The organism is Saccharibacillus sp. JS10, assembly GCF_024436065.1.
Classification (GTDB): Bacteria; Bacillota; Bacilli; order Paenibacillales; family Paenibacillaceae; genus Saccharibacillus.
In genome coordinates, this window is record NZ_JANFNS010000001.1 from 115,343 (window position 1) to 173,013 (window position 57,671).

Here is a 57,671-nt window from a genome sequence, read left to right on the forward strand (position 1 = left end):
GTCAGTAAATATTTCAAGCAAAAAACAGGCATCAACTTTTCGGAGTATTTGAACGATATACGGATGCAGCGTGCCGCGGAAATGCTAGAACGTAGCGATTGTCGAACGTATGAAGTAAGTGAAGCTGTCGGTTATCAAAATCCGAAAAACTTCACACGCTCTTTCAAACGTCGCTATGGCAAAACGCCGAGAGAGTTTCGGCAACAGCTTGGTTTGTAAAGGGATGCAAAGCTACTCTATAGATCCATAACAAAAAGCCGATTCTGATGAACTCGGCTTTTTGCGTATTTTTAGACTGAGGCGATCTCGGCTTCAGGCGTTATCGGAGCCGCATTCAATCGTCCATCTACGATAGCGAGGAATGCTTTGGCAGACATCATAAGCGCACGTTCGTCGAAATCGAATTTCGGGTGATGATGCGGGAAATTTTGCCGATCTTCGAAAGCTGCGCCAACCATAAAGAAGCAACCCGGTTTTTCTTGCAAATAATACGAGAAGTCTTCGCCGCCCATCATCGCAGGGAGTTCCACCAGTTCGGCGATTTCATTTTGTTTGAGGATACGGATGACTTCGTCTGTTTCTTTGTGATGATTGAATGTCGCCGGATACCCGCGCGTATATTCGATCTTGCACGTCGCATCGAACGAATGGCAAAGGCCTTCCGTGAGTTTGGTAATCCCTTGCTGAATCGTATCGCGAGCTTCTTCTTGGAAAGTGCGCACGGTTCCGATCATTTTCGCTTGGTCGGCAATAACGTTGTGCGCCGATCCGGCGTGGAATGAACCCACAGTCAGTACGGAAGGGTGCATCGGATCGACTCGTCGGCTCACCAGCAGTTGGAGTTCGGTAATCAACTGCGCACCGAGCGCAATCGCATCAATCGTGTGATGTGGAGAAGCACCGTGACCGCCTTTACCTTGGATCGAAATATCGAACAGATCGGCGCTAGCGGTTAAATATCCATGCTTGTAACCGATTTGACCGTAAGGCTGCAGCGAAGCGAGGTGAATACCGTATACTTCGTCTACGCCGTCTAGACAACCGTCTTCAATCATTGCTTTCGCGCCGCCAGGAGGCGATTCTTCGGCATGTTGATGCAGCAATACGATAGTACCTGCCAAGTTTTCGCGATCTTCGCTCAAAATTTGGGCGACGGCGAGGAGAGCAGCGGTATGCCCGTCGTGACCGCAAGCGTGCATGACGCCGGATACGGTCGACTTGTACGGAACATCTTTTTCATCGTGAATCGGTAAAGCATCGAAGTCGGCACGCAGCGCCAAAGTAGGTCCTGGCTTCCCGCCGACAATCGTTCCAACCACGCCGTTGCCTCCGACACCGGTTCGTACTTCAATGCCTCCGAATCCGTGTAACGTCTCAGCGACGAAAGCGGCAGTTGCCGTTTCTTGAAACGATAGCTCCGGATTACGGTGCATATGACGTCTCCATTCAATCATCTTGTTTTCCAACTCCGTCAGTCTTGCTATCCACTTGTCCATGGAAACACCCTTTCCGAGAGGCGACGATCCGCCAAGATTTAGGAGAGTTCAATCGTCCATGCCCTTAGTGTAAAGCGATGATAGTAAACATGACAGAACTATTGCTTTCTTTTCGTGTCTTTACTTATCCGATCTTGGAACGAGGAAACAGAAAAGGGATGTTAAGTTGGCAAAAGGGTATTTGAATTGAGATCGAAAAAAACCGAAGCGCTTATCGCTTCGGTTTTACATGTTAAGAAATCGAACGTATACGTTCGCCGTTCTCGTCAATATTGCGGAACATCGTAAAAATAATAATTAAAATAATGACCGTAACTAAGATCGGAATATAGATTGCGCTAAACCGCATATACGTCTCTGCGACGCCGCCGATCAATGCTCCAAAGCAGTAAATCAGCACAGCGGTCATTCGTAGCCACGTATCGCCGCTGATTTTCGACGTCTTTTTCACACCGAATTTGTTACGGAAAAAGGCAACGAAATCTTCGATAACACTCGCCAAGTTGTTCGTTAGCACGGTTGTCGAAATCCCGGCAATACTGAGCTTACGTGCCGCAGTGGTCTGCATGCCCATGGCGCTACTAAGCAGCAAGATCAGCACATGCAACAGCCCTTCGCTCATCACAGGGCTGGAAGACGCCGCAAAAATCACATAAAAAACAAGTTCAATGCCCAAAATCAGCGTAATTCGAGCCGGCCAGAAGCCTTTCGCTTTATTTCCGCTAAGTAAGATGGCTGCCGCTGCATTACCCGCAATAAACCCGATACAAGCCAAAGCCGCCCGTAAAAAAGAAAGTTCGGCAACATGGGCAAAAGACATCCCGAGAATCACGATATTCCCTGTCATATTCGCTGTGAATACGCGCCCCAAATGAATATAACCAATGACGTCAACGATCCCCGCCGACATACAAAGCAGCATCAAGATACCGCTTCGCCAAGTTTTAACATGCAACTTCTTCATTCCCCTCTTATAAACTCATCTCTCCGATTTTCGCAAGAAAGTCTCTGAAATTCAAGAATATACAGAAAAAAATGAAAATTATGCAGAAATAAAGGGAACGTCAAACCTTTCGAGAAAGGTTATAAGATCAATAAAGATAAAGGGAACATCTCTAGCCTATGACTATAGTTGTTGAAGAAAAGGAGGGGTGATTTGCACGAACTCTATGTGATCTTAAGCGTGGCTTTAGCGGTTATCGTACTCATTTTATTATTTTTGATCGTCGTGTTCAGCGTTCGTAATGGAATTACGCCCATGCCAACAAGCCGTTCTGTACGCCAGATGGTGATGCAACAAATCGATCAAGTGCAGGAAGGTACGCGAATTATCGAAGCGGGTTCTGGATTCGGAACATTAGCCATCCAACTATCAAGACGTTTTCCGTTAAGCCAAGTCATTGGCGTTGAAAATTCGATTGTTCCTTTTTGGAGTTCGCGCTTTTTGGCTTGGGCAAATCGGTTGCCGGCTTCACGCTTAACTTTTCGGAGAACGGATTTGTTTGATTATCCTTATGAAGAAGCAGACTTGATCGTCTGTTATCTTCATCCCGCTGCGATGCGTCGTCTACGTCCAATTTTGCAAGAACGAGCGAAAAATGGCACAAAAGTGGTCAGTGTGTTTTTTGCTTTTGATCATTGGGAGCCGACTTCGTTGGAGGTCTGTCGTGATTTGTATCGAACCAAAGTGTATGTATATCATGTAGGGAAGTCGCATACGCTAGATATACAAGTATAAAAGAAACCTCAATCTTGTTCAAAAAAGGAGTCGATCACAGTTGGAATATACGAAACTTGGCAAAACCGGATTAGACGTCTCACGATTGTGCCTGGGTTGTATGAGTTATGGAGAACCTGATCGCGGAACGCATGAGTGGACAATCGGCGAGCAAGACAGCCGTCCTTTTATTCGGCAAGCATTGGAACTCGGCATTAACTTTTTCGATACCGCCAATGTCTATTCGGATGGAACGAGCGAAGAGATCGTAGGACGCGCACTGCGTGAATATGCCAAACGTGACGAAATTGTGGTCGCAACCAAAGTGCACGGCAAGATGCGAACCGGACCGAATGGCGGCGGATTGTCGCGCAAAGTCATCATGGCCGAGATCGATCATAGCTTAAAGCGGTTAGGGATGGATTACGTGGATCTATACCAAATTCATCGCTGGGACCCGCTGACTCCGATCGAAGAGACGATGGAGGCTCTACACGACGTCGTAAAAGCCGGCAAAGCTCGGTATATCGGTGCTTCTTCGATGTATGCGTGGCAATTCCTCAAAGCGCAGCATACAGCAGAGCGTCACGGCTGGACGAAATTCGTCAGTATGCAAAATTACGTGAATTTGCTGTACCGGGAAGAAGAACGCGAAATGCTGCCACTCTGCGAAACAGAAGGGGTTGGCGTTATTCCGTGGAGTCCATTGGCACGCGGTAAATTAACGAGAGATTGGGAAGAAAGCAGCAAACGCTCCGAAACCGATAAATTCGGTCAGACGCTGTATGCCCAGACCGAAGAAGCCGACCGTAGAGTCGTTGAAGCCGTAGCGAAAGTAGCAAAAGAACGGAGTGTACCTCGTGCACAGATCGCTTTGGCATGGGTGTTGCAAAAACGCCCGATCACTTCCCCGATCGTAGGCGCAACAAAAGCTCATCATTTGGAAGATGCAGTCGCAGCGTTATCCATTAAGTTAACCGACGCCGAGATCGAACGGTTGGAAGCTCCTTATGTGCCGCATGTCGTCATGGGGCATCAATAATTAGAACCTTTAGAACATATAAAAAAACGTCCGCGCTCAGTCTCCCCGTGAAGGGAAATGAGCGGGACGTTTTTTTTACTAAGTTTGAAAAGTAAGTTTTGAACTTAAGATGCCGAAGCTGCTACAGCTGCTTTGATCGCAGCGTCTGCTTCGTTTGTCATGACTTTACCTTTCGGCATGATGGTGCCGGATTGAGCAGGAACTACGATATCAGCTTCCAGAAGTTGTGCCAACGGTGTTTTTGCATAAGCAGCAACAGTCGAAGCGTCACTGTACGCACTCAACACTGTAGTTGCGTTAACGGTTGGAAGTTGTTTTTTCAATACATTTGCCAAAATGCTTGCCATTTCTTGACGGGTAATCGTTTGGTTCGGGTTGAATTTACCGCCCACGTAACCTTTGATATAACCGGCTTTTACCGCTTCAGCGATTGCATCTGCATAAGGAGCGTCAGCAGCTACGTCTGTAAATGCAGTGCTTGGCGCAGAAACAGCGTTCAATTTGAGCGACTCCACCAATTGGGATACGAAATCCGCACGGGAGATCTCTTTGTTCGTAGGTGCAGTTGCCGGGCCGTCGGAATCAGGAGCTTCGGAACCAGCAGCTGGTGTGTTGACGATACGGCCTTCTACTTTTGCCGTAATCGCAGCACCTTTGAATGTATCGTTGATGTACTTGTAGAAGACATCAAGATCGATCGGACCAGCAAGGGAAGCACTCGCTTCAGTCAATACTTTGTAGTTGTCGCCGCCGCCAGCCATGAAGTTGTTCACGACAGCTGTGTACGATTTAGCCGGATCGATTGCTGTACCGTCAGCCATTTGTAGATCGCTTACGCGTTCTGCAACCGGTTTGTTCAGATCGGCTTTGTATTTCAGACCGGAGATTTGCAGCGTTTTGGTATTCGCTGTACCGTCTGCATTTTTACCCCATTGTTGTTCAAGCAGCGTTTTGATTTGTGCGCCTGTCAACGTCAGCTTAACGAGAGTGTTACCGAAAGGTTGGATTTTAGCCAGATCCGCAAAAGTCACATCGCCTTTTGGCAGATCAGCGCGGATACCGCCCGGATTCATGAAAGCAAAGTCAGCCGCTTTGGCGTTATCGCCGAAATCAGCGCTACGCATCGCATCCGCAATCAGGTTGCCCAGAGCCGCTTCGTTGTTGTAAGCGTCTGTACGCGTAACCGAACCGTCAGTGGTTCCGACAGGCTTGGTCAGTTCAGGGTGCTTGTCCAAATATTTTTGGATCAGCGCAACAGATTGTGCGTCCGGAGTCACGCCTTGTTGGAAAGTCGTCGTTACCGTCGCGGACTTTTCAGTTACGTCGCCTGTTTTCGGGTCAATCATCAATTTGATGTCTTCGAACGCTGTACCGTACGAATAAGCTTGTACGATCAGTTTGCCGTTAACTTCACCGTTTGCCAGCGCATGGTTGTCGCCCGCTACGATAACATCAACAGGAGAGTTTGCAGGTAAAGCTTTTGCCAAATCGGCTGCTTCGCCTGTTGTTACGCCTTCTTTTGTGGAAGCTGGATCATGCGCCAGAACGATAATTGTTTCTACGCCTTGGTCTTGCAGTTCTTTCGCATATTTGTTCACAGCTGCAACTTCTTCTTCAACGCTCAAGAAACGAACGCCTTTTGTACCTGCTGGAGATACTTTTGCTGGAGTTGATTTTGTAACCAGACCGATAAAGCCGATTTTCACGCCGCCAACTTCTTTGATCACGTAAGGATCGATCAGCGGTTTGTTTGTTGCTTCTTCAATAACGTTCGCATTGACATAACTGAAGTTTGCGCCTTTGTGAGTCACGATGCCGTCTTTTGGATCAAGACCGCCTTTGATTTGAGCTTTGAGAGCTGCGATGCCTTGGTCGAATTCATGGTTACCGAGTGAGCCTACATCGAAGCCCATCATGTTCAACCATTCCATTGTAGGCTCGTCGCGTTCAAGCGAAGAGATGGGAGCGGAAGCGCCAACCGAGTCGCCGTTATGGAACAGAAGCGAATGCTCGTATTTAGCTTGAGCTTGCTTGAGGTATGTAGCGAGAATAGGAGCTGTACCTGCTGGTTTGTCCGCTACGATCGAAGTCGTATCGAGTTGTCCGTGCAGATCGTTAATACCGAGCAAATGAACTTCAACGTCGCCTTCTGCTGCCGAAGCAGTTCCTACGCCGCCGAGTAATTGAGCCGAAAGCAATGTAGCGGCTGCAAGTCCAACGCTAGGTTTTCTCCAAGATTTCCAATTCATAAACGTGTATTCCCCCTAAATTATGTTTGTTGCCGTCATATTGTAACATAAGGATTTTTTTAAAATCAAAGGTTATGTAAGCGCTATGTTAAATATTTTTAAAATCGTTTTCGCAAAAGAGCCGTTTGACAGGGAGAATCTATACATGTTATAAAGTGAATCAAATAAGTGTCCGGTCTGTTGAACTTTATTTTTATATGAAGCTTTGAAGGGAACCCAGTAGTATTCAATTTTGCATTTTCAGAGAGCCGCCGGTTGGTGCGAGGCGGTAAGCGATTGAATACGAATTACGTCCCGGAGCTTCTTGTTTCCGAACCCGCCTAAGCGGAAGGAACAAGACGGAGTTGTCCACGTTATCGGGCTGTAGAGAGGGAAAATGCGTCTTGTAAAAAAGAAGCGCTTTTCCAATAAGGGTGGTACCGCGATTAAGACTCGTCCCTGCATCAGATGCAGCAGGCCGGGTCTTTTTTCTATTTCAAGGAGGATGAAATCATGACAAACGAACATTTATCAATCGAAGACAACGCCTTGCTGGACGATCTGGAATACCGAGGTCTGATTTACCAAGTGACGCATCGCGAAGAATTGCAAAAAAAGTTGAACGAAGAAAGCGTAACGCTCTACAACGGCTTCGATCCGACTGCTGATAGTCTGCATATCGGTCACTTGCTGCCCGTGCTTACGATGCGCCGTTTCCAACTTGCCGGGCATCGTCCGATTGCTCTGGTAGGCGGCGGAACCGGTATGATCGGTGACCCAAGCGGACGTTCGACAGAGCGTTCATTGAATACAGCCGACACCGTAGCCGATTGGACGCGTAAGTTACAAAACCAATTGTCGCGCTTTCTTGATTTCGGTCATGGCGATGCCAAAGTTCCTGCGAAAATGGTCAGCAACTACGATTGGTTAGGTCCGATCACGATGATCGACTTCCTGCGTGACGTAGGTAAAAACTTTACGGTCAACTACATGCTGGCAAAAGATTCGGTAGACTCGCGTCTTCAGCACGGTATCTCGTTCACCGAGTTCTCGTACATGATTTTGCAAGCTTACGATTTCCAGCGTCTGCATGAAGACGAAGGTTGCTCGTTGCAACTGGGCGGAAGCGACCAGTGGGGCAATATTACGGCAGGTCTTGATCTGATTGGCAAAAACGGCGGCGGTGACGCTTTCGGCATGACGATGCCGCTCGTAACGAAAAGCGACGGTAAAAAATTCGGTAAATCCGAATCCGGCGCGATCTGGCTGGATCGCAGCAAAACGAGTGCGTACACGTTCTACCAGTTCTGGATCAATACCGATGATGCCGATGTCATCAAATTCTTGAAATTCTTCACATTCTTGAGCCGCGAAGAGATTGCTGCTCTGGAAACGGAGCATCTCAAAGCTCCGGAAAAACGTGATGCGCAGCGCGAACTTGCTCGCCGCGTAACGGCGCTTGTTCACGGCGAAGACGCTGTAGTCAGCGCCGAGAAGATTACGGCAGCTTTGTTCTCCGGTAGCTTCGCCGAACTCAGCGAAGCCGATCTGTCCGAAGCGCTCGCCGATATGCCGACCACATCGGCAGCGGCTTCGTCCGAGCCGCTTCTGATCGACTTGCTCGTCGAAGCCGGTGCAGCTCCGTCCAAAGGTCAAGCGCGTAAAGACATCCAAAGCGGCGCCGTGTCCGTAAATGGAGAAAAACGAACTTCGATTGAAACGGTTATCACTCCAGAAGACCGTTTGCATGGCAAGACCCTTGTTCTCCGCCGCGGCAAAAAGAACTATTTCGTTGTGAAGTTCGAGTAGTCGAAAAAAGTTTGGTTGGAGAGGGAAGCGAGACGACTCCGAGAAAAATTCGTTAGCGTATGCTTACGATGTGCCTTTCTTCGAAAGCCTTTAGGTCGCTTGTTGAAATCGGGAAAATTTGATTGGAATTTTAAAACTTTAAAGTTTGTAAAAATCTTGAGCGGATACTTTAAATGAGTATCCGCTTTTTTGTACTCATATCATGCAGATTTCCCGGGGGAACACTGTCGAATTTCTACCGCAGATCCTCCCACAAACTATTCACAAATTTTTTTTCTTTTTCTAAAAAGCATAAAAAAATTACAAAAATCTATATTTTCTACAACCGTCAAGACCTTTTATATACCATATTCTTATATCACTCATATAATAATAAGGAAATTCCGGTGCGTTTTTCGTCTAAAACTAAACAACTCGAAGAAAACGCTATCAGCAAACTTCAAACAGAGCTTTTCTTTTTCACCAAGATCAGTGTACACTAGAGCCTAAGTACGACTGAAGCCACACCGAATTTTGTGTATTTGCTTTTCTATATTTGCTGATGAGGTGAAAAGAGATGTTTAAAAAATACAAGTATGTAGCACCTGCAAACGGTTACCCGGAATGGAACAACAACCCTGAAATTTTCCAATTAAATCGCCTTGAAGCTCGCGCAGCTTTGACTCCTTATGCGAACGCCGAAGAAGCTTTGAGCGGCAGCAAAGACTCAAGCCGAGTTCAATCGCTGAACGGTACATGGAAATTCCATCATGTCGACAAACCTGCCGATCGTCCGGAGAACTTTTTCGAGACCGGTTATGATACATCTAAATGGGATGATATTCCCGTTCCTGCACATTGGCAGCTTCACGGTTACGATTATCCGCATTACACGAATGTTCGTTACCCGTGGGAAGAACGCGAAAAAATCGAACCTCCTTTTGCACCGACTGAATTTAACCCGGTTGGTTCGTACGTACGTACGTTCACCGTGCCTGAAAATTGGGAAGATCAACCCGTATATATCAGCTTCCAAGGCGTTGAATCTTGCTTCTATATCTGGGTAAACGGCGATCTGGTCGGTTACAGCGAAGATACGTTTACGCCTGCTGAATTCTTGCTAACTCCTTATTTGAAAAAAGGCGAAAACAAGCTTGCGGTACAAGTGTTCCACTGGTGCGACGCAAGTTGGTTAGAAGACCAGGATTTCTGGAGAATGAGCGGTATTTTCCGCGATGTCTTCCTATATACAAAACCAAACGTACAAATCGCTGACGTACTGGCGACAGCCGAATTGGACGACAACTTCGAAAACGGCTACCTGCAAGTCGGAGTCAAAGTCGGCAATCCGTTAGGCAAAAAGAACGGTACGTATACGCTTGAAGCGCGTTTGTTAGACGCTTCTGGAAGCGAAGCCGTTTCCCGTATGACTTCTCAAGTCGAGATCGAAAAAGACTTCATCTATGCAGCAGATCTGTCGGCTTCGATTCAAAAGCCTGCACAATGGTCGGCAGAACATCCTAATCTGTACACGCTCGTGCTTACATTGTCGGATGAAAAAGGCGAAGTTGAAGCCGTTACATTCCGCGTCGGATTCCGTCATTTCGCGATCCACGATGGCGTCATGAAGATCAACGGCAAGCGTATCGTATTCAAAGGCGTAAACCGTCATGAATTCAGCGCGGATCTGGGACGTGCGGTAACCGAAGAAGAAATGTTGGAAGACATCAAATTGATGAAAGCTTACAACGTGAACGCGGTACGTACATCGCACTATCCGAACCAGACCCGCTGGTACGAACTGTGTGACGAACATGGTCTGTATGTTATCGACGAGACGAACCTGGAAACGCACGGAAGCTGGGAATACGGTCAGACCGAAGAAGTCACGCGTACCGTTCCGGGCAGCAAGCCTGAATGGCGTGCAAACGTACTGGATCGCGCAAACTCCATGTACCAACGCGACAAAAACCATGCGTCGATCATCATCTGGTCGCTCGGTAACGAATCGTGGGGCGGAGATAACTTTATCCATATGGCGAACTTCTTCCGTACGGTAGATAAAACGCGCCTGGTGCATTATGAAGGCACATTCCATGCTCGTGAGTGGGACGCGGCTTCCGATATCGAAAGCCATATGTACACAACGCCGCAAAACGTGGAGCTGTATGCACAAAACGATCCGAAAAAACCGTTTATCTTATGCGAATACAGTCACGCGATGGGCAACTCTTGCGGGAACTTGTTCAAATATACCGACCTGACTTACCAATACCCTGTACTGCAAGGTGGCTTCATCTGGGATTGGGTCGATCAAGCGATCCGCACGAAAACAGCAGACGGCGTTGAGTATTTGGCTTACGGCGGCGACTTCGGCGAATCTCCGCACGACGGTACATTCTGCGGCGACGGTCTGATTTTCGCAGACCGCAAAATCTCTCCGAAGCTGATCGAGCTGAAAACTTGCTACCAAAACGTTCGTTTCGAAGCCGTTGATTTGGAAAAAGGACGCGTCTTGTTGCGTAACGATTTCTTGTTCACTGATCTCAGCGGTTACAAATTGGTTTGGGAAACGGCGCGTGAAGGCGAAGTCGTAGAACGCGGCACACTTCCGTTCCAACTGGCTCCAGGCGAAGCGGGCGAAGTGACGGTACCGTTCACGATGCCTACAGAACAAGGCGAGCACACGCTGACATTGTCGCTGGTTGAACAAGAAGAACGTTTCTGGGCAAACAGTGGTCACGAGATTGCTTTCGGACAGTTCGTCCTTCCTGCGCAAGCAGAAGTTGTTGAAGCCGAAGCGGTCCACGCTCCATTAAGCACAGAAGACAACGATACATCGCTGACTGTAAGCGGACAAGGGTTCACAGCCGTATTCAACAAGCAAACCGGCGATCTGTCTTCGCTTACGCAAGATGGACGCGAACTTCTGTTGGCTGCGGTTCGTCCGAACTTCTGGCGCGCGGTAACAGACAACGACCGTGGTAACAAACTCGACGAGCGTAGTGCGACCTGGCGTGAAGCCGGTCAAAAACGTACGCTTCGCCATGTTGAAGCTTCGGCGACAGAGCAAGGCGCGACATTCAAAGCAACGCTGAATATTCCGACAGAGCCGGCTTCGCAAGCCGAAGTTACGTACACGGTACAAAGCTCGGGCGAACTCGATGTATCGCTGACGCTTACACCGGGAGAAGGTCTACCGGAAATTCTGGAAATCGGAATGTTGTTCGAACTTACTGGCGATCTGAACGATCTGCAATGGTACGGACGTGGACCACACGAGAACTATTGGGATCGTCACGTCAGTGCGCGCCTGGGTCTGTATAAAGGTCTGGTATCGGAGCAGCTTACACCGTACCTCCGACCACAAGAAGCAGGCAACAAAACGGGCGTGCGTTGGGCGGAGCTGACTTCGGCAAACGGTACAGGTCTTCGTATCGAAGGATCGCCAGAAGTCGAGTTGAATGCTTTGCCATACACGCCAGAGACACTTGAAGCTTGCGATCACGGATATAAATTACCAAAATCCGATCGTACCGTACTTCGCGTAAACTATCGTCAGATGGGCGTAGGCGGCGACGATAGCTGGCAAGCACTGACGCACGAAGAATTCACGCTGCCTGCAAACCAAACGTATTCCTATAGCTTTACGCTTCGCGGCATTTCTTCGGCTAACTAATAGCGAGACGTGACTACGATTGCAAAATAAGATACAATTTAATGAAGAAAATAAACAGGGAGCGACCTTCGGGTCGTTCCTTTATTCATTATTTAGGTAAGAACAGTCATAAACTCAGGTTAGAAAGAGAGGGTTCTGATGTCGGATTCTACCGATTCTTATAAAGCTTCAACCAAATCTTCGCCTGTCTTTTCCACGATTGCGGATCTGGTCGGAAATACGCCGATGGTTCGATTAAGACGGATGTTACCTATAGATGCCGCTGACGTTTATGTGAAATTGGAATATTTTAATCCGTCCGGCAGTGTCAAAGATCGTGCAGCACGGAATTTAATTCAAAATGCCGAGCAAAGTGGACATCTAAAAGCAGGCAGTACGATCATTGAGCCGACCAGCGGAAATACAGGAATTGGTCTGGCGATGATCGCTGCGTCTCGCGGTTACCGGGCGATCTTGATTATGCCGGACAATATGTCGCGCGAACGAATCAATCTGCTTAAAGCTTACGGAGCGGAAGTGGTGCTGACACCAAGCGCTCAGCGGATGCCGGGAGCGATTGCCAAAGCAATGGAGCTGCAAGCTTCGATTCCGAATAGCTTTATTCCGCAGCAATTTGAGAATCCAGCGAATCCCGATGCGCATCGAGGAACGACTGCGATTGAGATTTTGGAGCAAACCGAAGGGAAGTTGGATGCTTTTGTCGCGACAGCGGGGACGGGAGGTACGATCACAGGAACAGGCGAGACGTTAAAAGCTTCGCTGCCCAATCTACATATCGCCGTTGTAGAACCGGAAGGTTCGCCTGTGTTGTCTGGAGGCGTACCTGGGCCGCATAAGCTGGTCGGGACAAGCCCGGGCTTTGTACCGAAGATTTTGAATACGGATGTCTATAATGAAATTATGCGGATCAAAGACGATGAAGCGCTTGATACCATGCGGAAATTAGCGCGTCTGGAAGGGATGTTACTTGGGCCTTCGTCCGGCGCTTCTGTCTATGCTGCGATCCAGATTGCCAAACGTCTGGGTACAGGTAAAAAGGTCGTCTGTATCGCGCCAGATAATGGAGAACGTTATTTAAGTATGGGGGTGTTCGAATCATGAAGAATCTACCCAGACTTGAAATCCAGGCTTTGCCAGGTTATCCCGTAGAAATTGGACGTCAATTGTGGATGATGCAAGATATTCGGCGCGATTTATTAAATCGGTTAGAAGGCATTACGCAAGAAGAATTAGATACGCCGCAAGCCGGAGATCCGACAACGATTGGAGCGCTTTTGCTTCATATTGCTGACGTGGAGACGAGCTGGCTTCACTTCGATTTGTTACTTCAAAAAAAGTTGGACCCCAAGATTGAAAAGTGGTTTTCAACGCCAACTCGAAACGAGCAAGGAGAAATTTGGTGTCCGCCCGGAGAACGGATCGAGCGGCATTTAGAAAGATTAGCGGTCGTAAGGGAAGATTTTTTGGAAAAGTTTCGTTCAATTGATCTGGATGATTGGTACACAGTGCGTCATTTGCCTGAAGAGTATGACGTGACGCCTGAATGGATTGTTTATCATCTGATTGAACATGAAGCCCATCATAGAGGTCAAATCTTTCATTTATTGGGCATGATGCGTAGAGCGAAGTCTTGATCGATTGGAATCCGTAGATCACGAGATTGGATGTCTGGAACGACAAAAATCGGTTCACCTACAAAAAGGAAGGGTATAAGGACTCCAAGCAAGGAAAGCCGGCAATCGTCGCGTTAGGGACAAGGCGATTCTTGATGAAGGAGAGGATAAAATGGCAAAACGGGATGCCTATTTTGACAATCTGAAAGTTCTGTTGATTGTCTTGGTCGTGGTTGGGCATTTGATCGAACCTTTGAGCAGCAGCGAGATCTATCGTCCGATCTATCTGTTTATTTATTCATTTCATATTCCGTTATTCGTACTGATTTCGGGATACTTTTGCAAAGAGATTACGAGTAGCGATTATCGGATCAAAGTCGTAAAAACCTTAATTATCCCTTATCTGATTTTCGAGACGTTATATTCGCTATTCGATTATTTTGTGATGGGCACGGAAGTGTTGAAGTTTTCTTATTTTACGCCGTATTGGTTAATGTGGTTTATTTTCAGTATGGTGATTTGGAGAATGATTTTGCCGTATGCGGTGAAAATTCGTTGGGCTTTGCCGATTTCGATCGGAGTCGCGATTTTGGCGGGTTACGCAGTCGATGCTCAGTATTATGCGAGTATGTCGCGTACCATCGTCTTTTTCCCATTCTTTTTGGCAGGTTATTATTTAAGTAAAGAACAGATTGATTTATGGCGTACCCGTCCTTTTAAAATAGCTTCGGTTATCGTATTAGGTGCGGCAATTGCGATTATGATAAAATACAGCAGTGTCATGCGAGCCGAATGGTTTTATGGAAGTCTGCCTTATCTGGCGCTTGACCATCCCGAATGGACAGCAGGGATTTACCGAATCGCCGCTTACACCGCATCTGTACTGATCGGCGGAGCGATTATGATTTTGATGACCGGGCGTTATTTGCCTTGTTTTTCTGTGCTTGGACGAAATACGTTATACGCGTATTTGCTACACGGGTTTATCGTCAAAGGTCTGATTGCAACAGGTTTTTATGAAACCTACAGCGAAGCGGCTTGGACGATGTTGCTGATTCCTTTCGGCGTACTGCTGGCAGCAGGATTGTCGTCAGAGTGGATACGGATGAGTTTCTCATGGTTGTTGGAACCGAATCTAGATCGTTTATTCAAAAAGCGCGACCGCGGAGCAGAAGCGCGTCGCTAATCGTAGAAGAAAATTGATCATAAAGAAGTGGAGGGGATCGTAGTGAGCGAATCCATGAATGAATCGTCGTTGAAAAAACTTGGGGAGATCCCGATATCTGTATTGGATCTGTCTCAGATTGTAGAAGGAAAAACGGCAGCAGATGCGTTTAAAGATAGTTTGGAACTTGCGCAAAATGCGGAAAAATGGGGATACAACCGATACTGGGTTGCCGAACATCACAATATGCCGGGGATCGCTAGTTCAGCAACCTCTGTTGTGATCGGTTATTTGGCTGCCGGAACGTCAAGTATTCGGCTTGGCGCAGGCGGGATCATGTTACCGAATCATGCACCGCTGCTGATTGCCGAGCAATTCGGTACGTTAGAGTCGATGTACCCGGGACGTATCGATCTTGGGCTTGGACGCGCGCCGGGCAGCGACCGTCGAACCACGATTGCGTTACGCAGAGAAATAGGCGCAGACGACTTTCCGGAAATGCTAGAAGAACTACGGAACTATTTCGATGCTTCGAAAACATCGTATCATGCGCCGGTTAGAGCGGTGCCAGGCGAAGGCTTGAACGTTCCGGTCTGGTTGCTTGGATCGAGTGATTTCAGTGCTAGACTTGCGGCTCAGCAAGGGCTTCCGTTTTCTTTTGCCGGGCATTTCTCGCCAGATTATCTGGATCGGGCGCTATATGTCTACCGCAGTAACTTCCGTCCATCTGAGGCGTTGTCAGAACCTTATGTGATGTTGGGCGTCTCGTTAATCGCAGCGGATACGCAAGAACGCGCCGAGTTTTTATCTACGACGATGCAGCAACAGGTGATTGCTTTGACACGCGGGCGTCCTGGTAAAATCCAGCCGCCAGCAGATTTGTCTTCGCATATCGATCCTTTGGAATTGTCGGCGGTTCGTAAACGTATGGAATCGGCGATTGTAGGCGATCCTCAGAAAGTTAAGCAAGGTTTAGAGCAATTGATCGCTCGGACTCAAGCCGATGAGCTGATTGTCACTAGCGGAATTTACGATCTCAAAGAACGTCTGCATTCTTATGAAATCTTAGCCGAACTTGCAATTCCATCAGGAAAAGCGATTCGTTAATGATTAAATACTAAACTCGATCTGATTTGAAGTTCTGATCCAAGCGGTTCAGAATTTTGAATCTAGATCGAGTTTTTTTGTTGGGAACATATGTACGCAAAATGTTCAATCAATTTCGCTTTTTCATGCCTTTTTTAGATATAAAAATGCTATAATTGAATTATTACGCATAACGCAAGGAGGAAGCGGTTTGGCAAAAGGAAAAGTAGCAAAGCGGCCGACCCGCGACGAGTTTGTTCTGGAAGAAATCGGGAATCAATTGACTGAAGCCTACCAGGAGAAATCCGTTGTGGAATTGACGGTCTGGGGAATGCCCGAAGCAGTTCGAGGTACGATCGTAAAGATGGACTCAAGAACGGGTAAAGTTCATGTCGAGCAAGAAGCGGAAACTTTAAAAGTCTCTTTCATGGATATTATGGCGCTGAACTATCCGCGCGATTAATAAAAGCTTCGTCTTGCCTATATTTGCATCGCGGCATAACAGAACTGATGGCATACAAAAAGAAGCTCTAACCGAAAATATTCGGATAGAGCCTTTTTTCTGTGAGAAGGATGAGGCGGGAGGGCTTGAGCTGAGCGTCAGAGACGCTGCGAGAAAAAATCGTTTAACTCGCTGTTTCACTCTTGAATAGGAATCATTAAATGGAATTTAATGATTCCTATTCAAGAGTTCAAAGGCGATTTAAACTGAATTTTTCTCTCCGCTCCGACCTCCCGGGCGGTGTAGGGAGAAAGAGCGTCCTCCTACATATAGGAGGACGCTCTTGAAGAGATTTTATTACCCAATTCGATTGGTAAAAAATTGGAGCCTTTCTTTTCCCCCTTCTCCCATAACGGAGAGGGGAACTGCCACGCGACCCGCGAACGGCAGCGAAGGGGCGGGGGAGATGGAGAAGCGAAGCGTTCGCCTTTAAAATCGGATTTTTCACATTAGACTTGTCTATTTCAATAGAAGAAAATCCGATTTTGACAGCGATCGAAAGCTCCCCCGCCCCGTAGCGCCTCCCAACCGCAAACTTTCCGCGTCACTCAACCGTAAACGGTCTGTATCAGATCGCCGCTACGGATTCTTTGCACTCGTCCGAGCAATAATGACTATGCTCATCCGAACAAGATTCACACACCAAGTGCTGCAAGTTGCACACCGGGCAGTTTACATACGTATCGGTCGGCTCGTCGCAGTGGTAACATTTTCCGACGACGCTAGGCGCTACATGGTTGATCGGAACCGAAATGCGTTCATCGAATACATAACATTTTCCGTCGAACAGATCGCCTTGCACTTCTTCGTCTTGACCGTAAGTGACGATGCCGCCTTCAAGCTGAGCCACATCGGTGAATCCTTCTTCCATCATGAAGCCGGTCAGCTTTTCGCAGCGAATACCGCCGGTGCAATACGTTAAGATGGTTTTATCTTTGTGTTCCGCCATATTTTCGCGAATCCATTCCGGGAATTCACGGAACGAATCGATATTCGGACGGATCGCATTACGGAAATGTCCAAGGTCGTACTCGTAATCTGTGCGTCCGTCGAGTACAATAACATCGTCGCGTTGAAGTTGTTCATGGAACTCTTTTGGCGACAGACGCTTGCCGGACAGTACATTCGGATCCAGTTCTTTTTCATAACGGAACGTAACCAGTTCTTCTTTATGACGGACAAACAATTTTTTGAAAGCATGTTCGTCAGACTCGTCGATTTTGAAAACAGTGCCTTCAAAACGCGGATCCGCTAACAGATCTTTCATATATTGCTGGGTTTGCTCATACGTGCCGGACAGTGTACCATTGATGCCTTCGCTGGCAATCAAAATACGTCCTTTAATACCGAGGTCTTTGCAATATTGCAAATGTTGAGCCGTAAACTGTTGAGGCTCGTCGATTTTGACAAATTTATAAAAAAGCAAAATGCGGTAAGACGTGGTTTCCATATTATATCACCCGGGATCTCATTGATTTTTGCCGCCGCTTCCTGTAGGATGCTTGCGTGCAACTTAAAAGTTTAGACGTTTTCTCCACATTCGTCAATGAGTTCATGAAGTAATCTTCAAAACCTATATCGAAATACCCATAGATGAAAGAAAAATCAAGTGTGCAAAAAGGAGAGAGTTTTAAAATGACTTCGCAAAACCAACAATTTGAACAACTATGCCGTAAAGACGTGAAACTATCTGCGTATTCGACTTATGAAATCGGAGGTGCCGCTAGACATCTAGCGCTGCCGCATACGATTGAAGAACTTACTATTATGCTGGACGGTGCGCGTTCCAAAGGATTAAATCCTTTTTTGTTTGGCTCAGGATCGAATACACTTTTCCCGGACCATCCGCATGAAGACATGCTCTTTTTTTCACTGAAAGAACATATCGAATTTAAGCTACTGCCCGGTCGATTGTTTGTATCCGCGGGCACGCCGATGACGCTGCTTGCTTTATTCGGGCTTTACACCGGAATCGATTCGTTCGATTTCACTTTCTTGCTGCCGGGAACGCTTGGAGCGGGCATTTATATGAACGCTAAATATTTCAGTCATCAAATCAGCGATGTGTTAGAGACGGCTTACGTGATCGACAAAGAACATCCGGAAAAAGGATTGATTTCTGTTCCGATCAGCGATTGCGAGTATGCGTACAAAAAGTCGATCTTTATGCGCAAACCATGGATTGTAGTCGGTGCGGATCTGAAGCTTCCGGTCGATCCGAAATTGACGCCGCAGCAAACCGAAGAGCTTTTTGCCAAACTAAAGTCGAAAAACTTACCGTCTTCGGTATTGCCTGACTATTATCGTCACTATACGAACGAGCTGAATATCGCGGCGAAGCAAGGTTTTAAAGTACGTCAGGAAATGCTGGACGTGATCGAAGACCGTAGCGGCAAATTACATTTCGATTTTCCTTCTTGCGGTTCGGTATTCAAAAATAATTACACGATCGGCGAACCGATGGGTAAGCTTGTCGATCGTATCGGGCTTCGAGGAACCGTAATCGGCGGCGCGATGATCTCTGATCACCACGGCAATATTATTCAAAATCGAGGCGGGGCAAAAGCGCAAGACGTGGTAGACCTTGTACATCTAGTTCAAGAGAAGGTAGAAGCGAAGTTCAAATTCCTACCAGAGCCTGAACTTGTGATTGTTTAAAATTGGTTCTATAGAACTAAAAATTGAATTTTACAGGAATTTTACACTTTTTATCAATTTTTTTACGAAACCATGAACTTTCCTGTTTGAACCCATGCTAGAATGAGACGCAGATGGCTGGATACCAAAATCTTGCTATGTCTGAAATTGTTCTCAAAAGCAGTCAAACAGGAGGCGGTTACGTGAGTAAGTTTTCAGTTTTAAAGTCAAAAGGTGTCAAAGCATTATTGGCATTATCGGTTTTTGCGTCGCTTGAAGTCGGTTTGTTGTCGAATATTCCGGTATCTGCGGAGACGGCTGCTGATCCAGCTCCGTTTATCAATGCGAAAGTCGTCAATCAAAATGCAGGTAAAAAAGTTCTGTTCGACAACACTCACGCGCAAACAGCGGGAGCAGCAGACTGGGTGATTGATGGCGGATTTTCTGATTTCGGTAACGGAATCGCAGGTGAAGGTTATGATGTCAAAGAGTTACGCAAAACAACGCCAATTACATACGCAGACTTGGCAGATTACGATGTATTCGTAATTGCGGAGCCAAACATTCCGTACAAGGCTAGCGAACAAGCAGCAATGCTGCAATATGTTCAGCAAGGCGGCAGTATTTTCTTCATCGGCGATCATTACAATGCAGACCGTAACAAAAACCGTTGGGACGGTTCGGAAGCGATCAATGGTTACCGTCGAGGCGCTTGGGAAGATCCAACCAAAGGCATGAGCAGCGAAGAGAAAAATTCGGCAGCGATGCAAGGCGTTGTGAGTTCCGACTGGCTGGGCGAAAACTTCGGCGTACGTTTCCGTTACAATGCGCTGGGTGATATTACCGCGAATCAGATCGTAGCTGCGGATCAAGCTTTCGGAATTACCGAAGGCGTCAAAGGCGTAGCGATGCACGCAGGTTCGACGCTCGCGATCATGGATCCGCAAAAAGCTAAAGGTATCGTGTATCTGCCAAAAACGAATGCGGCTTGGGGGAATGCAGTCGATCAAGGCGTATACAACGGTGGCGGTATCGAAGAAGGCCCTTATGTAGCGGTTTCTAAAGTCGGGCTGGGCAAAGCAGCATTTATCGGCGATTCTTCACCGGTCGAAGATGCGTCGCCAAAATATTTGCGTGAAGAAACAGGCGCGAAAAAAACAACTTACGACGGATTCAAAGAGGTGGACGATGCGAAGCTTCTGCTGAATACGATCAATTGGCTTGCCGCTCAAGAAGACTACACAAACTTGAACCAAGTAGACGGTCTGACTTTGGATCAACCGACAGCGTTGTTGCCATTCGAAGATCCGGCAGTTTCAACAGAACCACAGCCTGAACCGTGGGCGTCTCCAGCTGCTGGCTACAAATGGTGGGATTCTTCCACATTCAAACCGGGTTCTTACGGTTCGTCCGTAACGGTTACGCAACCGGTATTTAACGTGATTCACCAAGATCAATTGCCGAATGCGCAAGAATTCCAAATCCGCGTCAAAATCGATAATCTGGCTCCAAACTCAACGACATCGGGTTATAGTGCGGGAATTTATGTGACGGGCGGTACGCAAGTTGCACAGGTTCAAAATCCGGATGGTACATTCCCGACTTCGTATGGATATAGCCAGACGTTCAGCGTTACCGCTGATGCGAACGGAACGGCGTATCGCGATATCGGCGTTCGCATCAAGCCGGGCACAACAGGAGCAGCAAGCTTGCGTCTTCGTCAAAACGGGACAAACCTGCTCACGAAAAGTGTGACGATTGCGAATGTTCCAGCTCAGCCGCTTCCAGCGATCGAGCAACCTGAGGAACCGGGTACGCAAATTCCGGAACTTAGCAGCATCGCAGCTGCGCGTACGCAAAATGAAGGTCAAGTTGTAACGCTGGAAGGCGTAATTACGACGGCTCCGGGTGCTTTTGGCGGACAAGCTTTTTACTTGCAAGATGACACAGCAGGGATCTATGTCTTTCAAAGCGAAAGCGGATTTCAGCAAGGCGATAAAATCCGCGTAACGGCGCCTCTTGCGCTCTACAATACCGAACTTGAATTGACAACTCCGATCGCGATCGAAAAAGTAGGTACAGCAGAACTTCCTTCTCCAATCGTGTCCGATACAGTAACGAACGACAATCAAGGTCAATTGATTCAGTTGAAAAACGTAACGGTATCGAACGTAGTTGCGGCAACGCCTGTTGGTACATTTGAATTTGACGCCACTTCGCAAAATGGAGTGACAACGCACATCCGCGTAGATGGCCGTACAGGTCTGACTCAAGATCGATTCGCTTTCGCGGAAGGCGATAAAATCGACGTAACAGGTGTCGCTGCGATCTTCCGCGGCGCATTCCAATTGAAACCACGCGGTGTAGCGGATGTAGTAGCAGCGGCAATCACAGAAGAGCCGCCTGTTGAGCAGCCAGAACCGGAGCAACCGCAGCCTGTCGATGGAACAGCTACAGCGGCTCCAGGAACTCCGGTACTTAGCGACAATAACGGACATGACAACGGTCTTCGCGACGGTAGTTATACGGTAACGATGAATCTGTGGTGGGGAAACAACGGTTCTTCGTATACATTGTATGAAGACGGTAAAGTGATCAAAAGCGGTCTGTTGAGCGATGTTTCACCGAATGCCCAAAAACTATCGGTACCGATCGAAGGCAAAAAGAATGGCGTTTACAAATACGAGCTTGAGCTTAAAAACAAGTTCGGGGCAACAAAAAGCAATCTGCTCACGGTCAATGTCACAGACGCATCTCCTGCTCAAGCCATATTGTCTCAAGATAATTGGGATCGCGACGGTGATTACAACGTGAAAATGAATCTGTGGTGGGGCACAAATGCGGATTCTTACGAATTGTATGAGAACGGACAATTGGTAGATACGCAAAGCTTGAACGTTTCCACACCAGGCAGCCAACAAGCAATCACGAAAATTAGCGGTAAAGCGCCAGGCGTCTATGAGTACAAAGCGGTATTGAAAAATGCAGCGGGCGAGACGTCGACACAAATCATTAAAGTTGAAGTCGGCACAATCGCAAACGCGGCTTAATTCAATCCAATACGTTTTCAATCAAAAAGGATTTCTTTCTCCCAAAAGCGGAGGGGGAAATCCTTTTTTGCTTCCTCACTTTGCTCTATCTGTTCGCGGGATGGTAGAATGAATAGAAATATTGACGGAATCTCAAGTAGGTAGATGAACGGGGGATCAGGCAAGATGACTAAACTCAATGTCTTCGACGTATCTTCTGCATTGATTCAGCGCATTGGACAAGATTATGCAGAAGATGTCGCAATTGCTGCGTACTATGGTTCATACATAGATGGAACTGCCACCGAACGTTCGGATTTGGACTTTTTTTTCATACCGTCGACGCCGCGAGGCAAAGATATGGCTCTTTCTTTTATCGTAAATGGAATCAGTTTCGACTTTTGGCCGATCAGTTGGGAACGTGCAGAGTCTATGGCGCGTATGGAAGACAGTAAGACCGGAATTTTGGCAGATAGCAAGTTGTTATACGTAGGTTCGGACAATGATCTGGATCGATTCAATGCGTTAAAAAAACAGATTCAAGACATTTGTTCTTTTGAGGGAGAAACTTACTTTTTGGATCTTGCAGAAAAAAAGCTACAGCCTGCGTATCCACTGATGATGGAATTTAGGCGTTCCGGCGTATCGCAGTCTTTATCGGATTGTCGATTGCAGTCTTTTGATATTATCACTCCGGCGCTTGAAGCACTCACGCTTGCGAATCGAACGTATTTGAAAAAAGGCTGGGGCAAAAACCTGATGCAATTGTACAATCTGAGTATTCGCCCGTCGGATTTGGAAAAAACGTTAACGACGATCATGCGTAGCGCCGACATTTCGATATTGATCGAAGCTTGCGAGCATTTGCTCTATTTGGTTCAGACTTTACTGAATCAGCGTAGAACTCAATTTCAGACGCCGACTCAAAATTACAAAGAACGGGCTCAAGGCTTTTTTGAAGAATATAAAGGGCTACTTGATCAATTACAGACCGCTTGCGAACGAAAAGATTATGAAGAAGCTTTTTTCACAGCCGTCCTTGCAGAAAGCGAATTGTATCTATTCCTCGTTTTTTGCGAAACAGGTTATTGGGCTTCGGGGCAAGAAGCGATTGAACAAGGAAGAAAAATTGCGCAACAAGCAAAACTTCCGGCGCTGGTATCTTTGATTGACCCGGTCAGCCTGATTCCGCTTCAGTCTGCGGCTCATTTTCTCGAGATTCAGTTAGAGCGTTGGTTCCGCGAGAAAGGAGTAGAAATTCGAAAATTCGAAGATTTAGAGCAGCTGCGTGAATTTTTATCTTCTACACCTGAATAAGTAACGAAGACATATTCGAAAATGTTTTTTTAGAAAGGAACCGAATTTATTTTATGGAAAATAACGCTGTAGACTTTATCGGTAAATCTATTCCTTTAGAGCAATTAAAGTCTTTTCGCGACGAAGTGACTCGGTTTATGATGACGTATAAATTTGCGCTGGATGAGATGGAGACGAAGATCGACATTTTGAAGCAAGAGTTTCAAACGTTACATGATTACAGCCCGATCGAGCATACAAAATCAAGATTGAAATCGCCGGAAAGTATCATGAACAAATTGATTCGCAAACAACACGATATTTCATTGTCTTCGATCAAAGAACATATTCGCGATATTGCGGGGCTGCGTATCACTTGTTCCTTTATTTCGGATATTTACAAAGTAAGCGAAATGCTACAACAACAAGACGATCTAAAAGTGCTGGATCAAAAAGATTATATCGCCAATCCGAAAAGCAATGGTTACCGTAGTTTACACCTATTGATCGAAGTGCCGGTTTTTCTATCTGATCGAACCGAACACGTTTGTGTGGAGTTGCAAATCCGCACGATCGCGATGGATTTTTGGGCAAGTCTGGAACATAAGATTTTTTATAAATACAATCAAGACGTGCCGGAAGAATTGCTTGCAGAACTTAAAGCGGCTGCGGAATCGGCGGGTTCGCTCGATCTACAAATGGAAAGATTGCAACACGAAGTTCAAGCGATCAAAGATGCAAACGAAGTCGAAGAGCGCGAGAAGCTCAAATCGATTCAAATTGACGGGCAGCATTTTCGTATCCCGGGAACGTTGCTTGATATATTGGGACAAAGTTGATTTTGTGAAAAGACCTGAGAGATAAATGCTTTCGGTCTTTTTTCCTATATAAAATAGATCGAACTATTCATAAAATCATTGATTTTCACATCGGCTAACCTTACTATATTGTATACTTAGCATTAACGTTGTTTCGTGACCGTAAGGATCGGTCTAAGTAGCGAAGCGATAAGGCTGTTACAGGAGGGACTACCTTGCCGGATCATCATTCAAAACAGACTAGTCCGGGCATGCATCAGCCAGATTGGACGATGCTATACCGAAAAGCAACTACGGTAGGCTGTAAGCCTTCAGAATTTGAACAGGTACTGGATATATTAGAAATTTTGCCTTATCGCGATATCAGTACCGCAATTGTTCCGGTACAGCAAGCGATTCAAGTGGCAGAAAGCTTGGGAAGAGAAGATCTGATACACCGTGCTCGATTGGTGCAAGCCGATGTATTCGGCCGTCAAGGACGAGTCGCGGAAAGTGGACGGATGATTCGAGAAATTAACGCTTGGGCAGAGAAACACGGATATAAGCATCTTTTAGCGCGAAGTCATCGGTTGCTAGCTGGTTTTTTTCGGCGTGTAGGCGATCATGAAAGTGCGCTTGAACATGCTTTTCGAGGGCTTCAACATTTGCCTAATGATGTGTCTCAGACGACGCGCGCGGATCATCTGATGATGTTGGCTTTGACGCTCGACGAAGCGGGTTCGTTCGAAGATGCGAAGCAGCGATTCGATGAAGTGCTGCAAATTGCGTACAGCACAGGAGACGTACAATTTGCACTCTACGCACTCAACAATATGGCGTACACGTATTACGATAAAGGCGATCTCGAAGCCGCTTCGCGTATGATTGAACAAATTCGTGATTTGTCAGAGCGACATGGATTTCCACTTATTGCCTTATTGCTAGATACGATCGCCAAAGGCGAAATTTTGCTGGGACGTCCTGAAGAAGCCGAAAAAACACTGCTGCCTGTTTTGACAGACCCAACGCAGCGGAAGTTGAGCGAGCTGGTCTCTCTTCCTGAATGTATGTTGACCGTCTCGCAAGCTCAGCTTGTTCAAGGCAAATTAACGGAAGCGCAAGCGATGTTAGACGAAGCCAGACATCTATGTGAAGAACATGGTCTGGCGCGGATCAGTGTACAAGTCCGTCTGCGGCAAGCCGAATTGTATGCCGCTTCAGGCAAGTACAAAGAAGCGTATGAAGAACATGTGTTATTCCACGAAGAAGCGGAGACATTACGTTCTTCCGAGCGTGAAGCCAAAGTAAGCATTTTGCAAGCCGTATTTGAAGTGGAAGAAGCGCGAAAAAACAGCGAACTTTTTCGTGAGATGGCGTTGCGAGACCCGCTTACCGGCCTACGTAATCGACGTTTTTTCGACGAACATCTGGATAGCTTGTTAGCGAAACGACAAGAAACAGGCGAGCCGTTGACAATCGCGCTGATCGATTTGGATTCGTTCAAAAAAATCAACGATACGTTGTCGCATGAAGTAGGCGATACGGTATTGATTAATGTGGCGAAAATCTTATCGGTATCCGCAGCGGAGCCAGCTGCTGTCGCGCGACTTGGCGGTGAAGAGTTCGTTGCTGTGTTCCCGCGTGCGGATCGGCATCAAGGCGTGGAATTAGCAAATCGGATGTGCCGAGCGATTCGAAATGCAGGTTGGAGCCCGATCACTGGAGAATTACCAGTAACGGCAAGTATCGGCGTGCATACGGTAGAAGGCAATGATTTGATGAATCGGACCGAATTGCTCGCGATCGCGGATCGTCGGTTGTACACAGCCAAACGATCCGGCAAAGATCAAGTCGTAGCTGAAGATTGATGGCGTACTTCATCACATAGCCGCAGTGGAAATTCGATTCCCTGCGGCTTTTTGCGATGCGGTCAGAATTTTGAAGATTTATAGCAGATAGTGTTTAATAAGAACAAACCGTTGCAAGCCAGGAGGAAATCAGATGAGCAAAAAAGTGCTGGTTGTCGATGACGAACCGGGAATTCGAAATGCGATCGCATACGCGTTAAAACGCGAAGGATACGATACAGACACAGCCGCAGACGGCGAAGAAGCGCTTGAAAAAGTCGAATCGTTCGCGCCTTCTGTATTGGTACTCGATGTTATGATGCCTAAAATGGACGGATACGAGGTGTGCCGCAGGTTAGAAAATCGTAACGGGATCGGAATTATTTTGCTGACCGTCAAAAACGATATGATCGACAAAATTGTTGGGCTGGAATTGGGCGCTGACGATTATATGACCAAACCTTTTGAAATTCGTGAAGTATTGGCACGTGTCAAAGCGTTGATGCGCAGAGTCGAAAAAAGTACAGTTGTCGCCGAACCAAGCGAGTCTACGGTGGACGATTCGGATCGCGACGATCTGATTGAGCTGGGTGCATTACGTATCCGTATTTCGCATCGTACGGCGGAGCTAGACGGAGAATTACTAGAGTTGACGCCGAAAGAATTCGATTTGCTGACGTTATTGGTATCGCGTCCGTCCCGGGTATTCACCCGTGATGATTTACTGGATCGGGTATGGAGTATGGATTATATCGGCGGTACGCGCACGGTAGATATTCATGTGCAGCGCTTACGCAAAAAGCTTGGCGAAGATCATCAGAGCATGTTACAGACCGTATACGGCGTCGGCTATAAAGCGATCTCATCGTGATGAAGATCAGTATTAAGCTAAAATTCACATTGTTTCTTGCTGCGCTGCTGACCTTGACCGTTGGCGTATTAAGTATTCTGGTTTTGCAAGGAACCGAGCGTAGCCAAAAGCAACAGATCGAAGATACGATGGCACGGCAGACACAGCTAGCGAATCTTCGCGTTCGGCAAGAATTTTATACGCAAGAACCTAGACTGAATCCAACCGATTTCCTACAGCAACAAGGGGTACGCTTGTCTGATGAATTATCCGACTTAAGCGGTATGCCAGTGACATTGTATGATGCTAAAGGCGATCGGATTGGCACATCTTTGCCCGGCGAAATCCCGCCGCTTGAAGGCGATCCAACAGGTGCTTCTTCGTTTCGTTACGCAATCGACGGTCAGGTCGCTTATTGGCAGCAAGGCAGTTCACTTGAATATTTCGCACCGCTTGAAGGCCCGGAAGGTCAAATGGGCGTCATTCGATTCCGCTACTCGATTGCGACGTATCAAGCGGCTTACGCAGATACGCAAGAACTTTTTGTACGGATCGGATTTGGCGTTGTCGGGCTGAGTTTTGTACTCGGATATCTGTTTTTCAATCGATTTGCAGCCGGTATTATTCGCCTCAAAAAAGCCGCAGATGCGATCCGGCGCGGCGAGTTTATTCATCATGCACCGCTTAAGCGGCGCGGAGACGAACTGGGGCAACTGGGTGAAGGGCTGTATGAAATGAGCAATGCGATTGAGCGTAATATTCAGATCATGCAAGACGAACAGCATAAGCTCAAGCTTGCCGTCGAAAAACTTCAATCGTTGGAACGTCAGCAAAAAGAATATATCGGCAATATCAGCCACGAATTCAAAACGCCGCTTACTTCGATCAAAGCTTATGTGGAGCTGCTGGAAATGTATGGTGATGATCCAGAATTGTTGGAAGAAGCGCGAAGCAATATCGGCAAAGAATCGCAACGACTGTATGAGATGGTCGAAAAAGTGTTGCGCCTTGCCGAATTGGAAAAATACGATTTTGAGATTCAAGCCGAAGTGATGGACCCTGAAGAAGCCCTGCAAGATGTGATCGGACGGATGAGAGGCAAAGCGGAGCGCTTTGATCTGACTCTGCATTTGGAATTACCGAAGTCTAAGGGGATTAAGCAAGACGCGAATTCGGCTGCTTTTCCGCTATGGGTTGACCGAGAAAGTTTTATGCACATTTTCGTAAACTTATTGGACAATTCGATTAAATATAATCATCCTGGCGGTGAAGTTCGTATCTGTTTGGAACCTAGACCTGCTAGCCATATGCAAGAACAGCGCTCAGAAGTGGAATATTTGGCAATTAGAGTTAGCAATACCGGGCCTGCGATTCCAGAAGAAGTTCGCGCGCGCATTTTCGAACCCTTTTTCACAGTTAATCGAGATCGAGCGAGACAATCGGGAGGTAGTGGGCTTGGGCTTTCTCTTGTCAAAAGATTAGTTGAAGCACAAAACGGTACGATTGAGCTGATTTCTTCAGATGAACAAGGGACGGTTTTTGAACTGACTTTTCCGATTATGTCTGAAGATTCTGCAAAAAAAGAATAAATGATTGAGTCTGTTTACGTGTTCGAAACATTTTCAAACTTGTTCGAAACATTTTCGAAGTATTTGTTGGGTACACTGGTTGTAATCAGATTGACTCAACGAGGGGAAGGATTCAAACATGAGCATAAATCAGCAAAAAATAGCGAAGTCGCGAAATATCCAAAAGTTTCTACAAAGCAAAAGGATCGCTGCTGCAACGATATTGATCTTATTGGCAGGTTGCTCGTCGCCATCCGAAGGAACGGTGGTCGTGTCCAATGCCTCCAATGCTCAAAATCAAGAACAAACGTCGCCATCGGCTTCGAATATTACCGTTACGGAAAATACGAATGAATCGGTATACGCGGATCTCAAACTTGACGATATTCAACAGATCAAAGGCGTGCGCGGACAAGATTGGCTGAGTGAAAAACAAGTCATTGTGAATCGTCAAGAAGCAAATGGCGAGCCGATCGAGTTTTCTGACGGACAGACGTTGCCCCAAGGGTTGTACATCCATAATATCGCCGATGGGAAAGAAACTGAGATCGTGGCAGACAACACCCTTTGGGGAGGAGCCAAGTTGTCGCCCGACAAAAAGCATCTTTTTTATCTCGAAGTGTTTGAAATGACAGGGATCGGGCATATTATGGATTTGGAGACCGGTAAATCGGTACAAATCGCAGGTGGCAAAGAAATTCTGATCGACGGCGCTTGGTTAGATAATGAACATCTGGTATATGGCAATATCGAAGGGCAGCTATTCCAAAGCGATCTGTCCGGTAAAAGTCAGCAACTGCTTGATTTGGCGGACGCAGGCAAGAGAGCAAATGGAATTCAAGCTGTAGGCGATACGATTTACTATACAGGCTTAAATGAGCAAGAAGTATTTGCTTACGATACCTCGACGAAAAATCTGGATCGTTTCGGTAAAAATATCGAATGGGTGATACCAGCTCCGGATGGCAGTCAGTTGGCATTAGTGAAAAGAGATGAACAAAATGAACGAACATTAATGCTAACCGATCTTGCAGGAAATGAGAAAAAGACGCTCACACGTGCAACGCAAATCTTCGGTACAAGTTGGTCGCCGGACGGCAAGCGTTTGGCTTACACCGTCACTTCTCCAACAGATAAAGGTCAAGACGGATTTTATATTTCCGATGCAACAACGGGTGAAGCTTTTATGATCTCTTCGGATCTCGCGGACGCCGGCGATATTATGAAATGGAGCCCTTCAGGAACAGAGATTATGGTCAATAAAGTAAGCCGAACTGGCGGAAGTTATTCGACAGAAGCTTCGATTATTACGGTTTCTTGGTAAGAAAAAAGCAAACGGAAAGAAGCCTATACAGATGCGTAGGCTTCTTTTTCTATTCACGCTAATCATAGAGGGTTATACTGGATGTAACTTTGAAATCCTCGTAAAGGTGGGAATCTATTGAGTTTTTATGTGAATGCGAGAGCTTTTGTAGAGCGTGTCACCGAGCAGGGGACAGAACTTCTGATTCAGACTCGAACGAAAAAAAACGAAGAATCGTTAGAACTCCCTGGAGGAAGATTAGAACTTTACGAATCGATCTTGGATGGGTTGAAAAGAGAAGTGTATGAAGAAACCGGGCTAATTGTGACGGAGATCGAAGGCAGCGAAACGCGAGTGGATACAAGAGGCATTAATCCTGATTTTGAAGTTGAATGTCTGGCACCTTACTGCGTGTACCAAACGATCAAAGGTCCGATAGATTCAGTGGGTATGTATTTTATTGTGAAAGCGGAAGGCACGCTGCTTGAAACCGGAGATGACACAGTTGATATTAGATGGGCAAGTGTACAAGAGATCCAGCGGTTATTAACAGAAGATGCGAAGCAATTTTCGGATGTTGATCGAGCGGGAATCATGTATTATGTCAAACATCGTAAATTCTGACGAAGGAGTTGTCTTGATGAAAAACCTTTTCGATCTTGAAGCTTCGCAAGAAGTGCTGAGTCGTATAGACATTCTTACACCGGATGCTCAAGCTTTATGGGGGAAAATGAACGCAGCTCAAATGCTTAACCATTGTTCAAAATTTCAAGATGTTGCAGCAGGCGATTTAATTAGCGCAAGAAGTGTTTTAGGACGAATTGTAGGTGGCTTGGCGAAACCTATTTTTTATAACGACAAGCCGTTGCCAAAAGACATGTCCACCCTGCCTGAGTTAGTTATCATCGAACCTCAAACTTTTGAGACTGAGCGTGCAACATTGAAGCAGAAAATTCAAAATTTTCAGAGTCGTGGAGCACAGAATCAGCCGCTACAACTACATCCTTTTTTCGGAAAATTAACTTCTGAACAATGGGGAAAAGGGTTATACAAGCATCTGGATCATCATTTAAAACAGTTTGGCGTATGACATTTTTCTTTTAGAAAGAAGGTATAAAAGATGATTCCTGCAAAAATTTCATTAGTCACAGTTGCTGCATATCATGTGCCAAAATTGCGTGAGTTTTATCTAAGTTTAGGCTGGGCAGAAACCGAGATTAGCTCGGATAACTACGCGGTGTTTCGGACATCGGGTGTACTTTTATCGATTTTTCCGATTGAAGAAGCTTTGCGAGAAGCCGGTCTAGAGCCGACTCAGCAAGATAGGACTCCTCCAATCTTCAAAGGGGTAACGTTATCGATCAATGTCGAGAATCCTGAGCAAGTCGATTACATATTGCAAGAAGTAGAAAAGCACGGTGGACGTACGATAAATAAGCCGAAAGACGCAAGTTGGGGAGGGCGAATTGGACATTTTATGGACCCTGAAAATAATTTGTGGGAAGTGGCTTGGAATCCGACCGCTACATTCAATGAATATGGCGCCATGATTTCTTTTTAGAAAAATGAATGCAAAAAAGCCGAACCGTAAAGCAATCGCTTTAAAGCCCGGCATTTTCTTTTTATTTTTCTGTCGGCTCCGATTGATCTTCCATAAACCACAGCGGGTCCATACAATCTTCTTCGCCGTTGTAATTAATCAAAATTTCTTCGCCGGCTTTAATGTCCGTATAGGCATAAAAGTCGAACGTGTGCTTTTCAAAACTGATCTCATACGTAGCGTTCGGCGTATAGGAGTGATTGATTAGGCTGCCGTAACCGAGTAAAATCGCAGTATGGTTGGCACCGTATTGAAACACATAATCTTCTAAAATCGTTTTTTCGACATGTTCGTGATCTTCGTTCTCGTAAGCGACGACTGGAGCTTCATGGATCAGTTCGCCTTTTGCAATATCGCGCGTCGCAAAAACGCCGCGTGTAAATTCGCCTCCACTGAGCGCGGAATGTTTCACTTCAATCATAAGGTCACCTTCGCATTTCCTGAATTGGGTAAAGATTGCCGGATCGGGCATAACGATAATTGTAGCCCAATCCTGCGAGCACAGCAAGAAATTAAACTCGACGTTTTAGAAGGAGCCGAATGATGAGAGAGCCTGAAGATGCAGCAAAAGAAACCGGAATCATCGATTATATTATCTCTTATAGTCAAAATAAGCGTCTTGCACAGATCGAATATCGACCTTCGCGGCAAATCGACGATTATTTTTACGGAAAAGTATTGGAGCAACAATTTCCTCCGCGCCTGGTCTGGTTAATTCACGAATATGATGAGTTGGTTCAGCATGTTGTGATGACGTTGCTTGAAGAAGTCGAAGAAGAAATTCATACGTATGATCTGCGTCTGGAAAGTTCGAACCGTCGCATTTATAATGTGATGTTGATGGAGCACGATATATCCTTTTTCACGCAGCCTGCCGGTATCGAAGAATATGCGGATCGCCCTATCATCGATAATAGCGTCAATCCGCATAACGGCTCAGAAGGTTAAAAGGAATAGCAAAGGAGGAATTATGCAAGATGTCTTTGATTGCTGAATTTCGAAAAATGCCAATTAAAAAATTCGAAGAATGGTGTCTTTCTGTTGCTATTGAAGGAAATGCAGAAGACGCTCATGCCTTTCTACAACAAAATGCCAAGCCATTAACAGAGTATGAAGGTTCGGGTTACGTGTATTCGACGTTGCTGGAGTACCTGGCTGAGAACGGTATCGATCTGGAAGAGTCGGAATATGCGGTATTGGCTTCTCAATTAACCGACGAACAATATGCCTTGTGTGCGGTACTCACCAACGAGCATAAGCAGTTGTATCTGGACTCCTTGAATCTAGCTAACTTTGATGAAGAAGAATTAAGCGAGTATTACAATGAATTTAATGATACAGCAGAAGCAGAAGCGGGCTCATGGATGTTAGAAGCGATTCGAGTGCTACAATTCAATTTGCGTGAAGCCAGCGAATCGTCTGTCGTTCTGCTGACCTTAGTATAAAATTTCATAAAAAAGAAAGCGAAAAAGTACCTTCGGGTACTTTTTTCTTTTGCCATAAAATGAGTAGTTTACAATACATATATTATAGATATATAATATCTTTAATAAACGCAATCAATTTTTTGTAAAGGATAAGGTGAACTCATGACTAAAGATTTTTTCGATCCAAAAGTGTGGCAGCAAGAATGGAAGCAATACGGAGATGGCGCGGCAGAGCGGATGCGACGTTCAGGCATTGACCCGGCAACCGCATTCAATAACAAAGCGCAAAAGTTTAACGAGCAGTCTTTTAACGAAGAAGGGCGTAGACGCAGCGCAAGAATCGTAAATTGGCTTGTTAGCCGAGGCGTACGGTTTGAAGGAGAATCCGTGCTAGACATTGGTGCAGCTTCCGGCGTGTTTACGGTGCCTTTTGCCGAGCAGGGTGCGTATGTGACTGCTTTTGAATCGTCGCCTCCTCAAGTTGAATTGCTCCAGCAAAACACGGCTAAATTTGTTGAAAATCCTGTACAGATCGTATCGGGCGAATTTGAGAAAATAGATATCCAGCAAAAAGGTTGGCAAAATGCGTTCGATCTTGTATTTGTCTCGATGTGCCCAGTCGTACATGATTGGGACAGTGTGGAACACATTTTGAGTTGCGCCAGAAAATTCGTATATATCAGTATGCCTGTCAGCTCGGCGGAAAACAGTCTGATTAACGAAGTTGTGCCTTTGATTACGGGAGAACCTTTCCAACCGAAAATGACCGAAATGGCTTACTTGCTTCATTTGTTGGCTTTGAAAGGATATGCGTATGAGACCTTGGTGACTCGCGAACAGAAAATCACTGAATTTGATACGCGGCAACAAGCGTTAGAACATACGATGACGTGGCTGCGCCATCACAAATTACCGTCGGACGAACGCAGCCAATCGATTGCCTGGCGTCATATTCAAGAACATTATCCAAGCGAAAAGCTTCAGATTTATGAAGGTGGACGATTTGGAAAAGTGCTTATTCGGCTGCAAGATCAACACATGTACGCCGAAGAATAAGTGCTATACTAAGAAGCATGAGACACTCTATTCAAAAACTGCTACATTTGGCAATTGGCGAACTGGTTGCGGTCTTCGTACTCATTTGGGCTTTTTTTAGACTACAACCGCTATGGCGTTTAGAGATCGGAAGTCAGGATTTAATCTATTTGAGCTGAGGCGTCAAGGTTTACGGCATTCCCATTTGAATCGGATGATTCGCGGAAAAGGAGGGCGAGCACCTTCATGACGAATAATCACAATCCAGAGTGGCCGGTATGGGCAACCGAAAGCGTGGAAATTAAGCCTTTTGATTCGGAATGGTTGGCAAAAGGAAACGTCGAAGGAAAGCATCTGCACCAATTACTAAAGCCTTACGGAGTAAATGTTGTTGAGCATATTGGAAGTACTTCCGTGCAAGGGCTACCGGCTAAGCCGATCCTTGATCTGATGGCAGAAATCCCTTCTTTTGACGAACTGGACAAGGTGGTTGCAGCCCTTCTTGAGCAAGATTGGCATTACGTACCTCCTGAACTGGACGGAATTCCTTCGCGGCGGTTTTTTGTAAAAGTGAAGCAAGACAAACGTCAATGTCACCTTCATCTGATGCTACCGGGTGAAGAACGCTGGGAGCGCCAGCTTCGTTTTCGAGATATTTTACGAAATCGACCCCATTTTGTAACCGAATACGCACACTTAAAAATGCAATTAGCCGAACGTCACAAAGACGATCGAGAAGCGTACACGCGTGCAAAAACCGATTTTGTAGCCAGAGTATTGAATGAACCAACCAAGTAAAACCAAAAGAAGCCGGAGAAGAAATTCTCGGGCTTCTTTTGGTTTTTTTAATAAAGTTGCAGTCCGAGTTTCTAACTGTAAGCAGGAGTCTGAACTTTAGTAGCGAATGATCTTCGTATAACGGTTACTTATTTCGTTACAAGTTCAGGAGGTTATCGATGATCGCTTACCGTCAGCTAAAAGAAGTATTTCTCAAAGATTCCTCACACCCCAATCATTTTCAGAAAGAGATGATCACAGCGGAAAAGTTGGCATGGATTCGTACTGCCGAGCATTTTCGAGAACTTTTAGCTGAAATCCGCGCTGAAGCTGAACTCTCTGTCTCTGAGCCGATGCCTATACTAGATTTTCATACGTTCAAAAAGTTTCATGAGCAGGGAACACGTTTGGAATACGAGCAGCTGTACTTTGGTAGACGAGGCAGATTGTTATCTTTGTCTTTAGCATTCATCATCGATGAAGATCAAAAGTTTCTGACTTCGTTAGAAGCAATAGTGTGGGAAATTTGCAATGAATATAGCTGGGCATTACCCGCGCATTTGTCTTATAACGAAGAAAAAGATTCGAATCATAAGTTACCTCATGATGTAGTCGATTTATTTGCTGCGGAGACTGCTCAAGCGTTGGCGGAGATGCTGGCTTTGGTCGGAGATCGTCTGCATCCGTGGATTGCGCAAAGGGTGCACCAAGAGATTGAGCGCCGCGTGTTTGATCCTTGTTTTGGCAGCAAGCGTCCTTTTTTCTGGTTTTCGGCGGATCATAACTGGGCGGCAGTCTGCGGAGGAGCAGTCGGTGTGGCAGCTATGCTGTTGATGACGGACCGGGAACGTCTCGCTTGGGCGCAAACCAAAGTCGTGAATGCGATGGAAAGCTTTTTGTCGGGATATGGGGAAGACGGTTGTTGCACAGAAGGAGCTGGGTATTGGACATATGGCTTCGGATATTATGTATATTGGGCAGAAATGTTGTATACGTTTACAAATGGTGAAATCAATATGCTGCAAAATGATAAAGCACGTCGAATCGCCCAGTATGCAAGCAAAGTTACTTTAACTTCACCGGATTGCGTTAATTATTCGGATTGCGAATCGGAAGTCCATTTCCACCCAGGGTTGATGAGTCGTCTGCGAGTACGGCTTCATATCCATACACCGAATGTCGTTGTTCCGCCTTCTTTTCACAAGGATCATACATATCGCTGGGCACATCAAATACGTAATTTGTTTTGGTATGAAGAAACTCAGTCAGCAGAGTCTGGCATTATTTCAGAGTCCGTCTTTTTTGAAAATGCAGCATGGATCATTGATAAAAAAGCGACATCGTCAGGACTATTCGCTTTTTCCACCAAAGGCGGACATAACGACGAACCGCATAACCATAATGATCTGGGCCATTTTATTTTGCATATCGCAGGCGATACATTACTAAGTGATCTGGGACCGGGAATGTATACGCAAGATTATTTTGGCGAGCGCCGATATGAACATCTGCATACTTCATCGCTTGGTCATTCGGTTCCCGTCATTAACGGCGCAGTGCAGCAAAGTGGACAAGACTATACCGCTTCTGTTTTGCAAAATGAATACAGCGAATCTACGCTGCGCATCAAACTGGATCTGACAAAAGCTTATGGCACCGAAAGTGGTCTGTCTTCGTACATTAGGCAATTTAGTTGGAGCGTCAAAGAAAACGAGCGAAAATCGGAACTTGAGATCGAAGATCAGTTTGAATTTACGACTGTGACTACCTATGAGATCATCGAACATTTGATCAGTCTATATCGTCCAATTCTTCAATCTGGAGTCATTTGTTGGCGAGGAAACCGAGGGCAAGCAGAGTTACAATACGACCCTTCAACTCTGGAAGCGAAGGTCGAAGAGGTACAAACGCATAAGCATCTTGGAGAATCTCAAACGGTGTATCGGATAGCGCTTCGAGCAGTCGGCGTAGCCGATAAAGTGAGTCTGAAGTGGAGCCTATATGGTTCAGCCCTTTAACAAAGAAAAGACACAATAAAGCGAATTGGCTTTCGGTAGGGTTTATTCGGTATAATAAATGCAAATAAAGGAGGCGACCCGATGAGACTGGCGGAAGCATTGGTACAACGTGCCGATCAACAGCGGAAAATCGCACAATTGAAACAAAGACTGTCACGCGTAGTAAAAGTACAAGAAGGCGACGTTCCGGCAGAAGATCCTAAAATTCTAATGTCTGAACTACACGAAGCAATCGGTAGTTTGAGTCAATTGATCAAAAAGATCAATAAAACCAATTCTTTTACTTTGTTTAGCGAAGGTGTAACGCTTGCGGATATTCTTGCCGAGCGGGATCGAATCATTCAAGAACGCAACGCATTAAACGAAATTTTGGAAGCTGCTTCCGTAAGACAAGATGCGTATAGCCGTTCTGAAATCCGTTTTTATCGGACGATTGAGATTCCTGAACTGCAAAGCCAAGTCGATGGATTATCCAAATCGTATCGCGAGCTGGACTTTAAAATCCAAGAAAAAAATTGGACGGTCGATCTGATCGATACGTAAATCAACATTGCCGAATTTCGCAAGCAGGTAATCCGCATCATCGAAGCGAACATAGACCCCTTCAACGGGTATTGTTGAAAAGCGACGGCGGCTGGGCCAAGCCGAAAACCTTTAAAACTAAGCCCAATACGGTAACAAAAGTGCGTGCACGGATGTATCGGGAACAAGTAACCGTAACTACCTTATGTTGGTCGATGGTCGGATGAGGGCGGGTCAGGGGATTTGCGAGATGGACAAGAAAGAGGGATTGCGATGACTAACGGGCAAGCTGGAGAACATAAGTCAGGATCACAACAAGACGATCGGCTGAAACAACTGTGTGATGCCAAGATCGATTGTACAGTCATTACCGTAAACGGAGCGCGGATTCAAGGCAAGATTGAAGCGTTCGACCGTTTTGTAATTGTAGTCTTGACCCCAACAGGCAAACAAAGTTTAATTTACAAACATGCGGTGTCAACGATTGTTGAAGGCATGGGTAAATAATAAGGGTTCCGAAAAAGGATCGAGATCGAGAAGACACTTCTTGGTTTCGATCCTTTTTGTGCCTAGACCGATCAAGCATTGATGATTCGGGTAATGGTTAGCGAAAGAGTAAAGATCACTATCGTATACAGAGAGCGGGGAATTTATTATGACGCAATCATCCGAAACCCATTTCGATCTGATCGTACTTGGCACAGGTAGTGCCGGACAAAATGTAGCGACTTCTTGCCGCGAAAAAGGATGGAATGTGGCGATTATCGATCCTCGTCCATTCGGCGGAACCTGCTCGCAACGCGGCTGTGATCCAAAACGCGTATTAGCCGGTGCAGCCGAACTGATCGGACGGAGCCGTAATTTTACAGGTAAAGGGATCGCTAGCGAAAATAACATTAAGTGGTCTGACCTCATGGCATTCAAACAGACTTTTGTTGAAGGAATCCCGGAATCGACAGAAGAGAAATTCAAAAAAGCGGGAATTCACTATTTCCACGGAACCGCCTTTTTTGTCGATCCTCATCAGATTCAAGTTGGCGAACAAAAGCTAACCGGAAATAAAATCGTGATTGCGACTGGAGCCAAACCTGCGCCGCTTTCGATTGAAGGCGAAGAGTTACTGATGAATAGCGAAGGCTTTTTGGATTTGGAGTCTTTACCGGAAGAAATTGCTTTCGTAGGAGGCGGCTATATCTCATTCGAATTCGCACATATTGCAGCAGAAGCGGGCGCTAAAGTCCATTTAATCCATAACAACGACCGACCGCTCAAAAACTTCGATCCCGACCTCGTCGATGCTTTGGTTGAAAGTTTGAAAAAAATCGGCGTGATCTTCCATCTGAATACGAAAACCGAAAAGATTACGCAGCAAGGCGAAACTTATATTTTAGAAGGAACAGAAGACGGGCAACCTTTCCGCATAGAAGCCGGCGCCGTCATTCACGGAGCAGGTCGTGTACCGAATATCGATGAACTGCAACTAGACCAAGGCAAAGTCGACGCCGATAAAAAAGGAATCACGGTAAATGAAAATATGCGCAGCGTAAGCAATGCGGATGTGTATGCAGCAGGCGACGTATCCGGTTCACCAGGTCTTCCTTTGACACCAATCGCAGGCTTGGAAGCAAGCGCGGTAGTAGCGAATCTACTGGACGAAGGCAACAAAACGCCGAACTACACCGCTACGCCTTCAGTCGTTTTCACCTATCCAATGCTAGCTTCCGTCGGCATGACCGAAGAAGAAGCGCAAGAAAGCGGCAAAGACATCAAAGTCAATCTGCTGGATATGTCCGACTGGTACACGTATAAACGGATGGGCGAAAAGCCAAGCATGGCAAAAGTCATTCTCGACAAATCCGACGGCTCCATCCTCGGCGCCCATATCCTTAACAGCCAAGCCGAACATCTAATCAATTACTTCACCATCGCCATCCGCCACGGCTTAACCGCAAGTCAACTCGGCGACACCCTATTCGCGTATCCTAGCGATGGCAGCGATATTCAGTATCTGCTGGAGATGTAATCTTATCTCTTGTTGTAATCCTGAATTTAAATGAATCTTATCTTTTAAAAGCCTTCATTCTAAACCAAGAATGAAGGCTTTTATCTTTTCTCCCTTCCTTCCTTGTATTAAAACCAAAAGTAACTGGAAGCCAAAAGACGTAGAGAGAATTCAGTGCAGGAGCGTAAGCGTTCGCCTTTGAAATTGAGAAAACTCCTATCAAGAGTCCAATCCATTTTCTCAATTTCAACAAGCGACCGAAACGAATTTCTCTCGCAGTCTTTTGGCTTCCAAGCACCCCAGCTATTTTTCATCATCTTATGTCATAAATGACACCTGTCACTTAACACCTGGTCTTAATACATGTTATACTAAATGTCATTCACTCCTAAGAGCGACAACTCGCTTATCAGTGTTAGTTTCACGACTATGTTTTTTCAAAAGGAGCACGATCGGATGAAATACAACCAATGGTTAGCGCCCGAGCGCTATAACCTTACCTCAGAAATGGAGCATCACGCTCCTGACAAAATCGCACTCAAATGGCTGGGAGAAGCCGACGAGAAAGCAGAGATCACCTACGGCGATCTGCTGAAACAAGCGAATCAACTGGCAAACGGTCTTGCCAAGCAAGGTCTTGAAAAAGGCGACAAAGTACTCGTGACCGTGCCGCGCCGTATCCTTGCATACGTCGTTTATTTGGCTTGTCTGAAACTCGGCTTGGTCATTATTCCGTCTTCGGAAATGCTGAGAGCCAAAGACCTTTCTTACCGGTTGCGTCATTCGGAAGCGCGCGCGGTGATTTCTTGGCCTTCGGTGACGGCTGAAGTGGATAAGATCGAAGAAGAACTGCCTGAGCTGAAATACCGCATCTTGGCGACAGAAGCCGGAGACCTTTCGACGACACGAGATTGGATCAATCTCAATGCGTTGATGGAAGGTCAATCCGATACGTTCGAGGCGGTCGATACATCGCGCGACGACATGGCGATCTTGGCTTATACATCGGGAACAACCGGCAACCCAAAAGGCGTCGTGCATACGCACGGATGGGGCTTTGCGCATTTGCGGATCACTTCTTCGTGGCTCGATATTCGCGAAAGCGACACGGTATGGGCGACAGCCGCTCCGGGTTGGCAAAAATGGATCTGGAGTCCATTCTTATCCGTTCTCGGCAATGGCGCGACAGGGCTTGTATATAGCGGAGCTTTCGAGCCGAAACGTTATCTGCATTTGCTCCAAGATTACGGCGTAGGCGTATTATGCTGTACGCCAACAGAATATCGCTTAATGGCAAAATCGCACGCATTGACCGAATTCGATTTGAGTCAATTGCGCAGCGCCGTATCGGCTGGCGAGCCGCTTAACCAAGAAGTCATTAACGAGTTCCGCAAACATCACAATCTAACGATTCGAGACGGCTACGGGCAGACGGAAAGTACGCTTCTGATTGGTAATCTGATCGATTCCGAGATCCGTCTGGGAGCGATGGGTAAATCGATGGCGGACGGTCTGGCACTTGTCGTAGATGACGAAGGGGTTCCGGTAGCAGCGGGAGAAGTCGGCAATATCGCGGTGCATAGCGAACTTCCTGCATTGTTCCGCGAATATTTCAAAGACTCCGATCGCAAAGGGCAATCGATGCGCGGCGAATACTTTATTACGGGTGACCGCGCAAGTCTGGACGAAGAAGGTTACTTCTGGTTTGAAGGACGCGGCGATGATATCATCATCAGCTCGGGTTATACGATCGGGCCTTTCGAAGTCGAAGAAGCATTAATGAAGCATCCGGCAGTCAAAGAGTGCGCAGCAGTGGCAAGCCCTGACGAAATTCGCGGCAATATTGTCAAAGCTTTTATCGTACTTCGCGACGAAGTCGAAGGTACGCCGGAGCTGGTCAAAGAACTGCAAAATCGTGTCAAAGAATGGACAGCGCCTTACAAATATCCACGTAAAATCGAATTTGTAACCGAGCTTCCGAAAACCGCTTCTGGCAAAATTCGCCGGATTGAGTTGCGTGAGCAAGAAAAGCGGAACGTATCTCAATAAATAATCCAAGCGGCTTTAACGTCTATCGACGCTAAAGCCGCTTTTTTTGAGCGTAAATCTTTTTCTCGTAAACCGTAAAATCGATATTTTTGCTGGATGACCGATATATCGATACATTTTTCCGACAAACGCTGATATGATGAGAACGAATAGGCGTAAGCCTCAGAAAAAGAAAGAAGTTAGGGTGGAGAACAACACAACATGAAAAAGTCAATCATCTTTCCGTTGACCATCTCAATTATCGCGATCTCATTTTCTGCGATATTCGTCAAATGGTCGGATGCGCCGGCAACGGTCATCAGCATGTACCGCATGTGGTTCGCTTGTATCTTGATGCTTCCTATTGTCTGGATCAAGCGCGAAGAATTCAAAAAGATCACGTCAAAAGAAACAAGATTACTGATCTTTTCCGGTCTGTTTTTGGCGATGCACTTTGCACTCTGGTTTGAATCGCTAAAATTAACGACCGTTGCGAGTTCGACGATTATTTTGGCGCTGCAACCGCTTGTTTCGCTTATTGTCGGATTCTTTTTATTTAAAGAACGCACGACAAGAGCTTCGATTGCGACCCTTGCTGTAGCGACCATCGGTGTTGGTTTGATCGGATGGGGCGATATTGGACTGAGCGCTCAAGCGATTCGCGGCGATATTTTATCGTTCCTATGTGTGATTGCAGTTGTCGGATATTTGTTTATCGGGCAAAATGCTGTGAGAAAAGTCTCGCATTGGATCTATAGTTTTTGCGTGTTTTTATCAGCGGCAGTCTTTTTGACGATCTTCAATCTGGCGACGACGCAGCCTTTCTTCGACTATCCGCCGAAAGAATGGGGGGTGTTCGCACTGCTCGCTGTCGTGCCTACGTTATCGCATATCATTAACAACTGGCTGCTTAACTATGTGAATGCAACGACCATTTCAATGAGTATCTTAGGCGAACCGGTCGGTGCTTCGCTGCTTGCGGTATGGCTGCTCGGCGAGCATATGAGCATTATTCAACTCATTGGCGGCGTTATGGTGCTGGTGGGGATGTCCCTGTTTTTGATTCGTCAGTCAAGTGCGGCACGTCCGGCGTTGGAACGATCTTCGGACGCGCAAGCAGCGACAACGGAAAGCCCATAAATCGCAAATAGAGTTTCAGGTAGTGTTCACGGTCAATCGTTCCGCCGCATACCAAAGCTTCATACCAGACGCCGAATTCTTTGACCAAAAAACCTGAACCCGTGTATCCATTTCGCACATAAAAGTTTCTTCGGCGCAGCCGTTCGTCAAGATTCGGCGAGTTGGGATCTGCAAATTCGATATTCAGCACAATACGATCATTCGGATATTGGTTGCGAAGTTGCTCCAAAATCTCGCTACCGTATCCTTGTGAACGCTGAGTCGAATCTATGGCTAGATACATCAGGTATACGAGTTCTTGATCGCGTGCCAAATAAACGAAGCCAATTGGTGACCCATTTTTGAAATAAGCGATAAATTCGACAAAGGGCTTCCGCGCTTTCCTGAGAAGGATTGAGAGCGGGGCTCTTTCGTTTGCCGGAAAAGCTTCTTCGTATAATTGATTGATCCATGGAAGAATCGACGATTGTTTGGTGATATCTTCAGTCGTTAGCGACATATCCAGACTCCTTTTTGATCAGCAAGTGGTTGATTCCAGTGTAAAGCTATAGCATCATGGTCGCAAATCCTTTACAGTAAATATAGTTCGAGTAGAATGGATTTTAACTGCTTTAGAAAAGAGGCGATAAGATTGAACACGGAAGTTCAGATCGACGAACGCATATTTGCCGTTACCGATTTGCGCCAATTTACGGTGGAACGTTCGGACGGGCAAGAGCAGCAAATCTTTTCGTTTGATTTTAAAGTGACGCATGAAGAGTACCATGATGTCGCAACGCTGCTGTATAAAGGTTCTTTCCGTCTGCAAATTCCGCAACTTCATGTGGATTGCGAAGCGGATATCTACAATTATTCGACTTCACTCGATAATTTGTATGAAAAAGGAGCCATTGGCGACTATCATCTGGAATTAGCAAAGAAAATTTAATTTCTTCAAGGAGGTCAAGTATGACGCCACGCGAAATTATCGAAACTCAACTTCAAACATGCTGGAATCAAAATGGATGGTTTACCTCGATGGCAGCATCGGTGAATGAACTGACTGAAGACCAAGCAAGCTGGAAAAGCAACGATGAAACCAATAGTATTCATGAGATCGTGAGTCATTTGAACTTTTATAATGAACGATATCTACATCGCTTTCTCGGCGAGTCTGTTTCTTCTTTTGAAGGAGATAACGACGATACATTCACGAAAGCAGAGTCAGAGTCGCAGTCTTGGTCAGACACGATCCAGAACTATAACAACATTATGGATCGGTGGATCCAAGCCGTGAACAAAAGCGAAGACGAAAACCTGAACCGCTGGCTACAAGACCTGACGCATCTGACGATTCACAATGCGTATCATATCGGACAGATTGTTACGATACGCAAGCAACAAGGTTCTTGGGATGCGACTAAAGGCGTAAGTTGAGGCGAATCAACGCCACGAATAACCGAGAAAAGGAATCTCGGAAAGCGGGGGAACGGAATTGACTTTACAGCAGCTCAGGTATGCAATCGAGGTAGCAGGCTGCGGTTCGATTAACGAAGCGGCAAAACGTCTTTTTATCTCGCAGCCCAGTCTGTCTAACGCGATAAAAGATTTGGAGCAAGAACTCGGCATCACGATTTTTGATCGAACCAATCGGGGAATTACGTTATCGGCAGACGGCATCGAATTTATGGCACATGCTCGTCAGATCGTCGAACAAGCGGAACTGCTTGAAGGTCGTTACAAAAACAAACGCCGTACATCCGTACATTTTTCGGTATCGACTCAACATTATGCGTTTGCTTCCGAAGCTTTTGCTGCTTTGATGGAAGGCGTTGACGAAAACGAGTATGCGTTCTCTTTACGCGAAACACAGACACACGACATTATCGAAGACGTACGAACGCTTCGTAGTGATCTCGGTATATTGTATTTGTGCGATCGGAACGCTCGGGTCATGAACAAATTATTCAGCGATGGCAGTCTCAAATTTACGCCGCTATTCAATACACAACCGTCTATTTTTGTCGGTGCATCGCATCCGCTTGTTCGGCGAGGGATTGTGACCTTAGATGATCTTCATGCGTATCCGTATGTGACTTTTGATCAAGGAGAAAATAACTCGCTTCATTTTGCAGAAGAGATGTTGAATATGCCGGAATCGGCGCGTAGTATCAAAGTAAATGACCGAGCGACATTGTCGAGCTTGCTTGCAAGTACACATAGTTACACCGTAGGCAGTGGGATTTTACCCGCAGAATTGGACGGAACGGTGCTGAAATCACTTCCGGTCGATACAGGCGAGCTATTTACGATTGGTTGGATTGCTCACAAAGATCGTCGTCCAAGCCGGGTTGCGGCATCTTATGTCGATCTGCTTAATGATCTGGTCGCACGCCGTTATTTTGCAGCCAATCAATTTTTATTTTAACACATTCAGGAGGCGCGTATGCAAAGTCCAGTGATCGGCACAACCCGAACAAAACCGCCTTTCCGCTGTGATCTAGTGGGTAGCTTTTTGCGACCGCCAGAGCTGATTGAAGCTCGGAAGCTACATCGGGAAGGATTGCTTTCGGATGAAGGATTAACCGAACTTGAGACAGCAGAGATCATTAAGCTGATCGATCGGCAAAAAGAGGTTGGGCTTTCTGTAGTCACCGACGGAGAATATCGGCGTTCGTGGTGGCATCTTGATTTCTTTTTTGGAGTAGAAGGTACGGAGAAGATTGATTTGAACGTTGCAGCAGGGCGAGCCGAAGCCAAGCAACGTGCAGAAACATTCCGTGTTTCGAATAAAATTTCTTTTGGCGACCATCCGATGCTTCGGCATTTCGAGTCCTTGCGCGAGTTGGCAGCCGGAAGCGGCATGATGCCCAAAATGACGATTCCTTCGCCGTCGCTGTTCCATTTTGTCCAGCGTTATAATGGTGGCGAAGCGTATTCCAATGACGAAGAGTTGTTTGCAGATATTGTTCAAGTCTACCGAGATACGATCCAAGCTTTTTATGATGCCGGTTGTCGGTATTTACAGATGGATGATACGTCTTGGGGAACTTTGTGCAGCTTGCTGCATCGTACACAGCTACGGAGTCAAGGCACCGACCCGGATCAACTCGCGGCAGATTATGTCCGTTTGATCAATGAGTCGATCGCTTTGCGTCCCAGCGATATGACGATTGCGCTGCATGTATGCCGGGGGAACTTTCACTCGACGTGGTTCGCTTCGGGCGGATATGAACCGGTAGCTGAAGCTTTATTCGGCGGCTGCAAAGTCGATGTCTTCTTCCTCGAATACGACAATGAACGGGCAGGTGGATTCGAGCCGCTGCGTTTTATCCAAGATCAGTTCGTCGTATTGGGGCTTGTGACAACCAAGCACGGCGGTCTTGAAAGCAAAGAAGCGTTAAAAGCTCGGATCGCCGAAGCTTCGGCTTTCGTTCCGCTGGATCAGCTTTGTCTCAGTACACAGTGCGGATTCGCTTCGACAGAAGAAGGAAATCTGCTGACCGAAGACGAACAATGGGAAAAAATTCGCTTGGTTGTAGAGACAGCGGCAGAGGTTTGGAGTCAATAAATACAGTCTTTTTAAGCTTGAATATATAGCCAAGTCCCGGTTCTGAGAACCGGGACTTTTTTTATGCGGTAAATAGGAGTACAATAGGGAACCAAATACACAGGCGGCACGGATTTTGCTTCAACGTAAGCGTTGGGTTTAAGTCGATCTGGCTGCAAGGAGAAGGAGCGAAGAAAAATTTATGAATGTTCATATTCCCGATAATGCCCGGCGCGACCTCGCGTTAGTAGGCTGTCCGCAATGTATGTTTCGATTTGAAATCCCGAACTACAGATTGGGTATGCGTCATCGATGCCCGGAATGCGAAGCGGCGATCAAGCCCAAATATGTCCGGCGAGCACTCGATTGCGGCTATTCGCTGAGCTATCATACTTTTCTTCAGCTTATCACCATGCGCCCTTATCGCGACGAGATCGTTCCGTTAATTGGAGCTTGGTTCGGATATAGCGTTGAATATCAAGGTCGGACGTTGTCGGTGCGAAATGCGGCAGGGCATCCGGTGGATACCGAGACCATGCACGAAATGATCCAGTCCAGCAGTCGGTGGCAAGAGATTTTATACCGCAAAGCCGGGAAGTTTTTCAGATAAAATAGAATTTGCAAATAAGAAAAGCCTACCTTAGGGATTATCCTAAAGTAGGCTTTTTTACGATCTAAAAGGGGCTATCCTTGAAACGTCACTCGATTTTTCCCGTCTTTTTTCGATAGATACAAACACTCATCCGCAGTATGGATCACGTCCATCACATTTTGATTAAGACGAGTATAGAAAGCAACGCCGATACTGCATCCAATCGATAATTGATTCATTTCGACGATAAAAGGATTGTTGATAAGCTTCAGCGTTTCGGTGGCAATCTGTTCGGCTTCGGTATAAGCGTTCTCGATTGGGCTGCGCGTGATTAGCAAAAATTCATCGCCGCCCAAACGTACCGTGATGCCGCCTTTGGAAGTAACCTTTTGCAGACGTTGAGCGACTTTTTTGAGCAACATATCGCCGACTTGATGCCCTAATGTATCGTTAACCTTTTTGAATCCATCCAAGTCCAAATACATAAAAGACAACGTCTCGTGAGTAGGGTCAAAGCTTTCGATCGTTTTTTCCAAATAACGCTCTAACGCCAATCGATTCGGCAATTCCGTCAACTGATCGCGTAACGCTGCGTTTTCCATATGACCTAGTGCATGTTCGGTACGCAGGAGCGAATCCAGCAGACTGCGTAAAGCGCGCGATAGACTGCGAATATCTTTGAAGCCTTTGGTTTCCGGGATTTCGGTATCATCGCCTTTACGGATACGGTCTGCCGCGGTAGTCAGTGCTCGAATCGGACGAGAAATAAATTCGGCTGTCACCAGACCCATTCCAATAAATAAGATCGAAGCTAAGGCTGCCGCTATCGCGACATCAAGGCGGATCTGATTTACGGGTGCGAAAGCGACCGATTCAGGTTGACGAACAAGTACGGTCCATTGTAACCCCGGATAATCCAAATAACCATCGCCATAAGCGTATCCGGTCAAATACTTTTTGCCATCGTCCCATTGTTCGAGTCTCCATGAGTTTGATCCGTTTTGAGCGTTTTTGACGCTATCCAGATCCAGAGGTTGCCCTACCCAGCCGTCAGGACCGAGTAGTACCGTATTATCTTTTTTACTCACGATAAAAAGTTCGAAATTCTTATTATGTTCGATTTCGGGAGTAAGCAGTGTGCGTTCGACTTCTTTTGCCCATTCCCAACTCAGATGCGCGGCTAATACGCCGACCGTGACACCTTTATCGTTTTTGACGGCGTAACTTACATCGACAAATTGTAACGGTTCTTTGTTCGGATTGGGTAGTAGTTTGGCAAGGAGTACGGCTTCATGTACATCCCCGGTGAAAAAGCCTTTAATCCCTTCTTGAAACACAGGGCGTTCTGCGATATTTTTCCCAACTAGAATACCGTCTGTTCCTGCTAATACATCCCCTTTGGTATCCATAAATCCGATCCATGAGAATGAAGGAAAGCTGGATTGAAGCTGATCAAGCAATGTCTGAATAGCTTTAGGATCGGAAGCTTGTTTCAGCAAATCAAGCTCGGTTAACAATTTTACTTCGCTGGCACGCGACCACATAAAGTTGTCTAGTTTGTCCGACATTTGATAAGCGGTTCCGGCTAAAGAAACTCCAATTTCTTGTTCGATCGCTTTCGTTGCGCGTTGATTGGTAATGTAGCTGAGCGTGGTGCTAAGCAGGATAACGAATGCAACGAAGATAAGAGCCAGAAAAGTCCGTATTTTGATCATAAAAAGTACCCTCCACCACGAATATGCCAAGTCTCTTACTTATATATCGTGTGGAGTAAGCCGAAAATGAATATATTTTGACTTTTTATGCTAAAATTCGACAAAAAAAGCGCTCTTCCGTAGAAGGCGCTAATGATTATTGAGTAAGTCTTGAATAAATGAGTCATCTACGATCAAGCTTGATCAGGTGCAACATTGACATCATACAAATCGCACAAGTCAGTGACCAGATTTATTTTGTTAACCAATTATCAGAAAAACTGATAGATGGTATAACAGGAAACGAATTGACCCCTTTTTACCTGTATGGTACCGTCAAGGTAGTAAAAGAAATTCTGATGAAAATACTAGGAATTCAAATGAACGGCAATCCATCGAGAACTTTTGTCGATATGAAGAAAGCCGCGTGAGGTGGACCTAATCATGCAATTGAATGTAACCAACAGCCCTTTTAATGAAGAGCAAAGTCAACAACTCAATCAACTTCTTCCAACCTTAAACAGCCACCAACGTATTTGGTTAACCGGCTACTTATCCGCGCAAGGAAGTGTCGTAGCGGAAGGCGCAGCGCCAGCTTCTCCACAAGCAGTTAATGTGCAAGCCGGAACGGTTCCAAGCACGCCTGCCGCTCCGAAAGAAGTGACGATCTTGTTCGGTTCGCAGACAGGTAACGGCACTCATTTGGCTAAAAAGCTGTCGAAACGTCTTGAAGAACAGCAGGTTAAAACAGAAATGTTGTCGATGGCGGATTTTAAACCCGCTAATTTGAAAAAATTGAGCCATCTGCTTATTATCGTCAGTACGCATGGCGAAGGCGATCCGCCGGATAACGCGCTGGCTTTCCATGAATTTTTGTATAGCAAACGTGCGCCGAAGCTCGAAAACCTAAGTTTTTCGGTGTTGGCGTTGGGCGATACCTCTTACGAGTTCTTTTGCCAGACCGGCAAAGACTTCGATACCCGCCTTGCTGAATTAGGAGCTTCACGTCTTGCCGAGCGAGTCGATTGCGATGTGGATTTCGACGAATCGGCAGGGGAATGGATGCAATCGGTCACGCAAGCACTAAGCGCAGCTCCGGCGGCTGATAGCGCGACTACGAATGCAGCGTCTCCGGTAAGTACAGATAGCGAATCGGAATACTCGCGCAGTAATCCTTTTGCAGCAGAAGTGTTAGAGAACTTGAATCTGAATGGTCGAGGTTCTGTACGCGAGACGCGTCATTTGGAGTTATCGCTCGAAGGTTCAGGTTTGACGTATGAACCGGGCGACAGCTTGGGCGTCTATCCAGAAAATCATCCGCGCCTCGTCGACGAAATCATCGAAGCGATGGAATGGAATGCCGAAGAAGTCGTGAATACCGGCAAAAACGGTACAGCTTCTTTGCGCGAAGCACTGCATCGATATTATGAAATTACGATCTTGACGAAGCCTCTTGTCGAACAAATCGCGAAGCTTACGGGGAACGAAGCTTTGGCGACATTGACCGCACCAGAATCGGCAGATGCGCTAAGAGCTTATATCCATGAACACGATCTATTGGATCTTATTGTTGATTATCAATTAAAAGGAGTCTCGGCGGCTGAATTTACAAGTGTACTTCGTAAAATTCCTGCTCGCTTATACTCAATTGCAAGCAGTTCCAAAGCAACTCCGGACGAAGTGCATTTGACTGTACGTACCGTGCGTTACGCTTGTGGCGGTCGCGACCGTTACGGCGTATGCTCGGTGCAAATGGCAGAACGATTAGAGCCGGGCGATACGCTACCGGTATTTATCCAGCACAATCCGAATTTCAAATTGCCCGAAAATCCAGATACGCCAATCATTATGATTGGACCGGGTACAGGCGTTGCTCCTTTCCGTTCGTTCTTGGCAGAACGCGAAGAAAGCGGAGCTGAGGGCAAAACATGGATGTTCTACGGCGATCAACATTTTGCGACCGATTTCTTGTACCAAACAGAGTGGCAGCGTTGGATTAAAGACGGTGTATTAACGAAGATGGATGTGGCGTTCTCCCGTGATACGGAAGAAAAAGTATATGTCCAGCACCGGATGTTAGAAAAAAGCCAAGAGTTGTACGAATGGATCAACAATGGGGCAGCGATCTATGTTTGCGGAGACGAAAAACATATGGCGCATGACGTTCATACCACGCTTGAGACGATCATCGCGCAAGGCGGCGGCTTAAGCCCGGAGCAAGCTTCGGAGTATCTACTTCAATTGCAGCAAGAAAAACGTTATCAACGTGACGTATATTAAAAATGAAATGACGGATGATCAGCAACGGTCATAGTGGTCGTGGTCAAAACGCTGGGAAAGCGAAAGGGGAAGCTTGAGATGACGCAAGAAACCGAATGGAAAAAGTATCCGCCGCATGATCGTCCGCATAGTGACGTTGAAGATATTAAACGGAACAGCGATTATTTACGTGGAAGTCTGGTCGAGACGCTTAAAGATCCGCTAACGGGCTCGATTCCGGAAGACGACAATCGCTTAATGAAGCATCACGGCAGTTATATGCAAGACGACCGCGATTTGCGCAATGAGCGCAGCAAGTCGAAGCTTGAGCCTGCTTATCAATTTATGCTTCGTGTGCGCGCCGCTGGCGGTGTCGTAACGCCGGAGCAATGGCTGATGATGGATCGCATTTCACATAAATACGGCAACGAGACGATTCGTTTGACCACCCGTCAATCGTTCCAGCTTCACGGCGTACTCAAATGGAATTTGAAAAATACGATTCGCGAAGTTAACGATGCGTTGCTCAGCACGCTCGCTGCTTGCGGTGACGTAAACCGGAACGTAATGTGCAATCCGAATCCGTATCAGTCGGAAGTGCATACCGAAGTCTATGAGTGGGCAGATAAAATCAGTCGTCACCTTGATCCGCATACGCGTGCTTATCACGAAATTTGGTTGGATGAAGAAAAGGTTGTCGATAGCCGTGAGCAAGACCCGGAACCGATCTACGGCCCTGTCTACTTGCCGCGTAAATTCAAGATCGGAATCGCGGTTCCTCCTTCTAACGATGTAGACGTATACTCGCAAGACCTTGGATTTATCGCGATCGTGGAAAATAACAAACTGCTTGGGTTCAACGTTACCGTTGGCGGCGGGATGGGAATGTCGCATGGCGACAACAAAACGTATCCGCAATTGGGTAAGCTCATTGGATTTATTACGCCAGAGCAATCGATTGATCTCGCAGAAAAAGTCGTGACGATTCAACGTGATTACGGCGACCGGGCGGTGCGTAAGCACGCACGCTTCAAATATACGATCGATGATCGCGGGCTGGATTGGTTCGTGAATGAACTGCATACTCGTCTGGGATGGGAATTGCAAGAGGCACATGATTTCAGCTTCGATCATAACGGCGATCGTTACGGCTGGATCAAAGGCAGCAACGGCAAATGGCATCAGACATTGTTTATTCAAAACGGACGGATCGCAGATTTCGATGGTTATCCGCTGATGACGGGACTGCGTGAAATTGCCAAAATCCATGATGGCGATTTCCGCCTGACCGCAAATCAAAACTTGATTATCGGCAATGTAAGCAGTCAGAAAAAGCGCCGGATCGACAATCTGATGAAGCAATATCAGTTGACAGACGGCGCACAAAATTCTGCGCTTCGCCGTAGCTCGATGGCTTGCGTATCGCTGCCGACTTGCGGGCTTGCGATGGCAGAATCCGAACGCTATCTGCCGGGCCTGATCGACAAAATCGAACCGATGCTGGAAGAAGCCGGTCTGCGCGAAAAAGAAATCGTCATTCGCATGACCGGTTGCCCGAACGGCTGCGCGCGTCCGATGCTCGCCGAACTTGCGTTTATCGGCAAAGGGCCTGGTAAATACAATATGTACTTGGGCGGCGCTCACGACGGAGCGCGCTTGAATAAGCTCTACAAAGAAAATATCGGAGAAGAAGAGATTTTGTCTTCGCTTAAGCCGATGATCGGGCGTTATGCGAAAGAACGTTTGGAAGGCGAGCATTTTGGCGACTTTACAGTGCGTTCGGGATATGTGGAAGCCGTGCATGACGGACGACAGTTCCATGCTTGATTTTAAATAGTGAAATAGGAAAGACGGAAAGCCAGACCGAGAGGTTGAAGCTTTTCGTCTTTTTTATTTGTGCACGGGGCTTCGGGAATATTGATTGCGGTCGCTTGTTGAAATGGGGAAAAGATTAAAAGTAAAAGCGGAAAAGAGATCAGGCAAGAAATATAGTAAAAAATGTTTGCTTGCTTTTTGACATGGTTAAATAATAGTGAGGTTGACTTCCTGTATATACAAGCGTAAAATTTCTTTCGAGAGTAACTTGTATATACATGAAGGGTATAAGGCTATGGTACTTCGCGATCGGTAATCGGACGTCCGAGAAGTCTATGGTCTGTGGATATGCCCGAAGGAGGTACGAAGTAATGACAACCAAAAGTTTAGAAAACCAAGCACAATGGTGGCGCAAATCGACCGTTTATCAGGTCTATCCACGAAGCTTCAACGATACGACGGGAAGCGGAATCGGCGATATTCGCGGATTGACTGAAAAACTCGATTACCTGCAAGATCTCGGGATTGATATTGTATGGCTCCAACCTGTCTATAATTCACCGCAAAACGATAACGGATACGACGTATCGGATTATCGCTCCATTGATCCGATGTATGGAACGATGGACGATTTCGATGAATTGATGGACGAGTTGCGCAAGCGGGATATGCACCTGATGTTGGATATCGTGGTGAATCATTCGTCAACCGAACATGAATGGTTCCAGCAATCACGGTTATCCAAAGATAATCCGTACCGCGATTATTACATCTGGCGTGACCCGGCACCGGGCGGAGGCGTTCCAAACAATTGGCAATCCAAATTCGGCGGTTCGGCTTGGCAATATGACGAAGCGACAGGGCAATACTTTTTGGCGCTATTCGACAAAACGCAAGCCGATCTGAATTGGGAAAACAAGCAGGTGCGCAAAGAAGCTGCGGATTTAATGCGGTTTTGGGCAGACAAAGGTGTAGATGGTTTTCGGATGGATGTTATTAATTTGATTTCCAAAGATCAAAACTTCCCAGACGATGACGGTTCGATCATGACGGGAGACGGACGGCGTTACTATACGGATGGACCGAAGGTACACGAATACATCAAAGAGTTATATGAGCAAGTATACGGTCCATACGATCTGGTAACGGTCGGAGAAATGTCCTCGACTACGATGCAACATTGTATTCGATACTCGAATCCTGAAGAACGCGAATTTTCGATGACATTCAACTTCCACCATCTCAAAGTCGATTATCCGCAAGGGAAAAAGTGGGAACTGATGCCGTACGATTTTGAAGCGTTAAAAGGTCTACTGTCTTCTTGGCAAGTCGGGATGAACGAAGGCGGAGGTTGGAACGCGCTATTTTGGAACAACCACGACCAACCGCGCGCGCTTTCCCGCTTCGCCGACGACGGGCAGTGCCGAGTCGCGAGCGCCAAAATGCTCGCAACTACGTTACATGGCCTTCAAGGAACGCCGTATGTTTTTCAGGGAGAAGAGATCGGCATGCCGAACCCGAATTGGAACGACATCTCCGAATTCCGCGATATTGAATCCACCAATATGTACCGGATCATGATGGAGATGGGCAAAACAGAATCCGAAGCTTTCGATATTATCTCCAAGCGTTCCCGAGACAATGCGCGTACACCGATGCAATGGAATTATGGCGGGCAGGCAGGATTCACGGACGGAACGCCGTGGATCAAAGTCGACGAACGGTATCCGGAGATCAATGTAAAAATGCAGCGTGAAGATCCATCTTCTGTTTTTCATCATTACCGGAATCTGATTGCGCTACGCAAAACAGAACCTGTACTGATCGATGGACGTTACGTGCGACTGGACGAAGCTCATCCACAAGTGTTTGCTTATGCACGAATCAACGATACCGATACGTTGCTCGTCTTATCGAATTTCAGTTCGGAAAAAGCCGTATTTACGCTTCCAGAAGATTATCAGTCCGTGGATCAGGGTAAGCTGGAATTAGTATCCGGTAATTCGGATCAGCCGCCAGTATGGGGCAAGCAGATTACGCTGGATGCGTATGGCTCGTTTATGTGGATTATCCGGGGGTAAATCCCCCGGCATTTCATCTTTGAAGAATGGGGTTGAAACTATTGTCGGTAAAAAGAGAAGATGTTGAGAAAATTGTCCAAGCGATCGGCGGCAAAGACAATATCGAAGTCGCTACACATTGCGTAACACGGCTTCGTTTCTCGCTCGTAGATGAAAGTAAAGTCGATAAGCAAGCATTGGACGATAATGAGTTGGCAAAAGGCTATTTTTCGACGCAAGGTCAGTTCCAAGTCATTATCGGCCCGGGAATCGTAGACAAAGCCTATGATGAATTGATTTCGATTACCGGAGGTCAACGCGCTTCCAAAGACGATGTGAAATCGGCTGCGATCAAGCATAAAAGTCCAGTACAGCAGTTTATCAAAACGTTGTCGGACATCTTTATTCCTTTGCTACCGGCACTGGTTACGGCAGGTCTATTGCTTGGTATCAACAACCTGCTGACAGGTAGCGACATCTTCTTTGCAGGGCAATCCTTGGTTGAAGTATATCCGCAATGGGCAGACTTCGCCGCAATCGTGAATACGATTGCAAGCACCGCGTTTACATTCTTGCCAGCACTCGTAGGTTGGTCAGCAGCGACAAGGTTTGGCGGTAGCCCGCTACTTGGTGTCGTACTCGGTTTGATTCTCGTTAACCCGGGTCTACTCAGTGCTTACGATTATGCCGCAGCCCTAAATGAAGGTACGGTTCCAACGTGGAATCTATTCGGACTTCAAATCAATGAGGTAGGTTATCAAGGACAAGTGCTTCCGATGTTGGTTGCCGCTTATGTCTTGGTTGTCATCGAGAAGTGGCTGAATAAAAAAGTACCGGATTCATTTAAGCTTCTTGTCGTAGCGCCTGTAGCGCTGCTTGTAACCGGATTCTTGGCATTCGTTGTTATTGGTCCTGTTACATTTACACTCGGTAACTGGTTAACATCCGGCGTTGTTTGGTTGTTTGATACCGTTCCGTGGTTGGGTGGTCTGCTGTATGGCGGTCTGTATGCACCTCTTGTTATTACAGGGATGCACCATACTTTCCTTGCGGTCGATCTGCAACTCATTAACTCGACAGGCGGTACATTCTTGTGGCCGATGCTGGCATTGTCCAATATCGCACAAGGTGCAGCCGCACTTGCAATGATGTTCGTGATTCGTTCACAGAAAATGAAAAGTTTGTCGGCAACAACTTCGGTCACAGCGTTCTTGGGAGTAACTGAACCTGCCGTATTTGGTGTTAACGTACGTTTTAAATATCCGCTGTTCATGGGTATGATCGGTTCGGCGATTGGCGGCGTATTGCTGACGATGAACGATGTTCGTGCATTCGCGGTTGGCGTCGGCGGTCTGCCAGGTTTCTTGGCGATCAACGTAGGCGACTGGGGCATCTTCTTTATCGGTATGGCAATCTGTCTGGTGCTTCCGTTCGTCGGCACGATCATTTATGGTAAGATCGTAACTCGCAAACAAGCGGCTTCGGGTGAAGTGGTTGAAGAAGATTTGGCAGAACGCGATGTGAAAAAAGTAGAAAATTCGACTAGCCCGATTCCAAATAGCGGAAACGAAGTCGTTTCTCATGCTTCGACCTCGAATTCTGCAAACACTGGCGCTTCAGTAGGAAGTCCAGACGCTGTAAACGTATTGGAGCTTCTTGCTCCGATTCAAGGTAAAGCGGTTGATTTGGCACAAGTTCCCGATCCTGCGTTTGCCGAAAAGCAAATGGGTGAAGGGGTCGCGATCGAACCGTCTGAAGGCAGAGTCGTTGCTCCGTTCGACGCAACGGTGGCTCACGTGATTGATAAGAGCAAACACGCCGTGATTTTGGAACATGCCACAGGCGTTCAAGTATTGATCCATATCGGGATCGATACCGTAGGTCTGAAAGGTAACGGATTTACGGCGCATGTCGCGACAGGCGATGTCGTGAAAGCCGGACAATTGTTGCTTGAATTTGACCGCGATGTAATTACATCCGGCGGTTATGCAACGATTTCGCCTATTATTATTCCAGCCGGTCAAGATATCGTTGATCATATTGAAGAGTTGACCGGAGATACACAAGCCGGCAAAACACCGGTGATCCGTATTCATCTGACAGGTGACGAAGACTAATTAGTATGAAATAAGCTTTTAACGTAGTGGCTTTGCTTTTTTACAAAATCCCCCGTAAAATGGGTCACGGTGATGAACGATGAACAAAAATATTTTCTCGCAAATCTACAGTGATTACACGCAGCAAATCGAAAGCGGTGCACTTAAGCCGGGAACCAAATTGCCTTCGGAAAATGAAATTGCTGAAGCGCATGAGACATCAAGAGAAACGGTGCGCAAAGCACTCCATCTGCTGTCGCAAAACGGGTACATTCACAAAATTCGCGGAAAAGGTTCGTATGTATTGGATATGAACCGGATGGAATTTCCGATCTCCGGATTAGTGAGTTTCAAAGAATTATCCAAGCGGCTCCATCGCTCTGCGCGAACCATTGTGCATGAGACGGTCAAAATGCGTTGCCCACAAAATGTCGCACGTCAACTTCAAGTGACCGAACAAGAAGAAGTATGGAAAGTCGTTCGGGCAAGGGAGATCGAAGGCGAGAAAGTGATTTTGGATAAAGATTATTTTCTTGCTTCGATTGTACCTTCGCTAACGCCGGAGATTGCTGCCGATTCGATCTATGCGTATTTGGAAGGCGAATGTTCATTGAAGATCGCTTATGCCAAAAAAGAAATTTCGGTCGAACAAGTCTCGGCGGAAGATCGACGGTTGCTGGATTTAGGGAAAGATACGCATGTTGTGGTCGTGCGAAACTATGTCCATCTGGAAGACACGACGATGTTCGAGTATACGGAATCTCGACATCGGCTGGACAAATTTCAATTTGTTGATTTTGCAAGGCGTGTGGTTTCGGAAGAATAGAATTTTTAGAAAAAAGCCTTCGACATGATGTCGAAGGCTTTTTATTATTTAGCACATTGGAATTTTAAATTTAACTATTCCTGCTCAAGTTGCCCAATCATATCTTTCAATTTCGGGAAAACGTCAAGCGCATTCTGATAAAACACATGATGCCAGTATTTTTCAGGAATCAAATGTTTAACGAAGCGGATATATGAATCGATCGGAATCAAAGGCCAGTCGGTGCCGAATACGAGGCGATCATACCGTTCAGCGAATACAATCGCGCGTTTGAAATGATCGACATACGTCTGTTCGGTCAGCAGCCGCGTGATCTTGTTGTCGTCTCCGACGATCCATCCTGACAAATCCGCATATAAATTCGGGTTTTTTTCCAGCATGGCAGCCGTATCCATGACCCACGGATCGCCCAAATGACAGATCATAAAGGTAAGGTCGCGGTGCTCCAGTAGCGCTTCTTCCATCGATAGAGGATGCGAATATTTCAACAGCCCCCGATCCGAGTAAGTCAGACCGCCATGAATCACGATCGGCAATTTGTATTTAGACGCCAAAGCGTAGACCGGATCATAAATCGGATCGTTGACTGCAAAATGGTAATATCCTGC

General features: G+C 46.4%; 49 protein-coding genes and 1 other annotated feature (2 of these 50 running past the window's edge). Of the genes, 41 read left to right on the plus strand and 8 right to left on the minus strand.

What is annotated here, in order from left to right:
• Positions 1-219 carry the 3' end of a response regulator transcription factor gene (locus tag NOM90_RS00530; protein WP_255939205.1) on the plus strand. It extends 561 nt beyond the left edge of the window, so only the last 219 of its 780 coding nucleotides appear in the window; the start codon falls outside the window, past its left edge; its stop codon occupies positions 217-219.
• A 71-nt stretch (positions 220-290) separates the two neighbouring features.
• On the opposite strand, the gene NOM90_RS00535 is transcribed toward NOM90_RS00530, so the two are convergent.
• Positions 291-1,496 (minus strand): amidohydrolase, encoded by a 1,206-nt coding sequence (locus tag NOM90_RS00535; RefSeq protein WP_255939207.1) that lies wholly within the window; start codon positions 1,494-1,496, stop codon positions 291-293.
• A 232-nt stretch (positions 1,497-1,728) separates the two neighbouring features.
• Positions 1,729-2,460, minus strand: a complete 732-nt coding sequence (locus tag NOM90_RS00540) for a YoaK family protein (protein ID WP_255939209.1) — start codon at positions 2,458-2,460, stop codon at positions 1,729-1,731.
• A 192-nt stretch (positions 2,461-2,652) separates the two neighbouring features.
• On the opposite strand from NOM90_RS00540, the gene NOM90_RS00545 reads away from it, so the two are divergent.
• Both NOM90_RS00545 and NOM90_RS00550 read left to right on the plus strand, forming a co-directional pair.
• Entirely contained in the window at positions 2,653-3,234 is a 582-nt protein-coding gene (locus tag NOM90_RS00545; protein WP_255939211.1) for a class I SAM-dependent methyltransferase, read from the plus strand.
• A 40-nt stretch (positions 3,235-3,274) separates the two neighbouring features.
• A complete protein-coding gene (locus NOM90_RS00550) occupies positions 3,275-4,255 on the plus strand; it encodes an aldo/keto reductase (protein ID WP_255939213.1) in 981 nt (326 codons plus the stop codon).
• A gap of 104 nt (positions 4,256-4,359) precedes the next feature.
• Here the strand turns inward: NOM90_RS00550 and NOM90_RS00555 are convergent, their stop codons facing one another.
• Complete coding sequence (locus NOM90_RS00555) at positions 4,360-6,504, minus strand: 5'-nucleotidase C-terminal domain-containing protein (RefSeq protein ID WP_255939214.1); 2,145 nt, start codon at positions 6,502-6,504, stop codon at positions 4,360-4,362.
• A 196-nt stretch (positions 6,505-6,700) separates the two neighbouring features.
• Positions 6,701-6,947: a binding site (T-box leader), on the plus strand.
• A 49-nt stretch (positions 6,948-6,996) separates the two neighbouring features.
• On the opposite strand from NOM90_RS00555, the gene tyrS reads away from it, so the two are divergent.
• The 7 genes from tyrS to NOM90_RS00590 all read left to right on the plus strand — a co-directional run bounded on the left by tyrS (position 6,997) and on the right by NOM90_RS00590 (position 16,277).
• Positions 6,997-8,292: a tyrosine--tRNA ligase gene (tyrS, locus tag NOM90_RS00560; protein WP_255939215.1), complete on the plus strand. Its 1,296-nt coding sequence runs from the start codon at positions 6,997-6,999 to the stop codon at positions 8,290-8,292.
• Between the two features lie 556 nt (positions 8,293-8,848).
• Entirely contained in the window at positions 8,849-11,950 is a 3,102-nt protein-coding gene (gene lacZ / locus NOM90_RS00565) for a beta-galactosidase, LacZ type (protein ID WP_255939216.1), read from the plus strand.
• A 138-nt stretch (positions 11,951-12,088) separates the two neighbouring features.
• A complete protein-coding gene (cysK, locus tag NOM90_RS00570) occupies positions 12,089-13,051 on the plus strand; it encodes a cysteine synthase A (protein WP_255939218.1) in 963 nt (320 codons plus the stop codon).
• On the plus strand, positions 13,048-13,584 hold the full coding sequence (locus NOM90_RS00575) for a DinB family protein (RefSeq protein WP_255939220.1): 537 nt from the start codon (positions 13,048-13,050) through the stop codon (positions 13,582-13,584). Before cysK ends, NOM90_RS00575 begins: the two co-directional genes overlap by 4 nt.
• 151 nt (positions 13,585-13,735) lie before the next feature.
• On the plus strand, positions 13,736-14,749 hold the full coding sequence (locus tag NOM90_RS00580) for an acyltransferase family protein (protein WP_255939222.1): 1,014 nt from the start codon (positions 13,736-13,738) through the stop codon (positions 14,747-14,749).
• Positions 14,750-14,803: 54 nt separating this feature from the next.
• Positions 14,804-15,835, plus strand: coding sequence for an LLM class flavin-dependent oxidoreductase (locus NOM90_RS00585; protein ID WP_255940495.1), 1,032 nt, complete (start codon positions 14,804-14,806; stop codon positions 15,833-15,835).
• Positions 15,836-16,025: 190 nt separating this feature from the next.
• Complete coding sequence (locus NOM90_RS00590; RefSeq protein ID WP_255939223.1) at positions 16,026-16,277, plus strand: YolD-like family protein; 252 nt, start codon at positions 16,026-16,028, stop codon at positions 16,275-16,277.
• A gap of 607 nt (positions 16,278-16,884) precedes the next feature.
• Here the strand turns inward: NOM90_RS00590 and trhO are convergent.
• Entirely contained in the window at positions 16,885-17,766 is an 882-nt protein-coding gene (gene trhO, locus NOM90_RS00595; RefSeq protein ID WP_255939224.1) for an oxygen-dependent tRNA uridine(34) hydroxylase TrhO, read from the minus strand.
• Positions 17,767-17,951: 185 nt separating this feature from the next.
• Between trhO and murB the strand changes: the two genes are divergently transcribed.
• From murB to NOM90_RS00650, 11 genes are all read left to right on the plus strand, one after another.
• Positions 17,952-18,974 carry a UDP-N-acetylmuramate dehydrogenase gene (gene murB, locus NOM90_RS00600; protein ID WP_255939226.1) on the plus strand — a complete coding sequence of 341 codons (1,023 nt, stop codon included), beginning with the start codon at positions 17,952-17,954 and terminating at the stop codon, positions 18,972-18,974.
• A 182-nt stretch (positions 18,975-19,156) separates the two neighbouring features.
• Positions 19,157-22,003, plus strand: a complete 2,847-nt coding sequence (locus NOM90_RS00605) for a chitinase N-terminal domain-containing protein (protein WP_255939228.1) — start codon at positions 19,157-19,159, stop codon at positions 22,001-22,003.
• A gap of 165 nt (positions 22,004-22,168) precedes the next feature.
• Positions 22,169-23,299 carry a nucleotidyltransferase domain-containing protein gene (locus NOM90_RS00610; protein ID WP_255939230.1) on the plus strand — a complete coding sequence of 377 codons (1,131 nt, stop codon included), beginning with the start codon at positions 22,169-22,171 and terminating at the stop codon, positions 23,297-23,299.
• Positions 23,300-23,352: 53 nt separating this feature from the next.
• The gene (locus NOM90_RS00615; protein WP_255939231.1) at positions 23,353-24,117 is read left to right on the plus strand and encodes a GTP pyrophosphokinase; all 765 of its coding nucleotides are present in this window, start codon (positions 23,353-23,355) and stop codon (positions 24,115-24,117) included.
• Positions 24,118-24,311: 194 nt separating this feature from the next.
• Positions 24,312-25,943, plus strand: coding sequence for a tetratricopeptide repeat-containing diguanylate cyclase (locus tag NOM90_RS00620; RefSeq protein ID WP_255939232.1), 1,632 nt, complete (start codon positions 24,312-24,314; stop codon positions 25,941-25,943).
• Between the two features lie 133 nt (positions 25,944-26,076).
• Positions 26,077-26,793, plus strand: coding sequence for a response regulator transcription factor (locus NOM90_RS00625; protein ID WP_255939233.1), 717 nt, complete (start codon positions 26,077-26,079; stop codon positions 26,791-26,793).
• On the plus strand, positions 26,793-28,361 hold the full coding sequence (locus NOM90_RS00630; RefSeq protein ID WP_255940497.1) for a sensor histidine kinase: 1,569 nt from the start codon (positions 26,793-26,795) through the stop codon (positions 28,359-28,361). Before NOM90_RS00625 ends, NOM90_RS00630 begins: the two co-directional genes overlap by 1 nt.
• Before the next feature lie 118 nt (positions 28,362-28,479).
• Positions 28,480-29,664 (plus strand): hypothetical protein, encoded by a 1,185-nt coding sequence (locus NOM90_RS00635; protein ID WP_255939234.1) that lies wholly within the window; start codon positions 28,480-28,482, stop codon positions 29,662-29,664.
• Positions 29,665-29,781: 117 nt separating this feature from the next.
• Complete coding sequence (locus NOM90_RS00640) at positions 29,782-30,267, plus strand: NUDIX hydrolase (RefSeq protein ID WP_255939236.1); 486 nt, start codon at positions 29,782-29,784, stop codon at positions 30,265-30,267.
• Between the two features lie 16 nt (positions 30,268-30,283).
• Entirely contained in the window at positions 30,284-30,733 is a 450-nt protein-coding gene (locus NOM90_RS00645) for a DUF1569 domain-containing protein (protein ID WP_255939237.1), read from the plus strand.
• 30 nt (positions 30,734-30,763) lie between these two features.
• Positions 30,764-31,204, plus strand: coding sequence for a VOC family protein (locus NOM90_RS00650; RefSeq protein WP_255939238.1), 441 nt, complete (start codon positions 30,764-30,766; stop codon positions 31,202-31,204).
• Positions 31,205-31,265: 61 nt separating this feature from the next.
• Here NOM90_RS00650 and NOM90_RS00655 read toward each other — a convergent pair whose 3' ends face one another.
• Positions 31,266-31,664 carry an SET domain-containing protein gene (locus NOM90_RS00655; RefSeq protein ID WP_255939240.1) on the minus strand — a complete coding sequence of 133 codons (399 nt, stop codon included), beginning with the start codon at positions 31,662-31,664 and terminating at the stop codon, positions 31,266-31,268.
• A gap of 119 nt (positions 31,665-31,783) precedes the next feature.
• Here NOM90_RS00655 and NOM90_RS00660 point away from each other — a divergent pair, with 119 nt between their 5' ends.
• The 10 genes from NOM90_RS00660 (at position 31,784) to NOM90_RS00705 (ending at position 42,192) form a co-directional block, all read left to right on the plus strand.
• On the plus strand, positions 31,784-32,191 hold the full coding sequence (locus NOM90_RS00660; protein WP_255939242.1) for a hypothetical protein: 408 nt from the start codon (positions 31,784-31,786) through the stop codon (positions 32,189-32,191).
• Between the two features lie 29 nt (positions 32,192-32,220).
• Positions 32,221-32,688: a hypothetical protein gene (locus tag NOM90_RS00665; protein WP_255939244.1), complete on the plus strand. Its 468-nt coding sequence runs from the start codon at positions 32,221-32,223 to the stop codon at positions 32,686-32,688.
• 144 nt (positions 32,689-32,832) lie between these two features.
• Positions 32,833-33,726: a class I SAM-dependent methyltransferase gene (locus tag NOM90_RS00670; protein ID WP_255939245.1), complete on the plus strand. Its 894-nt coding sequence runs from the start codon at positions 32,833-32,835 to the stop codon at positions 33,724-33,726.
• A 225-nt stretch (positions 33,727-33,951) separates the two neighbouring features.
• Complete coding sequence (locus tag NOM90_RS00675) at positions 33,952-34,503, plus strand: GrpB family protein (protein ID WP_255939246.1); 552 nt, start codon at positions 33,952-33,954, stop codon at positions 34,501-34,503.
• A gap of 158 nt (positions 34,504-34,661) precedes the next feature.
• Positions 34,662-36,500: a heparinase II/III family protein gene (locus tag NOM90_RS00680; RefSeq protein WP_255939247.1), complete on the plus strand. Its 1,839-nt coding sequence runs from the start codon at positions 34,662-34,664 to the stop codon at positions 36,498-36,500.
• 81 nt (positions 36,501-36,581) lie between these two features.
• Positions 36,582-37,043, plus strand: a complete 462-nt coding sequence (locus NOM90_RS00685; protein WP_255939248.1) for a DIP1984 family protein — start codon at positions 36,582-36,584, stop codon at positions 37,041-37,043.
• A 252-nt stretch (positions 37,044-37,295) separates the two neighbouring features.
• Complete coding sequence (gene hfq / locus NOM90_RS00690; RefSeq protein ID WP_255939249.1) at positions 37,296-37,529, plus strand: RNA chaperone Hfq; 234 nt, start codon at positions 37,296-37,298, stop codon at positions 37,527-37,529.
• Between the two features lie 148 nt (positions 37,530-37,677).
• Positions 37,678-39,045: a dihydrolipoyl dehydrogenase family protein gene (locus tag NOM90_RS00695; protein ID WP_255939251.1), complete on the plus strand. Its 1,368-nt coding sequence runs from the start codon at positions 37,678-37,680 to the stop codon at positions 39,043-39,045.
• Positions 39,046-39,480: 435 nt separating this feature from the next.
• Positions 39,481-41,073 (plus strand): acetate--CoA ligase, encoded by a 1,593-nt coding sequence (locus tag NOM90_RS00700; RefSeq protein ID WP_255939252.1) that lies wholly within the window; start codon positions 39,481-39,483, stop codon positions 41,071-41,073.
• Between the two features lie 201 nt (positions 41,074-41,274).
• On the plus strand, positions 41,275-42,192 hold the full coding sequence (locus NOM90_RS00705; RefSeq protein WP_255939253.1) for a DMT family transporter: 918 nt from the start codon (positions 41,275-41,277) through the stop codon (positions 42,190-42,192).
• Here the strand turns inward: NOM90_RS00705 and NOM90_RS00710 are convergent.
• Positions 42,083-42,691: a GNAT family N-acetyltransferase gene (locus NOM90_RS00710; RefSeq protein ID WP_255939254.1), complete on the minus strand. Its 609-nt coding sequence runs from the start codon at positions 42,689-42,691 to the stop codon at positions 42,083-42,085. The two genes, NOM90_RS00705 and NOM90_RS00710, sit on opposite strands and share 110 nt — an antisense overlap.
• Positions 42,692-42,823: 132 nt before the next feature.
• Between NOM90_RS00710 and NOM90_RS00715 the strand changes: the two genes are divergently transcribed.
• From NOM90_RS00715 to NOM90_RS00735, 5 genes are all read left to right on the plus strand, one after another.
• Complete coding sequence (locus NOM90_RS00715) at positions 42,824-43,120, plus strand: DUF3219 family protein (RefSeq protein WP_255939255.1); 297 nt, start codon at positions 42,824-42,826, stop codon at positions 43,118-43,120.
• A 20-nt stretch (positions 43,121-43,140) separates the two neighbouring features.
• Positions 43,141-43,608 carry a DinB family protein gene (locus NOM90_RS00720; protein WP_255939256.1) on the plus strand — a complete coding sequence of 156 codons (468 nt, stop codon included), beginning with the start codon at positions 43,141-43,143 and terminating at the stop codon, positions 43,606-43,608.
• A gap of 58 nt (positions 43,609-43,666) precedes the next feature.
• A complete protein-coding gene (locus NOM90_RS00725) occupies positions 43,667-44,599 on the plus strand; it encodes a LysR family transcriptional regulator (RefSeq protein WP_255939257.1) in 933 nt (310 codons plus the stop codon).
• 18 nt (positions 44,600-44,617) lie between these two features.
• On the plus strand, positions 44,618-45,742 hold the full coding sequence (locus tag NOM90_RS00730; RefSeq protein ID WP_255939258.1) for a 5-methyltetrahydropteroyltriglutamate--homocysteine S-methyltransferase: 1,125 nt from the start codon (positions 44,618-44,620) through the stop codon (positions 45,740-45,742).
• Between the two features lie 181 nt (positions 45,743-45,923).
• Positions 45,924-46,331 (plus strand): hypothetical protein, encoded by a 408-nt coding sequence (locus NOM90_RS00735; protein WP_255939259.1) that lies wholly within the window; start codon positions 45,924-45,926, stop codon positions 46,329-46,331.
• 74 nt (positions 46,332-46,405) lie between these two features.
• On the opposite strand, the gene NOM90_RS00740 is transcribed toward NOM90_RS00735, so the two are convergent.
• Positions 46,406-48,028 (minus strand): diguanylate cyclase domain-containing protein, encoded by a 1,623-nt coding sequence (locus tag NOM90_RS00740; RefSeq protein WP_255939260.1) that lies wholly within the window; start codon positions 48,026-48,028, stop codon positions 46,406-46,408.
• 423 nt (positions 48,029-48,451) lie between these two features.
• Here NOM90_RS00740 and NOM90_RS00745 point away from each other — a divergent pair, with 423 nt between their 5' ends.
• The 5 genes from NOM90_RS00745 to treR all read left to right on the plus strand — a co-directional run bounded on the left by NOM90_RS00745 (position 48,452) and on the right by treR (position 57,063).
• Positions 48,452-50,287: an assimilatory sulfite reductase (NADPH) flavoprotein subunit gene (locus NOM90_RS00745; protein WP_255939261.1), complete on the plus strand. Its 1,836-nt coding sequence runs from the start codon at positions 48,452-48,454 to the stop codon at positions 50,285-50,287.
• Between the two features lie 78 nt (positions 50,288-50,365).
• Complete coding sequence (gene cysI, locus NOM90_RS00750; protein ID WP_255939263.1) at positions 50,366-52,093, plus strand: assimilatory sulfite reductase (NADPH) hemoprotein subunit; 1,728 nt, start codon at positions 50,366-50,368, stop codon at positions 52,091-52,093.
• 359 nt (positions 52,094-52,452) lie between these two features.
• Positions 52,453-54,162 (plus strand): alpha,alpha-phosphotrehalase, encoded by a 1,710-nt coding sequence (gene treC / locus NOM90_RS00755; protein WP_255939265.1) that lies wholly within the window; start codon positions 52,453-52,455, stop codon positions 54,160-54,162.
• Positions 54,163-54,203: 41 nt separating this feature from the next.
• On the plus strand, positions 54,204-56,258 hold the full coding sequence (treP, locus tag NOM90_RS00760) for a PTS system trehalose-specific EIIBC component (RefSeq protein WP_255939266.1): 2,055 nt from the start codon (positions 54,204-54,206) through the stop codon (positions 56,256-56,258).
• 79 nt (positions 56,259-56,337) lie between these two features.
• Entirely contained in the window at positions 56,338-57,063 is a 726-nt protein-coding gene (gene treR, locus NOM90_RS00765; RefSeq protein ID WP_255939267.1) for a trehalose operon repressor, read from the plus strand.
• Positions 57,064-57,137: 74 nt separating this feature from the next.
• Here treR and NOM90_RS00770 read toward each other — a convergent pair whose 3' ends face one another.
• On the minus strand, positions 57,138-57,671 hold the 3' portion of the coding sequence (locus tag NOM90_RS00770; protein ID WP_255939268.1) for an amidohydrolase family protein. 354 nt of this gene lie beyond the right edge of the window; only the last 534 of its 888 coding nucleotides appear in the window; its start codon lies off the right edge, out of view; the stop codon is at positions 57,138-57,140.

Bases quoted from the DNA above. Each gene is read 5' to 3' on its own strand.
- NOM90_RS00720 (WP_255939256.1), top strand. From the start codon at position 43,141: ATGACGCCACGCGAAATTATCGAAACTCAACTTCAAACATGCTGGAAT.
- NOM90_RS00585 (WP_255940495.1), top strand. From the start codon at position 14,804: ATGAATGAATCGTCGTTGAAAAAACTTGGGGAGATCCCGATATCTGTA.
- treC (WP_255939265.1), top strand. From the start codon at position 52,453: ATGACAACCAAAAGTTTAGAAAACCAAGCACAATGGTGGCGCAAATCG.
- lacZ (WP_255939216.1), top strand. From the start codon at position 8,849: ATGTTTAAAAAATACAAGTATGTAGCACCTGCAAACGGTTACCCGGAA.
- NOM90_RS00655 (WP_255939240.1), bottom strand. From the start codon at position 31,664: ATGATTGAAGTGAAACATTCCGCGCTCAGTGGAGGCGAATTTACACGC.
- NOM90_RS00700 (WP_255939252.1), top strand. From the start codon at position 39,481: ATGAAATACAACCAATGGTTAGCGCCCGAGCGCTATAACCTTACCTCA.
- NOM90_RS00540 (WP_255939209.1), bottom strand. From the start codon at position 2,460: ATGAAGAAGTTGCATGTTAAAACTTGGCGAAGCGGTATCTTGATGCTG.
- NOM90_RS00740 (WP_255939260.1), bottom strand. From the start codon at position 48,028: ATGATCAAAATACGGACTTTTCTGGCTCTTATCTTCGTTGCATTCGTT.
- NOM90_RS00630 (WP_255940497.1), top strand. From the start codon at position 26,793: ATGAAGATCAGTATTAAGCTAAAATTCACATTGTTTCTTGCTGCGCTG.
- NOM90_RS00710 (WP_255939254.1), bottom strand. From the start codon at position 42,691: ATGTCGCTAACGACTGAAGATATCACCAAACAATCGTCGATTCTTCCA.
- NOM90_RS00660 (WP_255939242.1), top strand. From the start codon at position 31,784: ATGATGAGAGAGCCTGAAGATGCAGCAAAAGAAACCGGAATCATCGAT.
- NOM90_RS00745 (WP_255939261.1), top strand. From the start codon at position 48,452: ATGCAATTGAATGTAACCAACAGCCCTTTTAATGAAGAGCAAAGTCAA.
- NOM90_RS00615 (WP_255939231.1), top strand. From the start codon at position 23,353: ATGGAAAATAACGCTGTAGACTTTATCGGTAAATCTATTCCTTTAGAG.
- trhO (WP_255939224.1), bottom strand. From the start codon at position 17,766: ATGGAAACCACGTCTTACCGCATTTTGCTTTTTTATAAATTTGTCAAA.
- NOM90_RS00625 (WP_255939233.1), top strand. From the start codon at position 26,077: ATGAGCAAAAAAGTGCTGGTTGTCGATGACGAACCGGGAATTCGAAAT.
- NOM90_RS00650 (WP_255939238.1), top strand. From the start codon at position 30,764: ATGATTCCTGCAAAAATTTCATTAGTCACAGTTGCTGCATATCATGTG.
- NOM90_RS00730 (WP_255939258.1), top strand. From the start codon at position 44,618: ATGCAAAGTCCAGTGATCGGCACAACCCGAACAAAACCGCCTTTCCGC.
- NOM90_RS00645 (WP_255939237.1), top strand. From the start codon at position 30,284: ATGAAAAACCTTTTCGATCTTGAAGCTTCGCAAGAAGTGCTGAGTCGT.
- NOM90_RS00665 (WP_255939244.1), top strand. From the start codon at position 32,221: ATGTCTTTGATTGCTGAATTTCGAAAAATGCCAATTAAAAAATTCGAA.
- NOM90_RS00685 (WP_255939248.1), top strand. From the start codon at position 36,582: ATGAGACTGGCGGAAGCATTGGTACAACGTGCCGATCAACAGCGGAAA.
- cysI (WP_255939263.1), top strand. From the start codon at position 50,366: ATGACGCAAGAAACCGAATGGAAAAAGTATCCGCCGCATGATCGTCCG.
- hfq (WP_255939249.1), top strand. From the start codon at position 37,296: ATGACTAACGGGCAAGCTGGAGAACATAAGTCAGGATCACAACAAGAC.
- treR (WP_255939267.1), top strand. From the start codon at position 56,338: ATGAACAAAAATATTTTCTCGCAAATCTACAGTGATTACACGCAGCAA.
- tyrS (WP_255939215.1), top strand. From the start codon at position 6,997: ATGACAAACGAACATTTATCAATCGAAGACAACGCCTTGCTGGACGAT.
- NOM90_RS00675 (WP_255939246.1), top strand. From the start codon at position 33,952: ATGACGAATAATCACAATCCAGAGTGGCCGGTATGGGCAACCGAAAGC.
- NOM90_RS00580 (WP_255939222.1), top strand. From the start codon at position 13,736: ATGGCAAAACGGGATGCCTATTTTGACAATCTGAAAGTTCTGTTGATT.
- NOM90_RS00670 (WP_255939245.1), top strand. From the start codon at position 32,833: ATGACTAAAGATTTTTTCGATCCAAAAGTGTGGCAGCAAGAATGGAAG.
- cysK (WP_255939218.1), top strand. From the start codon at position 12,089: ATGTCGGATTCTACCGATTCTTATAAAGCTTCAACCAAATCTTCGCCT.
- NOM90_RS00695 (WP_255939251.1), top strand. From the start codon at position 37,678: ATGACGCAATCATCCGAAACCCATTTCGATCTGATCGTACTTGGCACA.
- NOM90_RS00535 (WP_255939207.1), bottom strand. From the start codon at position 1,496: ATGGACAAGTGGATAGCAAGACTGACGGAGTTGGAAAACAAGATGATT.
- NOM90_RS00555 (WP_255939214.1), bottom strand. From the start codon at position 6,504: ATGAATTGGAAATCTTGGAGAAAACCTAGCGTTGGACTTGCAGCCGCT.
- murB (WP_255939226.1), top strand. From the start codon at position 17,952: ATGACTTCGCAAAACCAACAATTTGAACAACTATGCCGTAAAGACGTG.
- NOM90_RS00705 (WP_255939253.1), top strand. From the start codon at position 41,275: ATGAAAAAGTCAATCATCTTTCCGTTGACCATCTCAATTATCGCGATC.
- NOM90_RS00680 (WP_255939247.1), top strand. From the start codon at position 34,662: ATGATCGCTTACCGTCAGCTAAAAGAAGTATTTCTCAAAGATTCCTCA.
- NOM90_RS00635 (WP_255939234.1), top strand. From the start codon at position 28,480: ATGAGCATAAATCAGCAAAAAATAGCGAAGTCGCGAAATATCCAAAAG.
- NOM90_RS00610 (WP_255939230.1), top strand. From the start codon at position 22,169: ATGACTAAACTCAATGTCTTCGACGTATCTTCTGCATTGATTCAGCGC.
- NOM90_RS00575 (WP_255939220.1), top strand. From the start codon at position 13,048: ATGAAGAATCTACCCAGACTTGAAATCCAGGCTTTGCCAGGTTATCCC.
- NOM90_RS00735 (WP_255939259.1), top strand. From the start codon at position 45,924: ATGAATGTTCATATTCCCGATAATGCCCGGCGCGACCTCGCGTTAGTA.